Annotated in this window: 48 protein-coding genes and 1 other RNA gene (2 of these 49 cut by a window edge); 22 read left to right on the top strand and 27 right to left on the bottom strand. The window is 63.2% G+C overall.

Going from position 1 to position 56,636, the window contains the following annotated elements:
• The 10 genes from CSQ92_RS15645 to CSQ92_RS15600 form a co-directional block, all read right to left on the bottom strand.
• Window positions 1–21, bottom strand: the 5' end (the start) of a protein-coding gene (locus tag CSQ92_RS15645) for a FecR domain-containing protein (RefSeq protein ID WP_099394519.1). Its footprint begins 933 nt before the window's first position; the window shows 21 of its 954 coding nt (coding positions 1–21); the start codon lies at window positions 19–21; its stop codon lies off the left edge, out of view.
• A complete protein-coding gene (locus CSQ92_RS15640) occupies window positions 18–560 on the bottom strand; it encodes a sigma-70 family RNA polymerase sigma factor (protein ID WP_099394518.1) in 543 nt (180 codons plus the stop codon). The genes CSQ92_RS15645 and CSQ92_RS15640 overlap by 4 nt, the downstream gene beginning before the upstream one ends.
• A 123-nt stretch (window positions 561–683) precedes the next feature.
• Entirely contained in the window at window positions 684–1,037 is a 354-nt protein-coding gene (locus tag CSQ92_RS15635; RefSeq protein WP_099394517.1) for a DUF3325 domain-containing protein, read from the bottom strand.
• Window positions 1,037–2,659, bottom strand: coding sequence for a PepSY-associated TM helix domain-containing protein (locus tag CSQ92_RS15630; protein WP_099394516.1), 1,623 nt, complete (start codon window positions 2,657–2,659; stop codon window positions 1,037–1,039). The genes CSQ92_RS15635 and CSQ92_RS15630 overlap by 1 nt, the downstream gene beginning before the upstream one ends.
• The gene (locus CSQ92_RS15625) at window positions 2,656–2,991 is read right to left on the bottom strand and encodes a DUF3649 domain-containing protein (RefSeq protein ID WP_099394515.1); all 336 of its coding nucleotides are present in this window, start codon (window positions 2,989–2,991) and stop codon (window positions 2,656–2,658) included. Before CSQ92_RS15625 ends, CSQ92_RS15630 begins: the two co-directional genes overlap by 4 nt.
• A 2-nt stretch (window positions 2,992–2,993) precedes the next feature.
• A complete protein-coding gene (locus CSQ92_RS15620; RefSeq protein ID WP_099394514.1) occupies window positions 2,994–3,740 on the bottom strand; it encodes a DUF4198 domain-containing protein in 747 nt (248 codons plus the stop codon).
• A gap of 72 nt (window positions 3,741–3,812) precedes the next feature.
• Window positions 3,813–6,074 (bottom strand): TonB-dependent siderophore receptor, encoded by a 2,262-nt coding sequence (locus tag CSQ92_RS15615; RefSeq protein WP_099394513.1) that lies wholly within the window; start codon window positions 6,072–6,074, stop codon window positions 3,813–3,815.
• Window positions 6,075–6,368: 294 nt separating this feature from the next.
• On the bottom strand, window positions 6,369–8,765 hold the full coding sequence (locus CSQ92_RS15610; protein WP_099394512.1) for a TonB-dependent siderophore receptor: 2,397 nt from the start codon (window positions 8,763–8,765) through the stop codon (window positions 6,369–6,371).
• A gap of 91 nt (window positions 8,766–8,856) precedes the next feature.
• Window positions 8,857–9,954, bottom strand: coding sequence for a FecR family protein (locus tag CSQ92_RS15605; RefSeq protein ID WP_257219224.1), 1,098 nt, complete (start codon window positions 9,952–9,954; stop codon window positions 8,857–8,859).
• Entirely contained in the window at window positions 9,954–10,439 is a 486-nt protein-coding gene (locus CSQ92_RS15600) for a sigma-70 family RNA polymerase sigma factor (RefSeq protein ID WP_170846370.1), read from the bottom strand. Before CSQ92_RS15600 ends, CSQ92_RS15605 begins: the two co-directional genes overlap by 1 nt.
• A gap of 168 nt (window positions 10,440–10,607) precedes the next feature.
• Here CSQ92_RS15600 and CSQ92_RS15595 point away from each other — a divergent pair, with 168 nt between their 5' ends.
• On the top strand, window positions 10,608–12,251 hold the full coding sequence (locus CSQ92_RS15595) for an alpha-D-glucose phosphate-specific phosphoglucomutase (protein ID WP_099394511.1): 1,644 nt from the start codon (window positions 10,608–10,610) through the stop codon (window positions 12,249–12,251).
• 51 nt (window positions 12,252–12,302) lie between these two features.
• Here the strand turns inward: CSQ92_RS15595 and CSQ92_RS15590 are convergent, their stop codons facing one another.
• The 5 genes from CSQ92_RS15590 to groES form a co-directional block, all read right to left on the bottom strand.
• On the bottom strand, window positions 12,303–13,877 hold the full coding sequence (locus tag CSQ92_RS15590; RefSeq protein ID WP_034786545.1) for a POT-type proton-dependent oligopeptide transporter: 1,575 nt from the start codon (window positions 13,875–13,877) through the stop codon (window positions 12,303–12,305).
• Between the two features lie 81 nt (window positions 13,878–13,958).
• Entirely contained in the window at window positions 13,959–14,516 is a 558-nt protein-coding gene (locus CSQ92_RS15585) for a GNAT family N-acetyltransferase (protein ID WP_180277015.1), read from the bottom strand.
• A gap of 85 nt (window positions 14,517–14,601) precedes the next feature.
• Complete coding sequence (locus tag CSQ92_RS15580; protein WP_257219223.1) at window positions 14,602–15,078, bottom strand: hypothetical protein; 477 nt, start codon at window positions 15,076–15,078, stop codon at window positions 14,602–14,604.
• A gap of 233 nt (window positions 15,079–15,311) precedes the next feature.
• Window positions 15,312–16,961, bottom strand: a complete 1,650-nt coding sequence (gene groL / locus CSQ92_RS15575) for a chaperonin GroEL (protein WP_034786546.1) — start codon at window positions 16,959–16,961, stop codon at window positions 15,312–15,314.
• 50 nt (window positions 16,962–17,011) lie between these two features.
• On the bottom strand, window positions 17,012–17,302 hold the full coding sequence (groES, locus tag CSQ92_RS15570) for a co-chaperone GroES (RefSeq protein WP_010400979.1): 291 nt from the start codon (window positions 17,300–17,302) through the stop codon (window positions 17,012–17,014).
• A gap of 512 nt (window positions 17,303–17,814) precedes the next feature.
• Between groES and CSQ92_RS15565 the strand changes: the two genes are divergently transcribed.
• From CSQ92_RS15565 to CSQ92_RS15545, 5 genes are all read left to right on the top strand, one after another.
• Entirely contained in the window at window positions 17,815–18,561 is a 747-nt protein-coding gene (locus tag CSQ92_RS15565) for a hypothetical protein (protein WP_139179246.1), read from the top strand.
• Between the two features lie 129 nt (window positions 18,562–18,690).
• Window positions 18,691–18,981: a DUF904 domain-containing protein gene (locus tag CSQ92_RS15560; RefSeq protein ID WP_306532427.1), complete on the top strand. Its 291-nt coding sequence runs from the start codon at window positions 18,691–18,693 to the stop codon at window positions 18,979–18,981.
• Window positions 18,981–19,292, top strand: coding sequence for a cell division protein ZapA (locus CSQ92_RS15555; protein WP_034747344.1), 312 nt, complete (start codon window positions 18,981–18,983; stop codon window positions 19,290–19,292). The genes CSQ92_RS15560 and CSQ92_RS15555 overlap by 1 nt, the downstream gene beginning before the upstream one ends.
• A gap of 189 nt (window positions 19,293–19,481) precedes the next feature.
• Window positions 19,482–19,659: non-coding RNA, 6S RNA (gene ssrS / locus CSQ92_RS15550), on the top strand.
• A 79-nt stretch (window positions 19,660–19,738) separates the two neighbouring features.
• Window positions 19,739–20,203 carry an EVE domain-containing protein gene (locus CSQ92_RS15545; RefSeq protein ID WP_034786549.1) on the top strand — a complete coding sequence of 155 codons (465 nt, stop codon included), beginning with the start codon at window positions 19,739–19,741 and terminating at the stop codon, window positions 20,201–20,203.
• On the opposite strand, the gene CSQ92_RS15540 is transcribed toward CSQ92_RS15545, so the two are convergent.
• From CSQ92_RS15540 to CSQ92_RS15530, 3 genes are all read right to left on the bottom strand, one after another.
• Window positions 20,200–21,717, bottom strand: coding sequence for a GGDEF domain-containing protein (locus CSQ92_RS15540; protein ID WP_099394508.1), 1,518 nt, complete (start codon window positions 21,715–21,717; stop codon window positions 20,200–20,202). The two genes, CSQ92_RS15545 and CSQ92_RS15540, sit on opposite strands and share 4 nt — an antisense overlap.
• 156 nt (window positions 21,718–21,873) lie before the next feature.
• Complete coding sequence (lgt, locus tag CSQ92_RS15535; protein ID WP_099394507.1) at window positions 21,874–22,704, bottom strand: prolipoprotein diacylglyceryl transferase; 831 nt, start codon at window positions 22,702–22,704, stop codon at window positions 21,874–21,876.
• Window positions 22,705–22,783: 79 nt separating this feature from the next.
• Window positions 22,784–23,695 carry a LysR family transcriptional regulator gene (locus CSQ92_RS15530; protein WP_099394506.1) on the bottom strand — a complete coding sequence of 304 codons (912 nt, stop codon included), beginning with the start codon at window positions 23,693–23,695 and terminating at the stop codon, window positions 22,784–22,786.
• A 174-nt stretch (window positions 23,696–23,869) separates the two neighbouring features.
• On the opposite strand from CSQ92_RS15530, the gene ilvD reads away from it, so the two are divergent.
• Together ilvD and CSQ92_RS15520 are read left to right on the top strand one after the other, a co-directional pair.
• On the top strand, window positions 23,870–25,735 hold the full coding sequence (ilvD, locus tag CSQ92_RS15525) for a dihydroxy-acid dehydratase (RefSeq protein ID WP_034786553.1): 1,866 nt from the start codon (window positions 23,870–23,872) through the stop codon (window positions 25,733–25,735).
• Window positions 25,736–26,080: 345 nt separating this feature from the next.
• Entirely contained in the window at window positions 26,081–26,392 is a 312-nt protein-coding gene (locus CSQ92_RS15520; RefSeq protein WP_034786554.1) for a c-type cytochrome, read from the top strand.
• A 21-nt stretch (window positions 26,393–26,413) separates the two neighbouring features.
• On the opposite strand, the gene CSQ92_RS15515 is transcribed toward CSQ92_RS15520, so the two are convergent.
• Entirely contained in the window at window positions 26,414–27,427 is a 1,014-nt protein-coding gene (locus CSQ92_RS15515) for an NAD-dependent epimerase/dehydratase family protein (protein ID WP_099394505.1), read from the bottom strand.
• 91 nt (window positions 27,428–27,518) lie between these two features.
• Between CSQ92_RS15515 and CSQ92_RS15510 the strand changes: the two genes are divergently transcribed.
• On the top strand, window positions 27,519–28,421 hold the full coding sequence (locus tag CSQ92_RS15510) for a LysR family transcriptional regulator (protein ID WP_099394504.1): 903 nt from the start codon (window positions 27,519–27,521) through the stop codon (window positions 28,419–28,421).
• Window positions 28,422–28,512: 91 nt separating this feature from the next.
• Here CSQ92_RS15510 and CSQ92_RS15505 read toward each other — a convergent pair whose 3' ends face one another.
• The 5 genes from CSQ92_RS15505 to folD all read right to left on the bottom strand — a co-directional run bounded on the left by CSQ92_RS15505 (window position 28,513) and on the right by folD (window position 33,724).
• On the bottom strand, window positions 28,513–29,655 hold the full coding sequence (locus CSQ92_RS15505; protein ID WP_070257968.1) for a branched-chain amino acid ABC transporter substrate-binding protein: 1,143 nt from the start codon (window positions 29,653–29,655) through the stop codon (window positions 28,513–28,515).
• Window positions 29,656–29,968: 313 nt separating this feature from the next.
• Window positions 29,969–30,334: a hypothetical protein gene (locus tag CSQ92_RS15500; protein ID WP_099394503.1), complete on the bottom strand. Its 366-nt coding sequence runs from the start codon at window positions 30,332–30,334 to the stop codon at window positions 29,969–29,971.
• The gene (locus CSQ92_RS15495) at window positions 30,331–30,756 is read right to left on the bottom strand and encodes a DNA polymerase III subunit chi (RefSeq protein WP_034786773.1); all 426 of its coding nucleotides are present in this window, start codon (window positions 30,754–30,756) and stop codon (window positions 30,331–30,333) included. The genes CSQ92_RS15500 and CSQ92_RS15495 overlap by 4 nt, the downstream gene beginning before the upstream one ends.
• Before the next feature lie 5 nt (window positions 30,757–30,761).
• Window positions 30,762–32,831: a M3 family metallopeptidase gene (locus CSQ92_RS15490; protein WP_099394502.1), complete on the bottom strand. Its 2,070-nt coding sequence runs from the start codon at window positions 32,829–32,831 to the stop codon at window positions 30,762–30,764.
• 47 nt (window positions 32,832–32,878) lie between these two features.
• On the bottom strand, window positions 32,879–33,724 hold the full coding sequence (gene folD, locus CSQ92_RS15485) for a bifunctional methylenetetrahydrofolate dehydrogenase/methenyltetrahydrofolate cyclohydrolase FolD (RefSeq protein ID WP_034786559.1): 846 nt from the start codon (window positions 33,722–33,724) through the stop codon (window positions 32,879–32,881).
• A 665-nt stretch (window positions 33,725–34,389) separates the two neighbouring features.
• On the opposite strand from folD, the gene aceE reads away from it, so the two are divergent.
• The 4 genes from aceE to CSQ92_RS15465 all read left to right on the top strand — a co-directional run bounded on the left by aceE (window position 34,390) and on the right by CSQ92_RS15465 (window position 42,068).
• Window positions 34,390–37,086 (top strand): pyruvate dehydrogenase (acetyl-transferring), homodimeric type, encoded by a 2,697-nt coding sequence (gene aceE / locus CSQ92_RS15480; protein WP_034786560.1) that lies wholly within the window; start codon window positions 34,390–34,392, stop codon window positions 37,084–37,086.
• A 94-nt stretch (window positions 37,087–37,180) separates the two neighbouring features.
• Window positions 37,181–38,848 carry a dihydrolipoyllysine-residue acetyltransferase gene (aceF, locus tag CSQ92_RS15475; RefSeq protein WP_099394501.1) on the top strand — a complete coding sequence of 556 codons (1,668 nt, stop codon included), beginning with the start codon at window positions 37,181–37,183 and terminating at the stop codon, window positions 38,846–38,848.
• Between the two features lie 10 nt (window positions 38,849–38,858).
• On the top strand, window positions 38,859–40,643 hold the full coding sequence (lpdA, locus tag CSQ92_RS15470; protein ID WP_070281363.1) for a dihydrolipoyl dehydrogenase: 1,785 nt from the start codon (window positions 38,859–38,861) through the stop codon (window positions 40,641–40,643).
• 255 nt (window positions 40,644–40,898) lie between these two features.
• The gene (locus tag CSQ92_RS15465) at window positions 40,899–42,068 is read left to right on the top strand and encodes a hypothetical protein (RefSeq protein WP_099394500.1); all 1,170 of its coding nucleotides are present in this window, start codon (window positions 40,899–40,901) and stop codon (window positions 42,066–42,068) included.
• Window positions 42,069–42,091: 23 nt separating this feature from the next.
• On the opposite strand, the gene CSQ92_RS15460 is transcribed toward CSQ92_RS15465, so the two are convergent.
• Entirely contained in the window at window positions 42,092–42,811 is a 720-nt protein-coding gene (locus CSQ92_RS15460; protein WP_099394499.1) for a TetR/AcrR family transcriptional regulator, read from the bottom strand.
• A gap of 144 nt (window positions 42,812–42,955) precedes the next feature.
• Here CSQ92_RS15460 and CSQ92_RS15455 point away from each other — a divergent pair, with 144 nt between their 5' ends.
• Genes CSQ92_RS15455 through CSQ92_RS15445 form a run of 3 tightly spaced genes read left to right on the top strand, consistent with a single transcriptional unit; the run spans window position 42,956 to window position 47,285 of the window.
• A complete protein-coding gene (locus CSQ92_RS15455) occupies window positions 42,956–44,161 on the top strand; it encodes an HlyD family secretion protein (RefSeq protein ID WP_099394498.1) in 1,206 nt (401 codons plus the stop codon).
• 6 nt (window positions 44,162–44,167) lie between these two features.
• Window positions 44,168–45,766, top strand: coding sequence for a DHA2 family efflux MFS transporter permease subunit (locus tag CSQ92_RS15450; protein ID WP_034786566.1), 1,599 nt, complete (start codon window positions 44,168–44,170; stop codon window positions 45,764–45,766).
• A gap of 52 nt (window positions 45,767–45,818) precedes the next feature.
• Entirely contained in the window at window positions 45,819–47,285 is a 1,467-nt protein-coding gene (locus tag CSQ92_RS15445; RefSeq protein WP_034786567.1) for an efflux transporter outer membrane subunit, read from the top strand.
• A gap of 9 nt (window positions 47,286–47,294) precedes the next feature.
• On the opposite strand, the gene CSQ92_RS15440 is transcribed toward CSQ92_RS15445, so the two are convergent.
• Complete coding sequence (locus tag CSQ92_RS15440) at window positions 47,295–48,212, bottom strand: LysR family transcriptional regulator (RefSeq protein ID WP_099394497.1); 918 nt, start codon at window positions 48,210–48,212, stop codon at window positions 47,295–47,297.
• A gap of 111 nt (window positions 48,213–48,323) precedes the next feature.
• On the opposite strand from CSQ92_RS15440, the gene CSQ92_RS15435 reads away from it, so the two are divergent.
• The 5 genes from CSQ92_RS15435 (at window position 48,324) to CSQ92_RS15415 (ending at window position 53,897) form a co-directional block, all read left to right on the top strand.
• Window positions 48,324–48,923 carry a short chain dehydrogenase gene (locus CSQ92_RS15435; protein ID WP_099394496.1) on the top strand — a complete coding sequence of 200 codons (600 nt, stop codon included), beginning with the start codon at window positions 48,324–48,326 and terminating at the stop codon, window positions 48,921–48,923.
• Between the two features lie 111 nt (window positions 48,924–49,034).
• Window positions 49,035–50,768 (top strand): dipeptidyl-peptidase 3 family protein, encoded by a 1,734-nt coding sequence (locus CSQ92_RS15430; protein ID WP_099394495.1) that lies wholly within the window; start codon window positions 49,035–49,037, stop codon window positions 50,766–50,768.
• 150 nt (window positions 50,769–50,918) lie between these two features.
• Window positions 50,919–51,611, top strand: a complete 693-nt coding sequence (locus CSQ92_RS15425) for a hypothetical protein (RefSeq protein ID WP_099394494.1) — start codon at window positions 50,919–50,921, stop codon at window positions 51,609–51,611.
• Between the two features lie 104 nt (window positions 51,612–51,715).
• Window positions 51,716–52,447: a BON domain-containing protein gene (locus CSQ92_RS15420; protein ID WP_099394493.1), complete on the top strand. Its 732-nt coding sequence runs from the start codon at window positions 51,716–51,718 to the stop codon at window positions 52,445–52,447.
• Between the two features lie 157 nt (window positions 52,448–52,604).
• Entirely contained in the window at window positions 52,605–53,897 is a 1,293-nt protein-coding gene (locus CSQ92_RS15415) for an MFS transporter (protein WP_034786573.1), read from the top strand.
• A 157-nt stretch (window positions 53,898–54,054) separates the two neighbouring features.
• On the opposite strand, the gene CSQ92_RS15410 is transcribed toward CSQ92_RS15415, so the two are convergent.
• Window positions 54,055–56,211, bottom strand: a complete 2,157-nt coding sequence (locus CSQ92_RS15410; RefSeq protein WP_099394492.1) for an alpha/beta hydrolase family protein — start codon at window positions 56,209–56,211, stop codon at window positions 54,055–54,057.
• Window positions 56,212–56,384: 173 nt separating this feature from the next.
• On the opposite strand from CSQ92_RS15410, the gene CSQ92_RS29215 reads away from it, so the two are divergent.
• Window positions 56,385–56,636 carry the 5' end (the start) of a lysozyme inhibitor LprI family protein gene (locus CSQ92_RS29215; protein ID WP_218964048.1) on the top strand. Its footprint extends 795 nt past the window's final position, so 252 of the gene's 1,047 nt are visible here — the first part of the coding sequence; the start codon lies at window positions 56,385–56,387; the stop codon falls past the right edge of the window.

Raw genomic sequence — 56,636 nt, 5'->3', positions numbered from 1 at the left:
TGGCGAAGCAGCGGCGCTCATGCCGGAAAATCCGGCGCCAGCAGCACGCATTCCGTCAGCGCCTCGGCCATGTAGCGTTTCACGGAGCGCTCGCCGATGCCCAGCAGCGCGGCGATATCCGCGTAGGCATGGCCTTCGATCTGCGCCATGATGAAGACGGCGCGCACCATCGGTTTCAGGCCGTCGAGCATGGCATCGACCGCTTGCAGCGCCTGCAGGATTTCCACGCGCTGCTCGGTCGATGGCATATGCTGTTCGGGCAGGGCGGCGAGCGCTGCCAGCCACGCCCGTTCCAGCGACTGGCGCCGCAAGTGATTGATCAGCAGATGTTTGGCGACGGTCGCCAGGTAAGCCTTGGGGGCGCGCAGGGCAGGCGTTTGCGGCTGCATTGGCGCGCCGGCCAGCAGGCGCGCGAAAGTATCCTGCATCAGGTCGGCGGCCTCGGCAGCGTTACCCAGGCGCCGCTGCAGCCAGTGCGCCAGCCAGCCGTGGTGTGCGCGGTAATGGCTTTCCAGCTGCGTGGCCAGCAGGGGGGAGGGCGCGAACGGACTGCCTGGCATGGTGGGGATGGCCTTAATGCAAATAAGAATTATTCTCATTTTAGCGCGGTGAGCGTGCCGATGCAATGCGCTGTTGCTGTCCCGCCACGCACTTGCCGTCACGTGGCGGGACAGCCAGGTCCTCTACAGCAAGGCCAGCGCGACGGCGGCCAGTACGGCCGCGCCGCCGATGATGCGCGCCAGGCGCATGGCCTGGTGCGGAGCGTAGGGCAGCAGCCAGATCAGCAGCAAGCCGCAGCCCGTCAGGCTGCCCACCCAGTAGACGAGGCCGTAGCCGCCGCCGGCGATGTGCATGGCCCAGGCGAGGCCGGCCGCCAGCGCCAGCCAGCCGCCCCATTGCAAGCGGCGGCGCAGTGGCGCGGGCGGTTCGGCGCCGCGTCCGTGCAGGTCGGCGTAATGGCGGTCCATCGCCAGGCACAGCGAAGACAGGCCCGCATAGCACAATGCGAAGACGAGGAAATTCGCTAACAGTTCCATCACGCGGCCTCCATCGTTTGCGCCGGTTTCACCGCTGCTGCCTTGGCCGCCTTCACGGGCAGCGGTTTCAATTTGAACGCCGCATACGCGAGGCCCAGGCCCAGCACCAGTACCACCAGGTCGAAGGCGGCGACCGCCACGGGGCCGCGGCCCAGGAACAGGGTCACGCCCAGGTGCGAACTGGTCGTGAAGACGTTCAGCACAGGCAGCGATGCCAGCAGGAAGGCGCCGGCGGCCAGCTGCATGCGCCACATGGCGCGCGACGGGCGCAGCTGGGCGATGATGGCGGCCAGGGCCCAGGCGCCGAAGAAGCAGGCGATTTCCTCTTTCGGCCGGTCTTCCATCGTCACGGACAGCAGGCGGTTGGCCCAGAAGTAGGCGCCAAAGGCGATCGGGATGCCGGCGATGGCGCCGATGTTGAGCGCTTCGACCAGGCGCAGGCCGAAGCTGGCGCGCTTGCCGGCGGCCAGCGCCTTGGCCTGCTTCTGGCGCGTCTTGACAGCCCACAGCAAAGCGCCCGTGGCGACCATGGCGCAGCCGGCCAGGCCGGACAGGAAGAACAGGGCGCGCAGCAGCGGCCCGCCGAAATGCGCGACGTGCAGTCCAACCATCACGCCTTGCGTGGCTGCAGCGCCGGGCTGCGCGTCTCCATCGCTTGACAACAGCTTGCCGGAAACGCCATCGAATTCCATCGACGGCTGCTTCGACGACATGTCGCGTCCACCGGCGCGCGTCAGCGAAATGGTGGCGTTGGCGTCGCCCGGGTGGTTGACGGAAATGCGCTCGACCTTGCCGCCGCCCCAATGCTGTTCCGCCTGGCGCACGAGGGGCGCCAACCGTGCCAACGGCGCGGCCACGCCGGCTGGCTTGCTGTCGCCCGAGCGGCCCGGGAAGGCTTCGGCGAAGAAGGCATCCTGGTCGCCCTTGTAGGCGGCCGTGACGCCGGAAGGCATGTACAGGAACATCAACGTGACCAGGCCCGTGTAGGTGATCATGATGTGGTAGGGCAGGGCCAGCACGGCCGTCACGTTATGCGCGTCCAGCCACGAGCGCTGGCCCTTTTTCGGCCGGAAGGTAAACAGGTCCTTGAAGATGCGCTTGTGCGTGACGATGCCGCTGATGATGGAGACGAACATGAACATGGCGCAGAAACCCACGATCCAGCGGGCCCAGATGGCCGGCATGTAATGCAGGTCGAAATGCAGGCGGTAGAGGAATTCGCCGCCCCGCGTCTCGCGCGGCTTGGACAGCACTTCGCCCGTGGCCGGGTCGGCTTTTTCGCTATGAAAATTGCCGCGCCGTCCGCGTTTCTTTTCGCCGGGCTTCGAAGGCTTGCTCCAGCCCAGTTGCGTGGCCGGGCTGCGATCGCCGGGCAGGCTGATGAACCAGCGCGTGGCGCCTTCTGCCCGCTCTTCCATCGCCTTCTGCGCCACGCTGGCTGTTTCCTCGGTGCTGACCTGGCTGGCGGCGGCGCCGTGCAATTCGGGCTGCATCCACAGGGTGATTTCATTGCGGTAGTAGCTGGCCGTGCCGGCGCAAAACACCAGCAGCAAAATCCAGCAGACGAGCAGGCCGGACCAGGTGTGCAGCCATGCCATCGACTGGCGGAAACCTTCTTTCATGCGAAACTCCAGGATAGTGCGTCCATCCACTGCAGGATGGCGGCGATGACGGCGGCGGGGATCGCGAGGCCCAGCCAGGCGCGCAGGGCGCTGCGCGTGGCGAAGACCCACATCACGGCGCAGGTGTAGATGGCAAACGACAGCAGGGTGGCTGTCATGACGGCTTCGGAACGGGCCATGGGCAGGCTTACCGACAGCAGCATGGTGACCAGCGCGGCCAGCACGTAGCCGCCAACGATGGCCGCCACGCTGCGCGAAGCCACGCCGAGGCGGTACACCGCGTCGGCGGAGAGCCGCAGGCGCGGCATTTTAATGATGGCTGGCGCTTGCATGGTCAGTCGTGATCCTTGCTCGGCGGCAGGGCCGGACCGGCCGGCAGCGGCGTCACGCCTTGCGGCTGCACCAGGCTCAGGGTCGTCACGAACATGGCCTTGTCATAGGCTTGCGTGCCGCGCTGGCCGGCCGTCTTGTCCGTGTGCTGCACTTCCAGCACATAGGTGCCCTTCCATGGCAGCGGGAAGCTGACCAGGCCTTGTGCATCGCTCCACGCTTCCTTGCCCCAGCCCGATTGCACCACGGCGTTGACCTTGGCTTGCGCCAGCGGCTTGCCCTGGTAGCTGACCTGGAACTGGCCTGCTTTGCCGGTCGGCACCAGGTCGAGGGTCAGCGCGGGCGCTTGCGCCTTGCCGTCGGCGATCAGGCGCGCGGCCGGAACCCACACGGTGCGCGTGCTCTTGCCATCCTTTTTCTCTTCCCAGGACGGGTAGTTGTCTTCCTCGACGATGATGCTTTCGCCGGCACCCACCCTGCCATTCAGGATGAACGCGCCGGCCGTCTTGCTCGCCTGCAGCGGCTGCGCGCCCTTGGCCGACACCCATGTCACGTTCTTGATGCTGAACTTGTCCAGCAGGCCGGGCGACGCCTCGCGCAGGTTGTCGCCGAACTCGCCGAAGTACACGCTGGCCGCCTTGCCGTCCTGCTGCAGCCAGATCTGGTGCGCGCTGGCCGTGCCGGAAACGAGGGCCGCGCCCAGCAGGGCGGCAGCGAGGGCGCCGAGGCGCGCGATGGAAGTGATGTGCATGGTGTATCCCTTATCTTCTTATGTGAAATGGACAAAGCGGCCGCGCTCCGGGGAACAACGGCCTGCGATGCATCAGTACTGGTAGCGCAGGTTCAGCGCCACGTTGCGCGGTTCGCCGTAATAGCCGCCGTTATAGAAACCCACGCGGCGGAAATACGTCTTGTCGAACAGGTTGTTGACATTCAGGCTGGCCGACAGTTTCGGGCTGATCTGATAGCGCGCCATCAGGTTGGCCAGCACGTAGCTGCCCTGGCTGACCCGGATCTTGCTTTTGTTCGGCAGGGTGGCCGTCGTCCAGATCTCGTTCTGCCAGTTCAAGCCGCCGCCGATGGTGAGATTTTGCAGCTCGCCCGGCAGGCGGTAGGTGGTCGAGACGCGCAGCATGTTGGTCGGCTGGATGGTGTTGGTCACCACGCCCTTGCCCGTCTTCGATTTGCTGTGCGTATAGCCGGCGAACAGCTGCCAGCCGTTCAAGGGGCTGCCCGACACTTCCGCCTCGTAACCCTTGCTTTTCGTGCCCTTGCCCGTCGAGATATAGGGACGGCTGCCGTCCGGCAGCACGAAGGTCAGCGGCACCGATTTGTCTTCCTCGCCCAGGTTGTCCTGTTTGGCTTCATACACGGCAAACGAGGCATTCACGGCGCCGTCGAAGAATTCGCTCTTCACGCCCGCTTCCACATTGCTGCCCGTGATCGGGTCGAGGAAGGCGTTGTTCTTGTCCTTCAGGTTTTGCGGCTTGAACAGGTCCGTGTAGCTGGCGTACAGCGAGGTACTCTTGCTGACGTCGAGCACCACGCCCGCGTACGGCGTGACGACATCGTCCGTCTTGTAGGCGGAACTGCGTTTCACAAAACGGCCCTGAGTATCGTAGCGGTCGTTATATGTTTCCCACCTGGAGACGCGCGCGCCGGCCAGTACCTTGAAACTGTCCGTGACATTGATGCGCGTGGCGATGAAGGCGCCGGACTGCTTGGTGGTGGCGACGTCGCGCGCGCCCGTGCGCGTGAGCGCCGGCTCGGGCACGTCGCCGGTCCAGTTGCGGAAGTCGGGGATGGTGGTGGCGAATGGCAGCGGATCGGGCAGCAAGGTTTCATTCGTCGTGCCGCTGCGCTTCCAGCCGTTCACGCCCAGCACCAGGTCGTGCTGGCGGCCGAACAGGGGGAAGGTGCCGTTGGCCGACAGGTCGAAGTTGTCCTGCTTTTCATCGTAGGGGAAGGCGCCGCTCCAGACTTCCAGGCCGCTGCCGTCGCGTTTCGGATAGCCGCTGCCGCCGTAGAACAGCTTGCCGTTCGAAGAGCTGTCCAGGCGTCCGTAGGCGGCCTTGATTTTCCAGTCGTTGGCAAAGCGGTGTTCGAGGTAGACGTATTTGTTTTCGAATGCGCGCTCCCAGCTGCTCCACTTGGCCGCCATGTTGAACGAGCGCGGCATGTTGGCCGGCGTGCCGTCCGAGAAGAACAGGGGCGTGGTGCCCCAGCTCGTGCCTTTCGGCGTGTTCTTTTGATAGTCGATGCCGGCCGTCAGCAACGTTGCAGGCGTCAGATCCGCCTCGACGATGACGGCGCCCACCAGCTTGCGTTCCTTGTACAAGTCCATGTAGGAATGGCGGTTCTGGCCTGCCACCACGACGCGCCCGCGGATGCTGCCGTCCGCATTCAGCGGTGCCCTGATGTCGCCTTCGAGCCGGACCTTGCTCCAGGAACCCACGGTCAGGCCGGCCGAGGCGGCAAACTCCTTGCCGGGACGCTTGTGCATCATGTTGATGGTGGCCGACGGGTCGCCATTGCCGCTGACCAGGCCCGTGGCGCCGCGCACGATCTCGATGCGGTCATAGATGGCCGTGTCGAACAGCGCATTGCTGCCTGAATTGACGGCCACGCCATCGATCTGGTAATTGCCGATGGAAAAGCCGCGCGCCGAAAAGCTCGTGCGTTCGCTGTCGTTTTCCTGCACCGTCACGCCCGTCGACTGCACCAGTACCTCGGCCAGGCTGTTCAAGCCCATGTCGTCCATGCGCTGGCGCGTCACCACGGAAATCGATTGCGGCGTTTCGCGGATCGACAAGCCCAGGCGCGTGGCCGTGGCCATCTGTTTGGTGGTGTAGGAACCCGTGTGCTCGGTCGCTGCCTTGTCTTGCTGGCCCACTACCTTGATCTCGCTCAGAGTGGCTTCATCGGGCTTGGCGGGTGCCTCCGCAGCCAGGGCCGCGCCGGCGCCCAGCGCTGCCGTCAGCAATGCGGAATGCACGGCGATGGCCAGCGGACGCATGGCGACATTGGAAACTGGTGGGGAAAACGGGCCGGCAACCATGCCGGCCAGCGAACGTGCTCGCGCCATGAAACATCCTTCTTCTCGTGTGCCCGCCGTCGAGCGGCTGGCGTTTTTGGTATGGGAGGCTTGCTTGGCGGTGGTGCCTGGCTGGCGCAGCGTGTCATCCAGCCGCGCATCAGTCAGGCGACTGTGCGCAAACTCGGGTGGGAGTCTAAATGTGAATGAGAACTATTCTTATTATAGTGCGGGGTTGCGAGACATGCAAGAGAGCGATGTGGTAATGAAGCCGCAGCGATGCCGTCAACGCGCACGGCCGCCCCATTGCTGGCGGCGGCCGTGCATGCGCAGGAGCGCGGGCGTTTACAGCTGGCCGCGCAGGGTCAGCATGGCGTTGCGCGGTTCGCCATAGAAGTTGGAGCCATAGGCGGCCCACACGCGCGTGTAGTATTTTTTGTCGAACAGGTTGTTCACCGTCAGCGACAGCTCCAGTGTGGGACTGAGGCGGTAGCCAGCCTGCAAGCCCACCGTGGTGACGGGGCCCTGCTCGAATTTCACGGGCCCGTTCAGGCGGTACATGCTGCTGACGCTGCGCAAGCCGCCGCCCACGCTGACTTTATCGAGCGCGCCGGCGAGCCGGTAATTGGTCCACAGATTGACATTGTGGCGCGGCGCGATGAAGGAATATAGCTGCGCCTTCTGGTCGTCGCTGCCTTCGAGGGTGCGCGTGCTGGTGTAGGAATAGCCGCCCGTGATGTTCAAGCCGGGCAGGGGACTGCCGCTCAGCTCGGCTTCCATGCCCTGGCTGCGCATCTTGCCGGCGCCAATCGAAAACAGCGGGTTGGCCGGGTCGGGCATGACGCGGTTCTCGTCTTCCATGCGGAACAGGGCCGCATGCGCGTTGACGTTCTTGTCGAACAGCTCCGCCTTCAGTCCCAGCTCGAACTGCTGGCCCGTGCGCGGTTTCAGCGTCTGGCCGGCAGCGTCCGTAGTGGACTGGGGCGAGAAGATGCGCGTGTAGCTGCCGTAGGCCGACACCTGCTTGTCGAGCTCGTAGACCAGGCCCGCATACGGCGTGAACTTGGCCTTGATGGTGTTGCTGACATCGGTGAACTGGTTGAAATACGCGTTGCGGTTGACGGTATGGTTGTCCCAGTGCGTCAGGCGCCCGCCCAGGTTGACGGCCAGGCGCTCGGTCGCTTGCAGGCGGGTGCGCGCGTACAGGCCGAACTGTTTGGTGCGGTTGTCATTGCCGTTGGAAAAGGTATAGCTGGGCCGCGCGATATTGTTATCGGGATGGAAGATGTTGATCGGCGCATTGTCTCCGCCGCCATACTGGAAATTCTTGTGCACCTGGCGGTAGTCGGCGCCCACGATCAGGTCGTGGCTGCGGCCAAATGCCTGGAACGGCGTGGCCAGGTAGGCGTCCAGGCCCTGCGTCTTCCAGTGGCTGCGGTAGTTCCAGCTGACCAGGCAGCTGTCGCCCGTGACGGGATCGGCGGAACAGTCGGACCAGCCGAAATTGCGCGACGGTTCATCCTGCTCGCGGTACAGGGCGGTGACCTTGAACTGGCCGCCGTTCGCCAGTTTATGATCGAGTTCGGCAAAGTATTCGGTGACCTTTTCCGTGATGTGGTTCCAGGCCGGATCGAGATAGGTGGAGCGGGGCACGTCGAGCAGGCGCCCGTCTTCATACGCGGGCAGGCCGAAGGCGGGACGGCCCTTGTATTGCTGGTGGGTGACGCCGCCCGTCAGTACGGTGCCCGGTGCCACGTCGATGGCAACGGTACCGTACAGCAGCGGTTTTTCCGCATACACATGGTCGACGAAGGAGCGCCGGTGTTCATACGCGGCCACCAGGCGGCCGCGCACCTTGCCATCCGCGCTCAGGGGACCCGTGACGTCCGCTTCCGCGTAGTAGCGGTCCCAGGAACCGGCGCTGAGCACGCCGCTGGCGGCGAAGGTGTCGCGCGCGCGCTTGCGCACCAGGTTGATGGTGCCGCCCGGGTCGCCCGCGCCCTGGAACAGGCCGGCGGGGCCGCGCAGCACTTCCACGCGGTCATAGATGGCCAGGCCGAAGCCGGCCGACAGGTCGTTGCCCGTGCTGGCCGGCGTCATCACGCCATCGACCTGCACCGAATCAAGCGCATAGCCGCGCGAATAAAAGTTGCCGTGGTTGCCACCCGTGCTGCTGGCCTCGACGGTGATGCCCGTCACGCCGCGCATGGCGTCATCCAGGCTCAGCAAATTCTGGTCATTCAACTGCTGGCGCGTCAGCACGGAGACGGATTGGGGAATTTCGCGCAGGCTTTGCTGGCCCTTGCCGATGCTCACCGCTTGCGCCGCGTATGACTTGGTCAGCTCGCTGTCGATCATTGCCTCCTGGCGGGCGCTGACGGTAATTTCCGCCAGGGTCGCCACCTTGCCCGTGGCGGCGGGCGCGGAGCGGATGATGACGCTGCTGCCGTCGATGGCAGCCGTCAGGCCGCTGCCGGCCAGCAGACGCTCCAGGCTGTCGGCAACGCTGAGGGTGCCGCTGACGGCGGGCGCCGTCTTGCCGGCCACGAGTTCGGGCGCGAACAGCAGTTGCAGATTGGCTTGCCGCGCCAGCTCATTCAGCGCCTGGCCCAGCGGCTGGGCGGCGATGGCCAGTGTGACGGCGGGCGCCGTTTGCGCCTGTGCCAGGGAAATGGTGCCCAGGGCCAGCATGGCGGCCAAGGCGAGGGGGGCGGGTGTCAGATTGAGGCGGGGGGACCACATGTTGCATTTCTCCAGGTTAATTTATTGTCGATTAACTTGGTAGACGCGGCAGCGGGCAGAACCCTCACCTGCGAATGCGACTTATTTGCATTTATTTTTCAGGCAGCCGCATCGCAGGGGCTTGCGCCGGCATTTTTGCTGCCATGCGGATTTCGCTGGCGCCGCCGCTGCGCACGATCTGCACGGACAACAGCTGCGGCAGGGCGGCGGCGAAGCGGTCGAGCTGGGTCAGGCTGAAGCTGCCGCCGATGCGCAGCTGCGCCACGGCGGGATCGCGCACGACGAAGCCCGTGTCGCCATAGCGTTCGAATTCGGCCAGTGCCGCGCCCAGCGGCACATTGTCGAAGGTGACCCTGCCGTTGCGCCATGGCGCCACGCTGCCTGGGGCCAGGCTGGCAATGGCGGACAGGCGGCCACCGGCGTCGGCGCTGACGCCCTGGCCGGCCCGCAGGTCGGCCAGGTCTGGTCCTGCGCCCGCCACGCGCACGTAACCCTGCTGTACGGCCACGCGCAGCTGGCCGTCGTGTTCGAGCGTATTGCGCACGGAAAACTGCGTGCCCACCACCGTCACTTTCAAGGGGCCGCTCAGCACGTCGAAGGGCTGGCCCTGTCTGCTTTGCACCTGGAACAGCGCTTCGCCGTGCGCCAGGCGCACTTCGCGGCGCTGGCGGTACAGGGTGACGTGCAGCTGCGTGGCCGTATCGAGTTCTACCTTGCTGCCGTCGGGCAGGGCGATGGCCAGGCGCTGGCCGCGCATGGTGGCATACGACTGGCTGAACACGGCTTGCTGTTGCCACCACTGGTAGCCGCCCGCGCCCACGCTGAGCAGCAACATGGCGGCGGCCGCATACGGCAGCGCGCGCAGCCAGTGGCGGCGGGGGCGGGAGGATGGCGCGGCCTGAGGTACTGCCCAGCGCGCGGCGACCTGCGCGGGAATCTTGCGCGCCACGCGGTGCGTGTCCCGCAGCTGCGCGTACGCTTGCGCGTGCAGCGCGTCGGCCGCCAGCCAGGCGGAAAATTCGGCCTGTTGCTGTGCATCGAGGTTGCCGCGCCGGCCGAACCAGCTTGCCGCGGCCAGCGCCACGCCGTCCTGCGTGGCGGTAAAGTCGGCGTATTCGCGCAAGTCCGCCTCGTCCTGCGCGGACGGGCCGAAATCGTAGCGGGGCGGGTGGGCGGTCATGGGCGCCATTATGTGGCTTCCCGCAAAGAATGCAACTGCGCCTGGCAACTGAGCATGCCCCGCGCGATATGTTTTTCCACCATGCTCACGGAAATGCCCATGCGCGCGGCGATCTGCGCGTGCGGCAATTCCTCGAAGACGTGCAGCACGAAGGCGTCGCGGCAGCGGGGCGGCAAGGCGTCGATGGCGGCCACGCAGGCTTGCCAGTCCTGGCTGCTTTCGAGCGCCTGCTCCGGCTGCAAGTGGCGCGGCGCGGCCGGATGCGCGGCCTCGGGCAGGGCGTCGAGCTCCTCATGCTGGCGCAGGGCGGCGCGGCGGTGATTGTCGATCAGCAGATTGCGCGCCGTGCGGTACAGCAGCGCGCGCGGTTCGCGCACGGCCGCTTCGCCCAGCACGCGTGCATAGCTTTCCTGCACCAGGTCGGCAGCAGCTTCGCGGTTGCGCAAGCTGCGCCAGCAAAAGTTCAACAGTTCTTGGTAATAGCGTGCAACCACGGCGTCCGATGTATGAGTCCGCAGCCAGGAGTGCCGCATATGAGAATGATTCTCATTATATGGCATGCTGGAGTGTAGCGCTAAGCGGCTTGGCGCACCGTGGCAGACGTACAACGCTTTGCCGCTTGCCTGGCATGCGTTACCATCGGAAGTTAATATGGAGGCAAGATGGCTATTCAAATCATCAACACGGCGCCGGTAGCCGGCCAGCGGCCCGGCACCTCGGGCCTGCGCAAGAAGGTGGCTGTGTTCAGCCAGCCGCAGTATCTGGAAAACTTCGTGCAGAGCGTTTTTGACACGCTGGGCGACTGCCGCGGCCAGACCCTGGTGCTGGGCGGCGACGGGCGCTTTTACAACCGTGCGGCCATCCAGACGGTGCTGCGTATGGCAGCCGCGCACGGCTACGCGCGCGTGCTGCTGGGGCAGGGCGGCATCCTGTCGACGCCGGCCGTCAGCTGCGTCATCCGCAAGCATGGCGCCAGCGGCGGCATCATCCTGTCGGCCAGCCATAATCCGGGCGGCCCCGATGGCGATTTCGGCATCAAGTACAACATCGCCAATGGCGGCCCGGCGCCCGAAAAGGTCACCGAGGCCATCTACGCCTGCACGCAAGGCATCGCCGAATACCGCATCAGCGACGCTGCCGACATCGACCTCGACAAACCGGGTTCGGTGCGCATCGAGCAGATGACGGTCGAAGTGATCGATCCGGTTCAAGATTACGCGGAACTGATGCAGCAGCTGTTCGACTTCGACGCCATCCGTGCCCTGTTCGCGGGCGGCTTGCGCATCTGCTTTGACGGCATGCACGCCGTCTCCGGCCCGTATGCGACAGCCATCCTGGAAGGCATGCTGGGCGCGCCGAAGGGCAGCGTTATCAACGGCGTGCCCCTGGAAGACTTTGGCGGCGGCCATCCGGACCCGAATCCCGTCAACGCGCAGGAATTGATTGCCATCATGGCGGCCGGAGATGGTGACAATGAGGCCCCCGACTTCGGCGCCGCCTCGGATGGCGACGGCGACCGCAACATGATCGTTGGCCGGCGCTTCGACGTGACGCCGTCGGACAGCCTGGCGATTTTGGCCGCGAATGCCACCGTGGCCCCCGGCTACCGCGCGGGCTTGAAGGGCATCGCCCGCTCCATGCCGACGTCGGGCGCGGCCGACCGGGTCGCTAGCGCGCTGGGCATCCCGTGCTACGAGACGCCGACAGGCTGGAAGTTCTTCGGCACCCTGCTCGACGCGGGCCTGGCCACCCTGTGCGGCGAGGAAAGCTACGGCACGGGCTCGAACCACGTGCGCGAAAAGGATGGCGTATGGGCCGTGCTGTTCTGGCTCAACCTGCTGGCAGAGAAAAAACAGTCGGTGGAAGAGATCGTGCGCGCGCACTGGGCCACGTATGGCCGCAATTACTATTCGCGCCACGATTACGAAGACATCGACAGCGCCGGCGCGCTGCAGTTGATGCAGGCCGTGCGCGGCCAGCTGGCCGCCTTGCCGGGCCAGGTAGTCAATGGCTACACGGTGGCGCTGGCCGACGATTTCAGCTACACGGACCCCGTCGACGGCTCCGTGGCGGCGCAGCAGGGCATCCGCATCGTCATGACGGACGGCGCGCGCATCGTGCTGCGCCTGTCCGGCACGGGCACCGAAGGCGCTACCCTGCGCCTGTACCTGGAGCGCTATGAAGCCGATGTCGCGCAGCACGGCATCCCGACCCAGGAAGCGCTGGCGGGACTGATCGCCGTGGCCGAGCAACTGGCGCAGATCCGCGCGCGCACGGGACGCGACGGGCCGACCGTGACGACGTAAAAAAAGGGCGCCCGAGGGCGCCCTTCTTCATTGCGGCAGGTCAAATCGGCATCATGCTTTTGCCGGGATGGCCGCCTGGCGGTAGTTGTCGACCATCTTGTAGCGCTTCGCGTACAGGCCGAAGGCCAGCATGGCGACGGCGGCAAAGGCGGCGAAGAAGAACATCTGGAAGGCCGTCACGCTGATGCCGCTTTCGGCGATCTTGCCAATCACGCCTTCGTTCATGACGCTGCGGTTGACGATCAGCACCCACAGATTGCCCACCGTGGTCGACAGATTCCAGAAGCTCATGATGGCGCCCTTCATCGAGACGGGCGCCTGGCTGTAGGCAAACTCCAGTCCTGTCGCCGAGACCAGCACTTCGCCGAACGTCAGCAGGGCGTACGGCAGGATCTGCCACATGATGGAGACGGCATTGCCGCTGTCGAGGGCCAGCTGCAGCAAGCCGATGACGATCCACGCCAGCGAGGAAAAACCGATACCGGCCGTCATGCGGCGCAGGGCCGTCGCTTCCAGGCCGAAGCGGTTCAGCATCGGGTACAGCACCAGGTTGTTGAACGGGATCAGCAGCATCACCAGCATCGGGTTCAGCGCCTGCATCTGCGCCGGCAGGAACCAGCTTGGTTTTTCCATGGTGTTCGCCTGCACGATCCACGTCGAGGCCTTCTGGTCGAACAGCGAGAAGAAGGGCGTGACGAGGGCGAAGATGACGAGGATGCGCAGCACGGCGCGCACGCCTTCGACGGCTTCGTCGGGGTGGATGCCGCGCGCGCGTTCCAGCTGCATGGCCGTGCCGATGCTGCCGAAGGCCAGCAGCAATACCAGCGCCGTACACGCGGAAATCACGAAGCCCCATTCGGGAATGCTGTAGAACGCATACAGGGCGCCGATCACGCCGACGTAGGCCACGTACAGGCCGGGACGCGAACCGCCGTCGACACGCGCCAGCAGGGCCGTGCGGGCCACGCGGGTGAACGAATCGGGGTTCGGCGGTGCCGGCGGCACGTGCACGTATTTCTTGGCGCCCATCCAGAAGACGATGGTGGCGGCCAGCATCATCAGGCCGGGGATGCCGAAGGCGATCGATGGACCGTAGTCGCGCAGGAACATCGGCATCAGCAGCGAAGCGAAGAAGGAGCCGAAGTTGATGATCCAGTAGAACAGGTCGAACACCAGCTTGGCCTTGTGCTTGTTGGTCTGGTCGAACTGGTCGCCGACAAACGAGGCCACGAGCGGCTTGATGCCGCCGGAACCGAAGGCGATCAGGAACAGGCCGAAATAGAAGCCGTTGACGCTGTTTTCAAACAGGGCCAGGCAGGCATGGCCGGCGCAATACACGAGGCTGAGCCAGAAGATGGTGTTGTATTTGCCGAAGAAGCGGTCGGCCAGCCAGCCGCCCAGCAGCGGGAAGAAGTACACGCCGATGACGAAGGTGTGGAACACGTGCTTGGCTTCGCCCGTGCGCTGGTCGATCGGGATCATCAGCAGCAGGGTGCTGATGAGGAATGGCGTCAGGATGTTGCGCATGCCATAAAAGCTGAAGCGTTCGCAGCCTTCGTTGGCGATGATGTACGGTATTTGCCGGGGCATCTTGCCCGTGGCGGTTTGTGTCTCGGCCGATGACATTGGCTCTCCCCAAGTTTTTTTTGTAAGCCGCGATGCTAAGGCCTGCCGCGTTTGCTTGCAACAGAAAAAACGGCCTGTCCGCTATTTCGCAGGGATTTGTAAGGTATTGATTTTCATAAAGACATTACTTTCGGCACTTGCACGCGCAGGGCGGGGCAGCCACAGCTGCATTTGCAGCATGCCATCCGATGCGGGACAGTCCTCCAGGGTAAAACCGCAAGCCAGGTACAGGGTCAATGCCGCGTGGTTGTCCTGTGCCACGGCCAGGCGCACGCGGCCCAGCTCGGGAATGGCGCAGGCATGGGCGATGGCGGCCTGCACCAGTTGCCGTCCCGCGCCGCGCCCGCGCGCCTGCGGCGCCACGTACACGCCCCACAGGCTGGCCTTGTCATGCACGACGGCGATCGGTTCGCGGCGCAGGCCGGCCATGGCGATCAATTGTTCCTTGTTGAAAGCGCCAAATATTATTTGGTGGGAGGTGGCGTGCAAGCGCTCGGCTATCTGTGCCAGCGGCAAGCCGCTTTCCGCCGCATGCGTGGTGCAGAAGGCGGCGGGCAGTTCGGCGATGCCGGCCAGGCGCAGCGCGCGGTAGGCGCTGGCGTCGTCTGGCGTGAGGGGGCGGACAGTGATGGCGGGCATGTGGGCGAGTATCGGGCTTCGATGCCAGAAAGTAAAGCTTGCGCTGCAACGCCAGTGTCCCTGGCCATCGCGTCGGCTTGGGGTGTTACTGCGTGGCGATGCGCTGCATGGGCGCATTGTCCTTGCGCCATTGTTCCAGGCTGATCAGGTCGCCGCTGACGATGTCGTCGACGAGGATGCGCTTGCCGTCGGGCGTGACGACGAAACTCTCCCACCGGTGCGCCGCATCGGGCGTGCTTTCGAAAAAGCTCAGCTGGTAGCAAGCGACGCCATCGATGAGGCGCGTCTCGGGCGACGTTTCCATCACGGCGCCGTGCGCGCGGCCGCCGGACGCCTTTTCGATATGCGCCGACCATGCCTTGATTTCCGGCAAAGCCATCAGCGCATCGACGGCGCGCGCGTTCTGCTCCGGCACCGCCGTCTGGCTGCTCGCGGTCGGGGCATTGTCTGCCTGCGGCGCGGACTGCTGATGCAGGTAGAAAGCACCGAGCCCGGCGGCCAGCAAGCCGGCCAGGATGCCGGCGATGATGGTGGTTTTGGAAGAAGAGGCGCGTGGCGACATGATGGTGAGCGTGAGAAAGAGGGACGATGGCGGCCATGCTAAAGCAAAATGCACAGGCCGGCAATCGCCGGGCTTGCCAACGGGCTTGCAAAATCAACAGGCGAAAAAAAGCCACCTTCCGTAGAAGGTGGCTTTCGGGGCCGCCGGGAGGCGCTGGCAGCTTTTGGTCTGCCAGCCCTGTCCCTGCGTGTGCGGCTGAGCGCGCCGTCGCCTGCGCGTTCAGCCGCCGGACATTACATCATGCCGTCCATGCCGCCCATGCCGCCCATACCACCCATGCCGCCGCCCATGCCGCCGCCTGCCTTGTCGTCAGCGATTTCGCAGACCATGCAGTCGGTCGTCAGCATCAGCGAAGCGATCGAAGCGGCGTTTTGCAGCGCCGAACGGGTCACTTTGGCTGGGTCCAGGACGCCCATTTCCACCATGTCGCCATACGTGCCGTTGGCAGCGTTGTAGCCGTAGTTGCCCGAGCCAGCCAGTACGGCTGCCACGACGACCGAAGCTTCTTCGCCAGCGTTTTGCACGATCATGCGCAGTGGCTCTTCCATTGCGCGCAGGACGATCTTGATACCAGCATCTTGATCAGGATTGTCGCCCTTGACCGTGATGTTGGCGCGTGCGCGCAGCAGGGCTACGCCGCCGCCTGGCACGATGCCTTCTTCCACGGCAGCGCGGGTCGCGTGCAGTGCATCTTCAACGCGGGCTTTTTTCTCTTTCATTTCGACTTCGGTGGCTGCGCCAACCTTGATCACGGCAACGCCGCCAGCCAGTTTGGCGACGCGCTCTTGCAGTTTTTCACGGTCGTAGTCCGAGGTCGCTTCTTCGATCTGTACACGCACTTGTTTCACGCGTGCTTCGATCGAAGCTGCTTCGCCGGCGCCATCGATAACGATGGTGTTTTCCTTGCCCACTTCGATGCGTTTCGCTTGGCCCAGTTCGGCCAGGGTCACTTTTTCCAGGGTCAGGCCGACTTCTTCAGCGATCACTTGGCCGCCGGTCAGGACAGCGATGTCTTCCAGCATGGCTTTGCGGCGGTCGCCGAAGCCAGGTGCTTTCACTGCGCAAGTTTTCAGGATGCCGCGGATGTTGTTCACAACCAGGGTAGCCAGCGCTTCGCCTTCGATGTCTTCTGCGATGATCAGCAGTGGACGGCCAGCTTTTGCGACTTGTTCCAGTACCGGCAGCAGGTCGCGGATGTTCGAGATTTTCTTGTCGCACAGCAGGACGAATGGGCTGTCCAGTACGGCAACTTGTTTCTCCGGGTTGTTGATGAAGTATGGCGACAGGTAGCCGCGGTCGAACTGCATGCCTTCAACGATGTCCAGCTCGTCGTTCAGCGACTTGCCGTCTTCAACGGTGATGACGCCTTCCTTGCCGACTTTTTCCATCGCTTCAGCGATACGCTCGCCGATCGAGTAGTCCGAGTTTGCCGAGATCGCGCCAACCTGGGCGATTTCCTTGGTCGTGGTGCAAGGACGGGCGATTTTCGCCAGTTCTTCGACGGTGGCAGCAACTGCCTTGTCGATACCGCGCTTCAGGTCCATCGGGTTCATGCCGGCGGCAACGAACTTCATGCCTTCGCGCACGATGGCTTGTGCCAGCACGGTTGCGGTGGTGGTGCCGTCGCCGGCGTTGTCGCTGGTGCGGGAAGCAACTTCCTTGACCATTTGCGCGCCCATGTTCATGAGCTTGTCTTTGAGTTCAACTTCTTTCGCTACCGAGACACCATCCTTGGTGACGGTAGGGGCGCCGAACGAGCGCTCCAGGACCACGTTGCGGCCTTTCGGGCCCAGCGTTACTTTGACTGCGTTGGCGAGGATGTTGACGCCTTCGACCATCTTGGCGCGCGCTGCGTCGCCGAATACTACTTCTTTAGCTGCCATGTTCAATTCTCCTGAGTTTCGGGATGTATCTGTCTACAACGTGGAAACAATTACTTGACGACGATCGCCATGATGTCTTCTTCGCGCATGACCAGCAGCTCATCGCCGTCAACTTTGACGGTTTGGCCGGCGTACTTGCCGAACAGGACGCGGTCGCCCACTTTGACATCCAGAGGACGCACTTTGCCGTCGTCGAGAATCTTGCCATTGCCTACGGCAAGGACTTCGCCTTGATCCGGTTTTTCAGCAGCTGCATCAGGAATGATGAGGCCGGACGCAGTCTTGGTTTCCTGGTCGAGGCGTTTGACGATGACGCGATCGTTCAATGGGCGCAGATTCATACAAAACTCCTTAAAGTTCAATGGATAGGTGTTGCTAAATGAATACATGCCTGGCACAGCGCCAGACGTGCTTTCAGTGACCGCCGTTGAAAGCAGCCCGCAACGGTCAAGCAAACCCCATGTCATCCTGTCCTTGCCTGTATCCGGCAGTGGTGCATCGCGGCGTCGCCCGCCGCGTAGCGTTCCCTGCAGTGGCCTGGCAAGCACCATCAGTCCTGAGGATTGCTACGAAAGAGTTTGTTAGCACTCTCTACTAACGAGTGCTAATTATAGGGACGGTAGGGGGCTTATTCAAGGGGAACATATAGATAGATGCTGAGCAGAGCCTGCATCTACACAGGGTTTGCGCCAGCACAAGCCTCGTTCCCGGGCGTCAGCAACAGGCGCGACTCTAGCATGCCGTTCGGAGAGGGGGCGTTCCTGTACGCATAGGAAACAGAGTTTGACTATGAAATTTGATAAGATGATTGCAATTGCATATCAATATCACCACTCGCACCAGAAAGCACGCCATGCCATTCCCGATTTCCCATCCCGCCCTGCGCCTGTTGGGCGCTACTCTCGTCGGTCTCGCCTGCCTGGGCAATGCCGCGGCGCAAACGCCCACCATCGTCGACGAGATCACCGTGGCGGCCCTGACGCCGCTGGAAAAGGAAATGTTGCTCAATGACTTGTTCAACGATTTGAACAAGGACGACGACGACCAGGAAGCCCATGTGTGGGACAACGGCGCCGACAATGGCGTGCTGGTGAAAGTTACATATAACTTCAGCAACTCCGGCATGACGGAACACAGCTTGAAGGCGCACGTGTGCCGCGACCTGAAATTCGTCGTCACCGCGGGCGACAAGTCGCAGGACCTGAGCCGCCGCACCTGTTCGCAGAACAGCGGACGCTGGGATGTGCAGGGCAAGGACCCGGCGCCCGTCGTGTATCCGCCATTTCTGTCCGACGTCACCATCGCCAAGCTCAATGCCAGGGAACAGAAAGCGCTGCTGACGGCCGCCGTGCGCACCTTGAAAGATGAAGAGGATGGCAAGACGCGCCAGTGGAGCAACAAGGGCCTGGGCAATGCGGTGCCGCTGGCAGTGCGCCTGACGCCCTCGGGGACGGACGCCAAGCCTGGCAGTTATCGCAGTACTTGCCGCGACTTGACGATGGTTCTTGACGGCAAGGGCGGACAACAGACGCTGACGCGCCGCTCTTGCGAAAACCGCTATGGCGGACTCGATATCGAACCCGATTACGTCGACGAGTAAAACGCTGCCATCGCGGCGTCGGCAGATGCGCGCACTTGGCGAAAAGCGCCGGAAAAAGCGTGTATTGTCCGCCAACTGCCCTGCATTGATGTAAATATGTGTGACAGCGGCGTGATTCGATTGACGCCCATGGAGCGTCCGCCCTATAGTGGCGGGATGATTTCCGAATTCAACGAATTATCCGACAAAATAGGCCTGCTGGCCGAAATGACCCATGCGCTGCGCCGTGAAAACGCGCAACTGCGCAAGGACAATGCCGCGCTGGCCGCCGAGAACGCCCTGTATGTGCAGCGCATGCGCGAGGCGCAGGAGCGGGTGGAAGCTTTGCTGGAAAAAATTCCCGAACTGGTGCAAGCCGGCCTGGAGCAAGCCGCTTCGGAAGCGGGCGCCTATAGTGCCGAGAACGAGAAGGAAGCGTAATGCCGCGTGTCGATGTCAATATCATGGGCCAGTCCTACAGCATGGTGTGCCGCGACGGCGAAGAGCGCGCGCTGCGCGAAGCGGCGATCTATCTCGATAGCAAAATGAAAGCCATCCGCGACGCGGGCAAGGTCAAGGGCAACGACCGCATCGCCGTGCTGGCCGCCCTGGGCGTGGCCGCGGAATTCCTCTCCGTGAAGTCGCCGCAAGGTCCGCTGTCGGAATTGACGATACTGGAAGTGAAGCAGAAAATCTCGGCCATGCACACAGTCCTGGATAGTGCCCTGACGCCCCAGGAAAACCTTTTTTAAACATCGAATCAAACCTGCTGCGCGTCGCGCATTGCGGCCTGCGATGCTCGCTGTGCTCTAGCACAGCTGCGCTTCTTAGCCACAATTCATCGCCGCTCGCTACGGTTTTATTCGGTGTTATTAATTGGTTTTTAAGTGGATACGGTACGATTTGTCTTTGCGATGCGCGATCAAAGGAGTAAACTTGGGTCTACCCTGCGGTGTTCGCGATTGCCATATATTCCTTGAACCATTTATGCGCATCGGTTGCGAATTTTGTTTGATGGGAGTGAGCGTCGCTCGTTCGACGAACCCGAAATTGAACTAACGTGACCACCTTGAACCGTTTGGTTCGGGATGCCGGCATAGCGGCACAGGCGGGGCCCAATTCGCAGTACCAAGAAAACGGTTGCAGCATCGATGCGCAACCGTTTTTTTACGCCTGTTGCTTTTGATAGGGAGTGAATATGAAACAATATTGGCTGATGAAATCCGAACCCGATGAAGTGAGCATCGACGACCTGATGGCGGCGCCCAAACACACCATGCCGTGGTTCGGCGTGCGCAACTACCAGGCGCGCAACTTCATGCGCGATGGCATGCAACCGGGCGATGGCGTGCTGTTCTATCACTCGAGCTGCCCGCAGCCGGGCGTGGCGGGCGTGGCCGAAGTGGCCAGCGGCGCGTATCCCGATCACAGCCAGTTTGAAGAGGGCGGCAAATATTTCGATGCCAAGGCCACGCAAGAGCAGCCGCGCTGGATCAGCGTCGACGTGCGCGGCGTCAAGAAGACGGCGCTGCTGCCCCTGTCCGAGATGCGCCAGATGCCGGAACTGGAAGACATGCTGCTGCTCAAGAAAGGCAGCCGTCTGTCGATCACGCCCGTGACGCCGGCGCAATGGAAAGTCATTACCGGCAAGCTGACAGGCTAGCCTTCGACCCGGTTGCGGCCATTCTGCTTGGCCCGGTACAGGGCCTGGTCGGCGGCGGCGAGCAATTGTTCCGGCGTCTGTCCTGCGTCATTCAGCGCGAGGCCGATGCTGGCCGTCACCAGGCCGCCGCGCGACGGTGCGTGGACGATGGCGGCCGCGGCGATCGCTTCCTGCATCTTGTGCGCCACGGCCAGTGCACCCGCGCCATCGGTGGCGGGCAGGATGGCGGCAAACTCCTCTCCGCCGAAGCGGGCCGCCAGGTCGCTGGCGCGCGGCAGCGCGGAATGCAGGGCGGCCGCGATCTGCTGCAGGCAGGCGTCGCCATACGGGTGGCCGAAGGTATCGTTGAGGCTTTTGAAGAAGTCGATATCGATGATCAGCAGCGCCAGCGGTTGATTGTTGCGCGCGGCGCGCTGCCACTCCAGCTGCAGGGTCTGGTCGAAGCAGCGCCGGTTGGCGATGCCCGTCAAGCCATCCGTCAGCGACAGCTTTTCCAGTTTGTCGTGGGCTTCGCGCAAAGCCCGTTCGCTTTGCATGTAGCGGCTTTGCAGGCTGGCCGAGCGCAGCGCGTGGACCGTCAGCGCGACAAACAGCGCGCTGGCCGCCAGGTAGAAATGCTCGCGCAGCACGACGAATCCCAGTCCCAGCAGGGCTGCCGTGAAGAAGATGGGGCTGAAGTTGTCAATCAGCAAGGTCAACGGCCGCGGCGGCCGTGCTTCTTCCTCGCCCGGCTGCACGCGCATGGCCAGCACCGCCAGCAGCAGGAAAGGCAGGCTGGGCAGTACCTCGCTGGGACCGGCTTCGGCCAGCGCATGCAGGGTCAGGTAATTATAGGCGCCCGCGCAGGCGGCGTAGCACCACAGGAACACGCTGAGTAGCAGGTAGAAACGCCCTTGTGCGCCATCGCGGCGGTGCGCCAGCAGGCGCAGCGAGGCGCAACAGGCCAGGACGAGGTTTTCCACGTTGTACGTCGTCACCAGCAGGCTGGCGGGTATCGGCGCGATCGAGCGCTGGTCGAAGGGCGAGACGGAAAAGATGGCCGTATAGGTCAGGTAAGCTGCCAGCAGCACTTGCACGGCGTCCAGCCATTGCAGGGTGCGCGAAGGGTGGCGGTCGCTGACCGAGGAAATGGCCAGCAGCAAGGGCGCGCCATACATGAAATAGGCAAAATCGGAGAAATACGTCGTGTCGGACGCCACATGGCCGCTCAGGTCTTGCCAGGCGGACAACGCCATGCCCACGCTCCAGAACAGCATGGCGGCCGCAAACAGGCCCCAGCCCGTGCGCACGACGCCGGGCGCGCTCAGGCTGGCGTTGCGGCAGCAGGCGGCCAGCGCCAGCAGTGGCGCCATCACGCCGAACAGGTAGCTTACGGCGGGACCGCGCGTCCCGGCCCAAGCCGTCAAGGCCAGTTGCGCCAGCACGTAGCCGCCCGCCAGCGCCAGCCAGAATGTCGTGGTCTTCCTCGCATACTGCATGGATGGGACTCCCCGCTCGAATTGCCAACACAGCATGATTGCATGCCCTGCTCTTGCTGCAGGGTAAAGCGATCATTGCGCTATCGCAAGCGAAGATTCATTCCGCAAGGAAATTATGCTGCTTTGAGGGAAAGGTTGCCGGAGGAGGGGGATGGCGCGCCTGCCTGGCGCGCCATCGGGAGAACAGCGGTGTTACGTGTTGGCCGGGCGGGCCTTGGTGGGCGGCGTGCCCATTACCTGGCTTTTATACGCCCACACCAGCAGCGCGATGGCGCCGACGATCATCGGCAGGGACAGCATCTGGCCCGACGTGATCGGCACGCCCAGCCACACGACTTCCCAGTCCGGCGTGCGGAAGTATTCCGTGAAGAAGCGCGCGCAGCCGTACAGCAGGGTGAACATGGCGCCGACGGCCATGCGCGGACGCTGCTTGCGCGCATACAGCCACAGGATGATAAACACCAGGATGCCGTCGACCAGCATCTGGTAGAGCGGCGACGGGTGCACTGGATACGGAATGCCTGGCCATTGCATGGCCCACGGCAGGGTGTCCGGCGCGATGCGGCCCGGCAGTTCTGCATTGATGAAGTTGCCCAGACGGCCGGCCGCGTAGCCGAGCGGCACCAGCGGCGCGATGAAGTCGAGCACGTCGAACAGGTTGCGGCCCGCCTTGCGGCTCCACAGGTACATGGCCAGGATGACGCCGAGGAAGCCGCCATGGAAGGACATGCCGCCATGCCAGACCATGAAGATCTCGAGCGGATTGTGCATGAAGTATTCGGGGCGGTAGAACAGCACTTCGCCCAGGCGCCCGCCGATCACCACGCCCAGCATGCCGTAGAACAGCATGTCATCGAGGTCTTCCTTCTTCCAGCCCAGCACGGCGATATGCGGCTGCTTGATGCGCACGCGGCCCAGGATAATAAACAGGGCAAAGGCCAGCACATACATCAGGCCGTACCAGTGCACGGCGAGCGGGCCGATCTGGATGGCTATCGGGTCGGGCATCGGGTGTATCAGCATGGAGTTTCTTTCTTTGTTTAAAGCCAAGGTTGCGTAGTATGGGGGCGCTTGCGGTTCTTTGCCTTAGCGGCCACTTAATTTATCGTGCCGGGTGGCCTATCTGCTTGCGCAACAGCGCCAGAAAGCCTTGCAGCACGGCGGACGGATTGTCGCGGCGCCAGGCCAGGCCCGTTTCCACCAGCGGCGTGGCGTCCTGCAGCGGCCTGTATTCTACGCCCGGGCGCATCAGATTCGATACCGATTGTGGCACAAGCGCGATGCCCATGCCAGCCGAGACGAGGCTGACGATGGTTTGCATCTGGATCGCTTCCTGGCCGATCTGCGGCGTGATGCCGGCCGCGCGGAACACGCCGAGGATGGCGTCGTGCAGGGCGGGCGAGATCGCGCGCGGGAAAATGATCAAGGGCAGGGACGGCACGTCGCGCAGGCGCACGGCGCCCGGCGTATTTAAAATGTCGAGGCCGGACGGCGCGGCCAGCACCAGCGGCTCGGCCAGCACGGGCAGGTAATCGAGTTCCCCTTTGGCCTTTTCGGGCAGGGGCGGGATCAACAGGCCCGCATCCGTGCGCCCGGCCAGCAATTCGTCCAGCTGCAGGTCGGAAGTGGCCTCCTGCAACTGGATCTGTACTTGCGGATAAGCCGTCTGATACGCGCGCAGCAGCGGCGGCAGCACGCTGTAGTCGGCCGAGGAAACAAACGCCAGGCTCAATCGCCCCGCCTCGCCCTGCGCGGCCCGTTGCACCAGCGCGGGCAAATCGAACGCCTGCGCCAGCAGCCGGCGCGCCTCGGGCAGCAGGGCCGTGCCGGCCGGCGTCAGCTGCACTTCGCGGCGCGTGCGCACGAACAGGGGCGCGCCCAGCAATTCTTCCAGGGCCATGATGGTTTGCGACAGGGGCGGTTGCGTCATGTGCAGGCGCGCGGCGGCGCGGCCGAAGTGCAATTCCTCGGCGACGGTGACGAAATAGCGCAGCTGGCGCAGTTCAAGGTTCATATGCGTTTCCATGTGGAATAAGTTCTGTGATATATAAAACGACTCACAGACACGTGCATCATATATTTGACAGTGGGGCGCGCGCAAGGCAATCTGACGTACCCCCACTGCATGCAGGGTTTTGCTGAAAATCCGCGCAGTCAGGCATTATTCATTTCTCGGAAGGTCCCCATCATGCCGCAATACCGCTCCCGCACCACCACCCACGGCCGCAACATGGCTGGCGCCCGCGCCCTGTGGCGCGCCACCGGCATGAAGGACGGCGACTTCGACAAGCCGATCATCGCCGTGGTCAACTCGTTTACCCAGTTCGTGCCCGGCCACGTGCACCTGAAAGACCTGGGCCAGATGGTGGCGCGCGAAATCGAGGCGGCTGGCGGCGTAGCCAAGGAATTCAACACCATCGCCGTCGATGACGGCATCGCCATGGGCCACGGCGGCATGCTGTATTCGTTGCCTTCGCGCGACCTGATCGCCGATTCCGTCGAATACATGGTCAACGCCCACTGCGCCGACGCCATGGTCTGCATCTCGAACTGCGACAAGATCACGCCGGGCATGCTGATGGCCGCCATGCGCATCAATATCCCCGTCGTCTTCATCTCGGGCGGGCCGATGGAAGCGGGCAAGGTTGTCAAGGTGGTCAACGGCACGCAGAAGATCATCAAGCTGGACCTGGTCGACGCCATGATCAAGGCGGGTGACAGCACGGTGTCCGACGCCGACGTGGCGGAGATCGAACGTTCGGCCTGTCCTACCTGCGGTTCCTGCTCCGGCATGTTTACGGCCAACTCGATGAACTGCCTGACCGAGGCGCTGGGCCTGGCCCTGCCCGGCAACGGCACCATCCTGGCCACGCACTCGGACCGCCAGCAGCTGTTCCTGCGCGCGGGCCGCCTGATCGTCGAGCTGGCCAAGCGCCATTACGAGCAGGACGATTACTCGGTGCTGCCACGTTCCATCGCCACCAAGTCCGCATTTGAAAACGCCATGGCGCTCGACGTTTCCATGGGCGGTTCGACGAATACCGTGCTGCACTTGCTGGCCGCCGCGCACGAAGCGGAAGTGGAATTCACGATGGCCGACATCGACCGCATCTCGCGCAAGGTACCGTGCCTGTGCAAGGTCGCGCCGATGACGGACAAATACCATATCGAAGACGTGCACCGCGCGGGCGGCATCGTGGGCATCCTGGGCGAACTGGCGCGCGCCGGCTTGCTGAACACGACCCTGCCGACCATCCACGCGCCGACCCTGGCCGACGCCATCGCGCAAAACGACATCATGTGCACGGACAATCCGGCCGTGCATGAATTGTTCCGCGCCGCCCCGGGCGGCGTACCGACGCAGACGGCGTTCTCGCAATCGGAGCGTTTTGCGGCAGTCGACACGGACCGCAGCACGGGCTGCATCCGCGACAAGGCGCACGCCTACTCGCAGGATGGCGGCCTGGCCGTCTTGTACGGCAACCTGGCGGAAAAAGGCTGCATCGTCAAGACGGCAGGCGTCGATGAAAGCATCCTGAAATTCTCGGGCAAGGCGCGCGTGTTCGAAAGCCAGGATGCCGCTGTTGAAGCGATTTTGGCCGATACCGTGCATGAAGGCGACGTTGTCATCATCCGCTACGAAGGCCCGAAAGGCGGCCCCGGCATGCAGGAAATGCTGTACCCGACTTCGTACATCAAATCCAAAGGTCTGGGCAAGGCGTGCGCGCTGTTCACGGACGGGCGCTTCTCGGGCGGTTCCTCGGGCCTGGTGATCGGCCACGCCTCGCCGGAAGCGGCCGAAGGCGGCGCCATCGGCCTGGTGGAAGAGGGCGACTTCATCGACATCGACATCCCCGAGCGCACCATTAATTTGCGTGTGACGGACGTTGAACTGGCCGCGCGCCGCGCCGCCATGGAAGCGAAGGGCGACGCGGCCTGGCTGCCCGTCAACCGCGAGCGCTATGTGTCGCAGGCGCTGCAGGCGTATGCGGCGCTGACGACGTCGGCTGACCGGGGCGCCGTGCGCGATCTCTCCCAACTGAAGAAGCGCTGACCACACCAGGCAAAACCTACTGCGCGTCGCGATTTGCGGCCTGCGATGCTCACTGTGCATCCGCACAGCTGCGCTTCTCAGCCACAACTCGCTGCCGCTCGCTACGGTTTTGCCAGGTGTTGGATACTGTTGCGCAGGTAAGACAGCCGGCCCCGATCTGCTGCGCGGGGCCGGCTGTCGTTACATCGCCTTACAAACAACATGGTCATGGACGCGCAGATGGGGCAGAATATGCATGCCTCCTGACTACATTGCGTTACTACATTGAAACGCTTGATCTGGGCTCGTGGTGCATCTGCGGAAACACAGTAAAATGCCGCAGGAAGTAACTTTGGAGAAAAGACAATGAAACGTTTTATGTTGGTGAGTGTATTGGCCGTATCGGCTCTGGCATCGCAAGCAGCGTTGGCCAATCCGGACCTGGCGAAAGCAAAAAACTGCATGGCTTGCCACGCGGTGAGCACGAAACTGGTGGGCCCTGCGTTCAAGGACGTGGCTGCCAAGTATGCCGGTCAGAAAGACGCGGAAGCCAAGCTCGTGGCGAAAGTCATGAAGGGCGGTTCCGGCACCTGGGGCGCGATCCCGATGCCAGCGAACCCGCAAGTGAGCGATGCGGAAGCCCACACCCTGGTCAAATGGGTACTCGCACAGAAATAATCTGTGCCGCAGTAACTGCAATCAGCGCGCCGGCAATCCCGGCGCGTTTTTTTTGCCCGCTGCCTTCTGCAGATTACCCATGCCTTCCAATGTCGCCCGCACCGCCTCGTCGAGCGGCGTATGCGGCTCCTGGCCCAGCACGGCCAGCAGCCGCGCATTGTCCATGGCCAAGGGCGTGTGCCACAGATAGCGCATCTCGCGCATTTCGCGCAGGGTCGCCACGAACGGCGACGCCAGCGCCACCAGCCACCACGGAAAACGCCGGATGGCGGGCGCAGTTCCTGTCGCCTGTTCCACCACGCGGGCAATCGCGCCCGTCATTTGCCGGCCGTCGTGGTCCCAGTGGCCGGCCATGTGAAAGCGGGAGAAGGCCGGCAAGGTGGCGCGCATGGCCAGCAATTGCAGCATTGTGCGTGCCACGTCGGGCAGGTAGGACCACTGGTGGCCGACGCCGTGCGTACCGGGATACAGCACGCTGCGCACGGGCTGGCCCGGTTTCACCAGCCCCTGCGAAAACCAGTTGTTGCCGGCGCGGGGGCCGAAGAAGTCGCCCGCGCGCACGATGATGACCCTGGCGCCCTGCGTGCTGGCCCATTCCAGCCGCGCTTCCAGTGCCACGCGGATGGCGCCCTTGCGCGTGAGCGGGCGTTGCGGCGCATCTTCCGCAAGTAAGTCTCCCGATGCGGGAAAGGCGTCGGGACCGAAGTTGTACACGGTGCCCGGCAGCACGATGGTGGCGCCCTCGGCAATCGCCGCTGAAATCGTGTTGTCGAGCATGGGCAGCACCAGCCGGCCCCAGTGGCGGTAGCCGGGCGGGTTGACGGCGTGCACGATGACAGCGCAGCTTTTCGCGGCCGCCAGCACGTCCGCGCGCGACAGCGCATCGCCGCGCAGCCACTCGATGTTATCGCCGCGTGGCGATGGCGTTTCTCCCCGCGTCAGGGCGCGCACCTGCCAGCCTGCCGCCTGCAGTTGGCGGACCATCTCGCCGCCGATGCCGCCCGTCGCGCCCAGTACCAATACCGTTTTGTCCATATTGTCCTCCGTGTGGTTGATGGAGCCAGTATCTGCCGCGCAAGGCTAATTGGGAATTGACGAGCATCGACCATGGGCTATACATTTATGTATGACCACCTCGATCGCCTGGGAATACTACCGTTCGCTGCTGGCCGTGCTGAAGCACGGTTCCCTGTCCGGCGCGGCACGCGCGCTGGGCATCACGCAGCCCACCGTCGGCCGGCATATCGCTGCCCTGGAGCAGGCGCTGGGCGCGACCCTGTTCACGCGCTCCCAGCTGGGCTTGCTGCCCACGGAAGTGGCCCTCGCGCTGCGGCCCCATGCGGAAACCATGGAACATACTGCCGCCCTGATGCAGCGCGCCGCCAGCAGCCAGGGGCAGGGCGTGGCCGGCGTCGTGCGCATCGCAGCCAGCGAAGTGGTGGGCGTGGAAGTGCTGCCGCCCATCCTGGCCCGCCTGCGCGCGCGCCATCCGGGCTTGACCATTGAATTGGTATTGAGTAACAAGGTGCAGGATCTGCTGCGACGGGAAGCGGACATCGCCGTGCGCATGCTGCGGCCGCGCCAGGAACAGCTGGTGGCGCGCAAGGTGGGCGATATCGAACTGGGCCTGCATGCCCACGTGGATTACCTGGCGCGGCATGGCATGCCGCTGGTACTGGCCGATCTGGCGCAGCATGCCGTCATCGGCTACGACGAGGCGAGCCCCTTCGTGCGCAACGCGGGCGCGGCTTTCAACGGATTTGCGCGGGAAAATTTTGCCTGGCGCAGCGACAGCGACCTGGCGCAACTGGCCCTGATACGCGCGGGCGCCGGCATCGGCGTGTGCCAGGCGCGTCTGGCGGCGCGCGATCCAGCCCTGCGGCGCGTGTTGCCGCAAGCGTTTGCGCTACCGATGGAAACCTGGATCACCATGCATGAAGACTTGCGCGGCAGCCTGCGCTGCCGCGCCGCCTTCGACGCGCTGGCCGAAGGCTTACTGGCTTATGTAGCCGGGCAGCAAGAACCGTAGCGAGCGGATGTGAGTTGTGGCTGAGAAGCGGAGCTGTGCGAATGCACAGTGAGCATCGCAGGCCGCAAATCGCGCCGCGCAGTAGGTTCTATTATTTGACTACTTCCATCTTGGTCTTCTTGCCATCGCGATAGGTGAACAAGGTCAGCGCGCCATCCTTGATGTCGCCGTTGGCGTCGAACGAGATCGGGCCCGTCACGCCCTGGTAGTGCACCTTGGCCAGGAAAGGCAGGTAGACGGATGGTTTCGACGATTTCGCGTCGGCCATGGCGGTGGCCATGGTCATCACGGCATCGTAGACGTATGGCGCGTACAGCTGCACTTCCATATTGTATTTCTGCTTGTAGCGGGCGCGGAAGTCGTCCATGCCTTTTTGCTGCGCGCCCGTCACGCCGCCCGCTTCCGCGCAGGTGACCATGTCTTCGCCCACAGCGTCGCCTGCCAGCTTGCCCAGCGGCTCCGTGCACAAGCCATCGCCGCCCATGAATTTGGCCTTGATGCCCAGCGCCTTCATCTGGCGCAGCATGGGGCCGCCCACGGAGTCCATGCCGCCAAAGAAGATCAGGTCGGGATTTTTCGACTTGATGCTGGTCAGGATGGCATTGAAGTCCGTCGCGTTGGCATTGGTAAATTCCTTGCCGACGATTTGCACGCCTGGGGCCGCCTTCTTGGCGCCCTTGACGAATTGTTCCGCCACGCCCTGGCCGTATGCCGTGCGGTCATCGATGACGGCGATTTTCTTCGCCTGCAGCTTGCCCACGGCATACGCGCCCAACGTTCCGCCCAGCTTGTTGTCATTGGCGACGACGCGGAAGGCCGTGTTGAATTTCTGCTGGGTATATGTCGGGTTGGTGGCGGCCGGTGAAATCTGTGGAATGCCGGCATTGAAGTAAATGCGCGAGGCGGGAATCGTCGTGCCCGAGTTCAGGTGGCCGACCACGCCGTTGACCTTGGCGTCGACGAGCTTTTGCGCCACGGCCGTGCCCTGCTTGGGATCGGCTGCGTCATCTTCGGGGACCAGCACGAATTTCACGGCTTTGCCGTCGATCTTGAACCCTTTGGCGTTCAAATCCTCGATCGCCATCTTGGCCGCGTTCTCGTTATCCTTGCCCAGGTGGGAGCTGGCGCCAGAGACCGGGGCGACGTGGCCGATCTTGATGATTTCCTGTGCGCCCGCATGGCCGGCAAAGGCAAGGGCGACGGCGAGAGGAAGGACTTTGGTCTTGAGCAGCATAAACATTCTCCAATGGATAAAGATACGGCGGCGTCTCGTGAAAACCGCTTCGACAGGCGGTACGTGTGAAGAAAGGTACAACAAAAAACAGGCGGCGCAAAGCCGCATTTCGGGCTTTTTACATTTTGTCGCAACAATCACCAAAGTGAGGCGCGATGCACCGATTTCGCAGGCGCGAGCGCACCAAAGAATGGCGTTGGGAGGGGGAAGGGTGTAAGAAAATCTGCGTTCTTCTACCCCAAAACAACATCCGGGGTCGGACCCTGAGGGTCTGACCCCAGCCTTTCGCCGTTGGGGGGGCAAAGTGGCGAGATTACTGCGCGGGCGGATGCAGGTGACCTAACTCATGGCTCACGGCATGCGCGACGATCTGCTCCAGCGACTGCTGCAGATCTTCGCGCAGGGCGCCGCGCATGCCGATCAGGGCGTTTTGCAGGGCCGTCTGCAGGACGTGGGCGATGCGCTCTTCCAGCAGATGGTCGATCTTGCCCTGCACCTGGTGCAGGATGCGTTGCGTCAGCCGCTGTTCGATGGCGTCCCAGTCTGGTTGCGCCACCGTTGGCGGCAACGCCGGCGCTGCCTCGACAGCAGGCGCGACTGGCATGGCGGGCGCCGTCTCCGGTCCCAGCAGCACCTCCGTCAGCAGGGGAATGCCCTGGTCGAATGGCGGTTGATTCATGTCTTCCCTGCCACGAAGTGGGTCGGCTGCACGTTTTGCTGGCGGTAATGCAGGAAGCGCTGGCGGCCCGCTTGCGCATCTTGCTCATCCATGGAGACGATCTCGAAGACGCGCTGGAACTGCGCGTAGTTGGCGGGCGGCAACTGCGACAGGTTGACGAGGATGTCGTGGTGCGGCAACTCGGCCGCTTCGTCATCGGTGAGGATGATGGGTGTCTGCGCCGCCAGCGGATCGCCGGCCAGCACGTGGGGCAGGAAATCCGTGGCGGAAATGGTCCACATGGCGCTGTTCAAGGCGTCGAGCTGGGCGCTGTCGGCCGCCAGCACGACGACCTTGTTGCCGGCCATGTAGGCCTTGCGGGCCAGGCGGCAGGCGTAGGCCAGCTTGTCCGGCACATTGCTGTGAAAATCGACGCGGCTCATGGCGATCAAGCGGCCATGCCGCTGTGGCGCAGCAGGGCGTCGATGGACGGTTCGCGGCCACGGAAGGCCGTGAACGATTCCAGCGCGGGGCGCGAGCCGCCGACGGACAGGATTTCCTGCAGGTAGCGCTTGCCTGCCGCCGTGGTGGCGGCCGGTCCCAGCGCCCTGGCTTCTTCAAACGCCGCATAGGCGTCGGCGGACAGCACCTCGGCCCATTTGTAGCTGTAGTAGCCAGCCGCGTAGCCGCCGGAGAAAATGTGCCCGAAGGCATTCTGGAAGCGGTTGAACGGGGGCGGGATGAGCAGCGCGAACTTGGCGCGCACGCCGTCGATCAGTTGCTGCACGCTCTGGCCCGTGCTGGCGTCGTAGTCATAGTGCAGATGCATGTCGAGCAAGGAAAACTCCACCTGGCGCAGGGTTTGCAAGCCAGACTGGAAATTCTTGGCGGCCAGCATCTTGTCGTACAGCGCGCGCGGCAGCGGCGCGCCCGTGACGGCATGCGCCGTCATGTGTTCGAGCACGTCCCATTCCCAGCAGAAATTTTCCATGAATTGCGATGGCAGTTCCACGGCATCCCATTCGACGCCGGAAATGCCCGACACGCCCAGCTCGTCGACCACCGTCAGCATATGGTGCAGGCCGTGGCCGAATTCGTGGAACAGGGTGATCACTTCATCGTGCGTGAACAGGGCTGGCTGTACCTTGCCGTCGACCACGGCCGGTTCCGTGAAGTTGCAGGTGAGATAAGCGATCGGCGTTTGCACGTGTTGCGCGTCGGCGCGTCGGCCGCGCGCGTCGTCCATCCAGGCGCCGCCGCTTTTCCCCGCGCGCGCATACAGGTCCAGGTAGAACTGGCCGACCAGTGTGCCGTCGCGCTCGATGCGGTAGAAACGCACGTCCGGGTGCCAGACGGGTGCCGTATCAGGCTTGATCTCGACGGCGAACAGGTTCTGGATCTGGCGGAACAGGCCGTCGATCACCTTGTGTTCAGGGAAATACTGTTTGACTTCCTGGGCCGAGAATGCGTAGCGGCGTTCCTGCAGTTTTTCGGAAGCGTAAGGCACGTCCCACGCTTGCAGTTCCGCAATGCCCAGCTCTTCCTTCGCGAATTGTTTCAGTTCTGCCAAGTCCTTCTCGGCGAACGGGCGCGCGCGTTTCGCCAGGTCTTCCAGGAAGGCGATCACTTGCGCAGGCGAGGTGGCCATCTTGGAGACCAGCGACACTTCGGCGAAATTGGCGTAGCCGAGCAGTTTTGCCTCTTCGTCGCGCAATTGCAAAAGAGTGACGATGTTGTGCGTATTGTCCCACTCCTCTTTCCTGCTGAAGACGTCGCCCTGGTCCGAGGCCTTGGTGGCATTGGCACGGTAGATGGTTTCGCGCAGCGCGCGGTTGTCGGCAAATTGCAGGATCGGGTAGTAGGAAGGGAAGTGCAGCGAGAATTCATAGCCCGCTTTGCCAGCCTTTTCGGCGGCGGCGCGCGCGGCCGCTTTCACGTCGTCGGGCAAGCCGGCCAGTTCAGCTTCGCTCTCGACCAGCAGCTTGTAGTCATTGGTGGCGTCGAGCACGTTTTCGGAAAAGCGCGTCGAGACGGCCGCATGTTCTTCCTGGATGGCGCCAAAGCGCTCTTTCTTGTCCTCGGGCAACTCGGCGCCGCCCAAGCGGAAATCGCGCACGGCATTGTCGACGATGCGGCGGCGCGCTGGCGACAGGCTGGCGAAATCGGCGCGGGCCTGCAATTGCTTGTATTTGCCGAAGAGGATTTCGTTCTGGCCCAGTTCGGTCAAGAATTCCGTCACCTTGGGCTGGTTCGCATTGTAGGCGGCGCGCAGTTCCGGCGTATCGATCACGCTGTTGAGGTGGTTGACGATGCTCCAGGCGCGGCCCAGGGTTTCGGCGATCTGGTCCTGGGGGGCGACGAAGTTCTCCCAGCTCACTTCTTCCATAGGCGCTTCCAGCTGCGCCACCGTGGCGCGCGCCTGGGCCAGCAAGGTGTCGATGGCAGGCGTGACATGCTCGTGCGTAATCGCGTCGAAGCGTGGCAGGCCGGAAAAATCAAGCAGGGGATTGGTAGTCATCGTCGGTTCCATATATTAAAAGGGACGGTCAGGCCGCCCCGGTGTTTTTACACGCGCTCTGCCGCCTCGACGGTATTCATGAGTAGCATGGTGATCGTCATCGGCCCCACGCCACCCGGCACGGGCGTGATGTGCGACGCGACGTCTTTCACTCCGGCAAAATCCACGTCGCCGCACAGCTTGCCGTCATCGTCGCGGTTCATGCCCACGTCGATGACGATGGCGCCCGGCTTGACCATGTCGGCCGTCAGGGTGTTGCGGCGGCCGACGGCGGCCACGACCACGTCCGCCTGGCGCGTGTACAGGCCCAGGTCCGGGGTCGCACTATGGCAGATGGTGACGGTAGCGTTCGCTTGCAAGAGCAGCAGGGCCATCGGCTTGCCGACGGTGTTGCTGCGGCCGATGACGACGGCGTGCTTGCCGCGCAAGTCCACGCCCGTGCTTTCGATCAGTTTCATGCAGCCGTACGGCGTGCACGGGCGGAAGCCGGGCAAGCCCGTCATCAGTTCGCCGGCGCTCAGGACGGAATAGCCATCCACGTCTTTCGTCGTGGCGATCGCTTCGATGACCTTGTGCGGGTTGATGTGCTTGGGCAAGGGCATCTGCACGAGGATGCCGTGGATGGCCGGGTCCGCATTCAGGCTGGCAATACGTGCCAGCAAGTCCGCTTCGGACAGGTCCGCTTCATATTTTTCCAGCACCGAGTGAAAACCCACGTCGCCGCACGCCTTGACCTTGTTGCGGACATACACCTGGCTGGCCGGGTCTTCGCCGACGAGTATCACGGCCAGGCCGGGCTGGGTGCCCTTGGCCGTGAGGGCGGCGGCGCGCGTGGCGATCTCGCTGCGCAGTTTTTGGGAGAGGGCGATTCCGTCGATCAGTTGTGCTGGCATGGTAGGGAGGCTGAGAGCTGGTAGGAGGGAAAAGTCAGATTATAAAGCCGGGCGGCGCAAAGGGGCGGTTTTGGCTATGCAAAGGCGTAACAACAGCGGGCCGGAGACGCGGGCCCGAGAAAATGCCGATGGCGGCGTTGCAGCTCCTTGCCGTACTGGCGTACTGTCTACGTCGCTGCGCCTTGCCCTCGACATTTTTCAGGCCCGCCTGGCCCGGCATAAAAGCGGGCCACAGACGCGAGCCTGAGAAAATGCCGATGGCGGCGTTGCGGCTCCTTGCCGTACTGGCGTACTGTCTGCGTCGCCGCGCCTTGCCCTCGACATTTTTCAGGCCCGCTTGGCCCGGTATGCCTGTGCGGACGACTGGGGCGTTAATGCGTTTTGCTGGTGTGCTGGTGGCCTAGGGAGCGCAAGGGCCTGCGGTTCTTTTGGCGCCGTTTTTGGCACTTTGATCACCCTAATTTCCGGGCAGAATTTGCGGCAGTGCAGCATAAATTTCATAGGATGATTTCATGATGTGAAATGCTATATCGTAATTTGAAAAATAGTAAATACGCTGTTAGAATCCCCACACTAAACCGACTTAATAGTAAATAATCAGCGAAATACCGTCCGACAGCGATCCGGAAAATCGGGGTGGGGCGTTCACAAAGGAGACTCAACAGATGTCAGCTCAACTGAACCAGGTAACGACACAGATCGGCACCGACCCGGATATGCAGGAAACCAAGGAGTGGCTGGACGCGCTCGAAGCCGTTCTGGAAAATGAAGGTCCGGAGCGCGCGCATTACCTGATGGAGCGCATGGTTGACCTGGCTCGCCGCCGCGGCGCCCAGATCCCGTTCTCCAGCACCACCGCCTACGTCAATACCATCCCCACCAAGCAAGAAGCACACTGTCCCGGCAACCTCGAATACGAAGAACGCCTGCGCTCGTGGATGCGCTGGAACGCCATGGCCATGGTCGTCAAGGCCAACCGTGCCGACGGCGACCTGGGCGGCCACTTGTCCTCGTTCGCTTCGCTGGCGAACATGCTGGGCATCGGTTTCAACCATTTCTGGCACGCGCCAACGGCCGACCACGGCGGCGACCTGCTGTACATCCAGGGCCACTCCTCGCCCGGCGTCTACGCGCGCGCCTTCCTCGAAGGACGTTTGACGGAAGAGCAAATGCTGAACTTCCGCAAGGAAGTCGACGGCAAGGGCCTGTCTTCGTACCCGCATCCGAAGCTGATGCCTGACTTCTGGCAGTTCCCGACCGTGTCGATGGGCCTGGGCCCGCACATGGCGATCTACCAGGCGCGCTTCCTGAAATACCTGCACGCACGCGGCATCGCCAAGACCGACAACCGCAAGGTCTGGGCCTTCTGCGGCGACGGCGAGATGGACGAGCCGGAATCGCTGGGCGCGATCGGCCTGGCTGCACGCGACATGCTCGACAACCTGGTCATCGTGGTCAACTGCAACCTGCAGCGCCTGGACGGCCCTGTGCGCGGCAATACCAAGATCATCCAGGAGCTGGAAGGCGAATTCCGCGGCGCCGGCTGGAACGTCGTCAAGGTCATCTGGGGCCCGGGCTGGGACGCCCTGCTGGCACAGGACAAGGAAGGCATCCTGCAGCGCGTGATGATGGAAACCGTCGACGGCGAATACCAGAACTACAAGGCGAAAGATGGCGCCTACGTTCGCAAGCACTTCTTCGGCAAGCATCCGAAGCTGCTGGAAATGGTTGCCAACATGACGGACGACGACATCTGGCGCCTGACCCGTGGCGGTCACGATCCGCACAAGATCTACGCGGCATTCAAGATCGCCCAGGAACACAAGGGCCAGCCAACCGTCCTGCTGGTGAAAACCATCAAGGGCTACGGCATGGGCAAGTCCGGCGAAGCGCGCAACACGGCGCACCAGACGAAAAAACTGGACGACGAAGCCATCCGCGAAATGCGCGACCGCTTCTCGCTGCCTATCCCTGACGACAAGCTGGCCGACATCCCGTTCTTCAAGCCGGCCGACGACGCGCCGGAAATGGTCTACCTGCACGAGCGCCGCAAGGCCCTCGGTGGCTACCTGCCGCAGCGCCGCCAGAAGTCGGAAGAAACCCTGCCCGTGCCTGGTCTGGACGCCTTCAAGAACGTGCTGGAAGCGACGCCGGAAGGCCGTGAAATCTCGACCACGCAAGCGTTCGTGCGCGTCATTTCGACCCTGCTGAAAGACCCGAACCTGGGTCAGCGCGTGGTGCCTATCCTGGTCGATGAATCGCGTACCTTCGGCATGGAAGGCCTGTTCCGCCAGATCGGCATCTACAACCCGAAAGGCCAGTTGTACGAGCCAGTCGACAAAGACCAGGTCATGTACTACCGCGAAGACAAGGCTGGCCAGATCCTGCAAGAGGGCATCAACGAAGCGGGCGGCATGAGCTCGTGGATTGCCGCGGCGACGTCGTATTCGACCAACGACCGCATCATGATCCCGTTCTACACCTTCTACTCGATGTTCGGCTTCCAGCGCATCGGCGACCAGGTGTGGGCTTCGGCCGATATGCGCGCCCGTGGCTTCCTGATGGGCGGTACGGCTGGCCGTACGACCCTGAACGGCGAAGGCTTGCAGCACGAAGATGGCCACAGCCATATCTTCGCCGCGACCATCCCGACCTGCATGCCGTACGATCCGACCTTCAGCCATGAAGTCGCCGTCATCATCCAGGACGGCCTGCGCCGCATGATCGCCAACCAGGAAGATGTGTTCTACTACATCACGATCATGAACGAAAACTACGCCCAGCCAGGCATCAAGCCAGGCCAGGAAGAAGGCATCCTGAAAGGCATGTACAAGCTGCAGGAAGGCCAGGCTGACGCCAAGCTGCGCGTACAGCTGATCGGTTGCGGCACCATCCTGCGCGAATCGATCTTCGCCGCCGAATTGCTGCAAAACGACTGGGGCGTGGCTGCGGACGTGTGGTCGGCGCCGTCGCTGACCCTGGTGGCCCGCGATGGCCAGGATGCGGAACGCTGGAACATGGTCAACCCGTCGAAAGAGCAGCGCGTGCCGTACGTGACGTCGCTGATGCAGGACACGGACGGCCCGATCGTCGCCACGACCGACTACATGCGCGCGTTTGCAGAACAGATCCGCGCCTTCATGCCGAAGGGCCGCACTTATAAAGTGCTGGGCACCGATGGCTTTGGCCGCTCGGACAGCCGCGCCAAGCTGCGCGAGTTCTTCGAAGTGAACCGTTATTATGTCACCGTAGCCGCGCTCAAATCGCTGGCTGACGAAGGCAAGATCGACGTGTCGGTGGTGGAGCAGGCGATCGCCAAGTACGGCATCGACGCGAACAAACCGAATCCGGTGACCCAGTAATCGTTGTGCGGACCCGATGATGCCAGGGCGGTGCGAAAGTGCCGCCCTGGCGTGTGTGCGGGTCCATCTGACAAATAAAATAACGGAGCAAGCTATGAGCATTGTGGAAGTCAAAGTCCCGGATATCGGCGATTTCAAGGAAGTCGAGATCATTGAACTGATGGTCAAGCCAGGCGATACGGTCAAGGTTGACCAGTCCCTGATCACGGTCGAATCGGACAAGGCCAGCATGGAAATTCCATCGAGCCACGCCGGTGTCGTCAAGGAATTGAAAGTCAACGTGGGCGACAAGATCGCCGAAGGTTCGCTGGTCCTGCTGCTGGAAGTGGCGGACGATGCGTCCGCTACGGCCGCGCCTGCCGCTGCACCGGCACCCGCCGCTGCAGCACCTGCCGCTGAAGCCGCCCCCGCCGCCGCTGCACCTGCCGCCCCTGCCGGCGCGCCTGCGCTGGTGGAAGTGACCGTGCCCGATATCGGCGACTTCAAGGAAGTCGAAGTCATCGAACTGATGGTCAAGGTGGGCGATGCGATCAAGGTCGACCAGTCGCTGCTGACGGTCGAATCGGACAAGGCCAGCATGGAAATTCCATCGAGCCATGCCGGTGTCGTCAAGGAATTGAAAGTCAAGGTTGGCGACAAGGTTGCCAAGGGTTCGCTGGTACTGGTCGTGGAAACGACGGGCGGCGCTGCTCCTGCCGCTGCTGCACCTGCACCTGCCGCGCAAGCTGCCGCCGCACCAGCGGCCGCCGTCGCTTCGGCGCCGGCGCCTGCCGCAGCACCTGCTGCCGCACCAGCTCCCGCCGCCGCGCCTGCCGCAAATGGCAAGCTGGCGCACGCCTCGCCATCGATCCGCAAGTTCGCGCGCGAACTGGGCGTGGACCTGGCCCGCGTGGGCGGTTCCGGTCCGAAAGGCCGCATCACCCAGGAAGACGTGCAGAACTTCGTCAAGGGCGTGATGTCGGGCGCCGTCGCCGCACCAAATGCGCCGGCCGCTGCCAAAGGCGGTTCGGGCGTGGGTCTGGACCTGCTGCCATGGCCGTCGCTGGACTTCAGCAAGTTCGGCACGACCGAATTGCTGCCGCTGTCGCGCATCAAGAAAATCTCGGGTCCGAACCTGCACCGCAACTGGGTCATGATCCCGCACGTCACGCAGTTCGACGAAGCGGACGTGACGGACCTGGAAGCGTTCCGCGTCGACACCAACGCGGCCAATGCGAAGAACAAGGATGCGGCCAAGCTGACCATGCTGGCCTTCGTCATCAAGGCGTCCGTCGCCGCGCTGAAGAAATTCCCCGCGTTTAACGCTTCGCTCGACGCCAAGGGCGAAAACCTGATCCTCAAGCAGTACTACAACATCGGCTTCGCGGCCGACACGCCGAATGGCCTGGTGGTACCGGTGATCAAGGGCGCGGACCAGAAGTCGGTTTCGCAGATCGCCCGCGAAATGACGGAATTGTCGCTGCAGGCGCGCGAAGGCAAGCTGAAACCGGCCGACATGCAGGGCGCCAGCTTCACGATTTCGTCCCTGGGCGGCATCGGCGGCACGCACTTCACGCCTATCGTCAATGCGCCGGAAGTGGCGATCCTGGGCCTGTCGAAAGCCTCGATCAAGCCGGTATGGGATGGCAAGGCCTTCCAGCCACGCTTGATGATGGGCACCTCGCTGTCCTACGACCACCGCGTGGTCGATGGCGCGATGGGCGCGCGATTCTCCGTGTACCTCGGCGAAGTCCTGGCCGACATGCGCAAAATTCTGCTGTAAGGAGCGATTGATGAGCACAGTAGAGGTAAAAGTACCGAATATCGGCGACTTCAAGGAAGTCGAAGTCATCGAACTGATGGTCAAGGTCGGCGACACCATCAAGGTGGACCAGTCCCTGATCACGGTCGAATCGGACAAGGCCAGCATGGAGATTCCATCGACCCACGCGGGCGTCGTCAAGGAAGTCAAGGTCAAGGTCGGCGACAAGATCGCCGAAGGCAGCGCGCTGCTGGTGGTGGAAGCAGCTGAAGGTGCGGCTGCTGCCGCTCCTGCGGCGGCTCCTGCACCTGCGGCAGCCGCTCCGGCGGCTGCCCCGGCGGCAGCACCGGCAGCCGTTGCCGCCATCCCGGCCGGCAATTACAGCGGCCAGGTCGACATCGATGTCGACATGATGGTATTGGGCGGCGGTCCCGGCGGCTACTCGGCGGCGTTCCGCGCGGCCGACCTGGGCATGAGCACCGTCATCGTCGAGCGCTACGCCACCCTGGGCGGCGTGTGCCTGAACGTGGGCTGCATCCCGTCGAAGGCGCTGCTGCACGTCGCTTCCGTCATCGATGAAACGGCGCACATGTCCAACACGGGCGTGACGTTTGCCAAGCCGACCATCGACATCGACCAGGTCCGCGCTTACAAGGAAGGCGTGATCAAGAACATGACGGGCGGCCTGGCCGGCATGGCCAAGGCGCGCAAGACGCAAGTCGTCACGGGCGTGGGCCAGTTCCTCTCCGCGAACCATATCGAAGTGACGGCAGGCGACGGTTCGAAAAAAGTCGTGCAGTTCAAGCAAGCCATCATCGCGGCCGGTTCGTCCGTGGTGAAACTGCCATTCGTGCCGGAAGACCCGCGCATCGTCGATTCGACGGGCGCGCTGGAATTGCGCCAGATCCCGAAACGCATGCTGGTCATCGGCGGCGGCATCATCGGCCTGGAAATGGCGACCGTGTATTCCACCTTCGGCGCGCGCATCGACGTGGTTGAAATGATGGATGGCCTGATGCAGGGCGCGGACCGCGACGCCGTCAAGGTGTGGCAGAAGTTCAATGAGAAGCGCTTCGACAACATCATGACCAAGACCAAGACGGTGGCCGTCGAGGCGCTGCCGGAAGGCATCAAGGTCACGTTCGAAGCGGCCGAAGCGGGTGCCACGGCACCGGCGCCGCAAGTCTACGACCTGGTGCTCGTCGCCGTGGGTCGCAGCCCGAACGGCAAGAAGATTGCCGCCGACAAGGCCGGCGTGCAGGTGACGGACCGCGGTTTCATCAACGTCGACAGCCAGATGCGCACCAACGTGCCGAACATCTTCGCCATCGGCGACCTGGTGGGCCAGCCGATGCTGGCGCACAAGGCCGTGCATGAAGGCCACGTGGCAGCGGAAGCTGCTGCCGGCCAGAAGTCGCACTTCGACGTCAAGGTGATCCCGTCGGTCGCCTACACGGATCCGGAAGTGGCATGGGCCGGCATCACGGAAGACGAAGCGAAAGCCAAGGGCATCAAGGTCGAGAAGGGCCACTTCCCTTGGGCCGCTTCCGGCCGCGCCGTGGCCAATGGCCGTGCCGAAGGCTTCACCAAGCTGCTGTTCGACGCGGAAACGCACCGCATCATCGGCGGCACCATCGTCGGCACGCATGCGGGCGACATGATCGGTGAAATCGCGCTGGCCATCGAAATGGGTTGCGACGGCACCGACATCGGCAAGACCATCCACCCGCATCCAACCCTGGGCGAGTCGATCGGGATGGCTGCGGAAGTGTACGAAGGCGTGTGCACGGACTTGCCGCCGCCGCGCAAGCGCTGATAAAAAGTTAACTTTCAGTATAAAAAACCGGGACATGTTCCCGGTTTTTTTATTTCCCTTGACCTGCAGCATAGTAAAACGTGGCGCAGCGGTGTCTTGTGAAAATTGGTGAGTATTGCCGTGTGGAAAAAGTGGCAGAATGGAGGTCTGTAACCATGTTTTGCTTTTGCTTCAACGGAAGCGTGTGATTTTTCCAGGAATGTTGCCAGCGTGGGATACGGTCAAATTCCGCTGTACTGAGAGAGTTTTGCAACGATGAAAAAATTTACCGCCCTTCATATTGCCGATGTCCGTTTGCGCCGGGCCGATGAGCAAGAGCAAGCCGTGATGCTGCATGCCTTGTACCAGGATGTGGCTGCTATCCTGGCGGCAGGCAAGAAGATCGATGCGATTTTCTTCACGGGCCAGCTGGTGGCGCTGGACGCCTGTGCCGATACGACGCCCGTGTATGTCTACGAATACTTCCTGCGCCCCTTGCTGCAGGCGGCCAGCTTGCCCGGCGCGCGTTTCTACCTGGTGCCGGGCAGCCGCGTGCAGGGTGTCGCGGCTGCGGCGCTGGGCAATGCCGGCTTCAGCTTTTTCTCCGCCGACGAGCACGCCAGCGCCGAGCAGCGCGCGTACTACAAGAATATCCACGCCGTGTTCCATGGTCACCAGCATACGGGCGATGCCAGTTCGTTGATGAAGTCGCTGGGCATCCTGTTCAAGAGCAATCCCGGCAGCCTGTACAGTGTGCAGGGTCAGATGGCGGCGTTTGCCGTGCTCGAGTTTGGCACGGGCGCGGCCGATGGCGGCGCGGCTGGCACGCAGTGGACGGTGTCCCTGCGCGAGTTCGATGACGTGAGCAAGAACTTCGCCCTGTCGGTGCTGTACACGCCGAATGGCCAGGAAACGGGGCAGATGGATGCCGAGTATGTGTTTGCCACCTTGCTGCCGCAACTGGCAGGCGAGCGCACTTATCTCGATGGCTTGCTGGGCAAGGCAGGCGTGCAGCAGCGCGTGGACGCCGGCGTGGCTGCCGATGCGCGCGAATTCCTGATCGAACTGGCGTTCGTGATGTTCGAAGCCAAGACCGTCTTCCTCAGCGAGGCGGAGCTGGAGCGTTTTGCCAGCGACTATTGTGGCGTGAAGGGCTGGAGCATGGCGGCCGGGGATTGGCTGGCGCCGCTGTATGCGCATGGCTTGCTGTTGCGGGCCGATGGCCAGGTGGCGTTTTCCTTCGATTACTTCCGCACGTATTTCCTGGCGCAGCGCTTTGAAACCTCGTTCGACCTGATGCGCTATGGCCCGGATCGCTACGATGGAAGTGAGTCTTCACTCAGTCTTGATGGCGCGTCGGCGGCCCAGCCTTTCCTGCGGGCGCTGGGCTTGAGCGATGCACTCGCTGAAGCGGCGCTGCCGGAAGATTGCAGCCGCCCTGGCTGAATTCCCCGGCCAGCCATCCCGCATCAGTCCGCCAGCGGCTGGCGCAGGGTGCCACGCAGGAACAGGTCGAGACTGACCGCCACCTTGGCGCGCAATTGCGCCACATCCGGTTGTGCCTGTGGTGGAAACAGCAGGTGCGACATCTGATCGCCCAGCAGGCAATTGAGCAGGTGCAGCGACAGCATGGAGGGCGTCAACTCCGCGCGAAACAGCGGTGCGATGTCGGGGCGGCTGAAAAACTTGGTCAGCATCTCGCGCGTCTGCCCCGGCCCCACCTTGTAAAACGTTTCCGCCAGTTCCGGGTGCGTGGCCGCTTCGGCCACCACCATGCGATTCAGGCGGATCGCCGCCGGCATGGTGACGAGCTGCACGAACAGCAGGCCGAACTCGCCCAGGATGGTGGCCAGGGGCCGCATATCCGTTTCCAGCGCCGGCATGGTCGAGAAATAGGCGGCGCGGCGCAATTCCACCACGGCATTGAACAAGCCCGACTTGCCGCCAAACTTCACATAGATCGTGCGCACGGCCACGTGGGCTTCGCGGGCGATCATTTCCAGGCTCACCTTTCCATACCCTTTTTCCAGAAACAGGCAGCCGGCCGTGTGCAGCAGGTTGTCCATGCGCGCTTCCATGTCGGCCGCGCGCGGACGGCCGGCTGGCTTGCCGCAGCAGGAAAGCTCCTGGGCGGCATCGTCGGATTCTGTATCGGTAGGCAAGGTATCGCTGAGGCCGGGATCGGACATGGTCTGGGTCTCTTTATAAGTGGAAAAGTAAGTGATGGCTCACACTGTAGTGCAAATTAAAATGAAATGCAATCGTTTCATTTCTTGACTTTGGCTTTTCTTTGCCCAATAATGAACCTATATCATTTCATTTTCGGAGCGAGTATGTCCAACCAGCCAGGCCAGGCAGAGCACAAGGTGCTGACCGCCGTCCCCCCCGCGGCCCCTGCCGCACCTTCCACGCCCGCCGCTTCCGCCAGCTCCGCACCACCGAACAACCGCGTGAAAATCATCGCCGGCCTGATCGTCCTCGTCGCGCTGGGCGCCGGTGCGCGCATGTGGTACCGCAGCCACTATTTCGTGGAAACGGAAAACGCCTATGTGGCCGGCCACGTGCATCCCGTCTCGGCGCGCATTTCCGGCGTCGTCACCAAGGTCTTCATCGACGACAATCAGATCGTGAAAGAGGGCGACGTGATCGCCGAACTCGATCCGTTCGACCAGCGCGTGAAGACCGAGCAGATCGCCGCGCAGATCGCCAGCGCCGAGCAGCAAGTGCTGCAGGCCGATGCGCAGATCGCGCAAGTGCAGGCGCAAGCCAGCGGCGCCCAGGCGCAAGTGGCGCAAGCGGATGCACAATTGCTGCGCGCAAAACAGGATGCGGACCGTTATGGCCAGCTGTACACGAGCCAGATGAAAGCCGTATCGAAAGCGGAACTCGACGCGGCCAACGCGGCCCGCTCGAGCGCCGTGGCTGACCTGGCCGCCCGCCGCGACAGCGCTTCGGCCGCCAAGGCGCAGATTGGCGCGGCGCAAGCTGCGCGCGACGTGGCCAAGGCACAAGTGGCCGTGCTGCGCGTGCAATTGAAGGACGCGGAACAACAGCTGCAATACAACCGCATCCTGGCCCCCGTCGCCGGCCGCATCGGCAAGCGCAACGTGGAAACGGGCATGCGCGTGCAGCCGGGCCAGCAACTGACGGCCATCGTGCAGGACAACGTCTGGGTCACCGCCAACTTCAAGGAAACGCAGCTGGCCGACCTGCACCGAGGCCAGAGCGTGCACGTGACCATCGACGCCATGCCGGGCAAGAAACTGGTGGGTACCGTGGACAGCTTCGCGCCTGCCTCGGGCGCGCAATTCGCCCTGCTGCCGGCCGATAACGCCACCGGCAACTTCACCAAGATCGTCCAGCGCGTGCCCGTGAAAATCGTCTTCCAGCCGGAAGACATCAAGGCCATGAATGGCCGCCTGGTGCCGGGCATGTCGGTGATCGCCGAAGTGGAAGTGAATCAGCCTGAAACGCAGCCGGCTGCGCGCCACGCCGCTGTTTCCGCTCCCGTTTCAGCCGCACAGTCCACCACCCGCTAAGCTTCCATGAGCAGCCCCTCCACCACGCTGGCGAAGCCGCCAGCGTTTCCCGTGATCGACGAAAAAGTCTCCGGGCGCACCTGGCTGGCGGTCGCCGCCGGCATGCTGGGCGCCTTCATGGCGGTGCTCGACATCCAGATCACCAACTCCTCGCTCAAGGATATCCTTGGCTCGCTGTCGGCCACCCAGGAAGAGGGCTCGTGGATTTCCACGGCCTACCTGGTGGCGGAAATCATCGTCATTCCCCTCACCGCGCTGCTGGCGCGCGTGTTCGGACTGCGTACCTACATGATCGGCACCACCGCTTTCTTCCTGCTGTTCTCCACCCTGTGCGGGGCGGCCTGGAACCTGGAAAGCATGATCGTCTTCCGCATGCTGCAGGGGTTCACCGGCGGCGCCCTGATTCCGATGGCGTTCACCCTGGTGATGCTCAAGCTGCCGCCATCGAAGCGCGCCGTCGGCATGGCCATCTTTGGCTTGACGGCGACCCTGGCGCCGGCCATGGGACCGACCCTGGGCGGATACCTCTCCGAGCTGTATGGCTGGCCATCGATCTTCTACATCAACTGGGTGCCCGGCGTGCTGCTGATCGTCGGCATGATCTATGGCCTGGACAAGGAGCCGCTGCAACTGAAGCTGTTCTGGAAGGCCGACTGGCTGGGCATCTTCTTCATGGCCCTGGGCCTCGGTTGCCTGACCATCTTCCTGGAAGAGGGCAATTCGAAGGACTGGTTCGACTCGGGTTTCATCATCGCCTTTGCCGCGCTGGCCCTGACGGGCATCCTGGGCTGGGTCGTCACCAGCGCCACGCGCGCCGAACCGTTCGTCAACCTGGCCCTGTACGGCCAGCGCAATTTCCTGGTCGCCACCGTGCTGTCGGCCGTGACGGGCATGGGCCTGTATGGCTCGGCCTTTTTGCTGCCGCTGTTCCTGGGCCAGATCGCCGGCTACTCGCCGATGCAGATCGGTGAAGTCATCATGTGGGTGGGCTTGCCGCAGCTGTTCATCATGCCCTTCGTCGCCAAGCTGTCCTCGACGGTGGATAACCGCATCCTGTGTTCGATCGGCCTGCTGCTGTTTGGCGGCTCGTGCATGATGAATGCCTACATGGACGCTTCCACCGGCTACGACCAGCTGCTGTGGTCGCAGGTGGTGCGTGCGCTGGGCCAGCCCTTCGTGATGCTGACCCTGTCGAACTTCGCCATGAAGGGCATCGCGCCGAAGGACATGGCATCCGCTTCGAGCCTGTTCAACATGACGCGCAACCTCGGCGGCTCGATCGGCATCGCCCTGCTGGCCACGGCCCTGAGCACCCGCGAGCACTTCCATTCGCAGCGCCTGGGTGAAGCGATCAATGCCTATTCCAGCGCCACGCAGCTGCGCATCGACCAGCTGACGTCCTCGTTCATGGCCAAGGGGTATGACGCCGTCACGGCCGGCAACCAGGCCTTGCAGGCGATCGATGGCATCGTGCGCCGCGAAGCGTATGTGATGGCCTATAACGACGGCTTCTTCCTGATCGGCGCCATCCTGCTGGCCTGCATCGTGCCCCTGTGGCTGGCCGACAAACTCAAAGCCCCCGGTGGCGGTGGCGGCGGTCATTGACCGCGTACGCAAACACCTCAAGAACAAGAAGGTACACATCATGAACATAGTTATGACCAAAATCGCCGCAGCCGCCTCGCTGGCCGTCCTGCTTGCCGCCTGCGGCACCGTGGGCCAGGATTTCAAGGCGCCCGCCAATCTGGCCGGCATCGACACGGCCACGTTCCGCCATGGCGCGGGTAGCGCGGACGCCGCGCAATTGCCGGCCGAATGGTGGAACGTGTTCGGCGACGACACCCTGAACCGGCTGGAACAAGCCGCGCTGCGCGACAACCCGAGCGTGAAAGCGGCTGGCGAGCGATTGCTGCAGGCGCTGGCGCAAAGCGGCACGGCGCGTGCGAACCAGGGGCCTAGCGTGAACGTCAGCACGGGCATCTCGAATTCGCGCACCTCGGCCAACACCTCGCAGGGCCTGGCCCTGGGCAACCGCTCCATCAGCGGCAACAATTTTTCCGTGGGTGGCACGCTGTCGTACGAAGTGGACTTGCTGGGGCGTGTCAAGCGCATGGTCGAAGCGGCCGATTCGCAGGCGCTGGCGGCGCAGGCGGACCGCGACGGCGTGCTGTTGATGCTGTCGGCGCAAGTGGCCAGCAACTACTGGCAGCTGCGCGGCCTCGATGCGGAAATGGCGATCCTGAATGGCGCGCTCGATACGCGCCGCGAATCGGCGCAGCTGGTCGAGGCGCGCTTCAACGCGGGCCTGACGAATGAGCTGGACCTGGCGCGCGCGAAAGTCGAACTGTCGAACGCGCAGGCCGACCTGCATGAAGTCAAGCGCCAGCGCAACCAGCTGGAAAACAGCCTGGCCACCCTGACGGGCAAGCCGCCGTCGGCGCTGCAATTGCCGGTCGCCGCCGATCCATCCATCTTGCCGCTGCCGCCAGGTATCCCTGTCGGCCTGCCTGCCAGCCTGCTGGCGCACCGTCCTGACCTTGTTTCCAGCGTGGCTGGCCTGCGCGCGGCGAACGCGCAGGTGGGCGTGGCCGAAGGCGCGTTTTATCCGACGCTGCAATTGACGGGCAATTTCGGCTACGCCTCCGAAAAGCTGCGCGACCTGGCGCAGGGCGGTTCGCGCCAGTTCAGCTTTGGTCCGCTGGCCCTGTCCCTGCCGATCTTCGACGGTGGCCGCAACCAGGCCAACCTGGAGTTGAGCAAGGCGCGCTATGCGGAAGCCGTGGCGAACCATGAAACCAAGCTGCTGACGGCCTTGCGCGAAGTGGAAGATGCGCTGTCCGACGTGGAGCAGCGCCAGTTGCAGGGCGACGCCCAGGCCCTGTCGCAGGCAGCGGCGGCGCGCGCCTACCTGGTGGCGCGCACGCGCTACGAGCGCGGCATCTCGACCTACCTGGACGTGACGGACGCGCAGCGCAGTTCGCTGGCCGCGGACCGCGCCGCCGCGCAGATCAAGACCCAGCGCCTGCTGGCGACCGTCGCCGTGGCGAGGTCTTTAGGTGCCGGCTGGCAGCCGGACGGCGAACTGGCCAAGCTGGCGTCGGCGCCCGCCGCAAAGGTGAACTAAGCTTCCCGGTTACGTGAGCGTGGCCGGCGGCGGTGTCGCCGCCGGCCCGTAGCGTTCCAGCAGAAAATCGATGAAGGTCGTCAGTTTCGGCGTGGGCTGGCGGTCGCGCGCATACACGAGGTGCATGGGGCGCGGCGCCGGCACGTAGTCGGCCAGCAGCGGCACCAGCCTGCCGGCGGCGATATCGCCGGCCATCAGGATTTCCGCCTGCATGACGATGCCGAAGCCGTGCAGGGCCGCTACGCGCAGCGCCTGCCCATTGTTCGAACGGAAGCGGCTCTCGCGCACAGGGCTGCCATCGTCGTCGCCGCTCCTGGCCAGGCGCCAGCGCACATGGCGCGTCCATTGCATGAAGTCCAGGCATTCGTGGCGCGCCAGGTCGGCCGGCGTGCGCGGCGTGCCGTGTCTGGCCAGGTAGGCGGGCGCGGCGCAGATCACCATGGCATACGGCCGCAGCGCGCGCGCCACCATGGCGGAATCTTCCAGCTTGCCGATGCGGATGGCCGCATCGAATCCTTCCTCCACCAGATCCACCGTCCTGTCGTTCAGGTTCAATTCCAGGCTCACTTCCGGATAGGCATCGAGGTAGTCGGCCAGCAGCGGCGCGATGCACTCGCTGCCGAAGGACACGGGCGCCGTGATCTTCAGCTTGCCGCGCGGCGCCGTGCGCATGGCTTCCGCGCCCCGTTCGGCCGCATGGATGCTGCCCAAAATCTGGCGGCACTGCTCCACATACTGCTGGCCGATTTCCGTCAGGCTTTGCCGCCGCGTGGTGCGCGCCAGCAGCCGCGCGCCCAGCCGCTCTTCCAGGTATTTGATGTGCTTGCCCACCATCACGGGCGAGATCCGGAACGCATCGGCGGCAGCCGTGAAACTGCCCGCATCGACGACGGCGACAAAAATTTCCATGCTGCGCAATTTATCCATGGCGCCTTGATTGCAAACTGTAGATTAGTAATCTTGTAAATTCTAGCGTATTTATTCCTTTTTGTAAGCGGCGCATACTGGCTCCATCGTTCAACCAGACTAGGAAGCATCATGAAAATCGTTATCATCGGCGCCAGCGGCACCATCGGCACGGCCGTCGCCGCCCAACTGGCGCAACGCCATGAAATCATCGAAGTGGGCAGCCGCAGCGGCACGCACCAGGCCGACATGGGCGACATCGTGCAAGTGCGCGCCCTGTTCAAGCGCATCGGCAAGGTCGATGCCGTCGTCGTCACGGCCGGCAAGCTGCATTTCGGCCCCCTGGCCGAATTTACGCCCGAGCAGTTCCAGCTGGGCCTGGACAGCAAGCTGATGGGCCAGGTCAACGTGGCGCTGGTGGCGCAGGAATACCTGAACGATGGCGGCTCGATCACGCTCACGAGCGGTATCGTGGCCGACCAGCCGATCCGTTTCGGCACGGCCGCCACCATGACCAACGCGGCCGTGGAAGGTTTCGTACGGGGCGCCGCCATCGAGTTGCAGCGCGGCGTGCGCATCAATGTCGTCAGCCCCACGGTGCTGGAAGAGTCGCTGGAGTCGTATGGCCCCTTCTTCTACGGCTTCGAACCGGTCGCCGCCAGCCGCGTGGCGCTCGCTTACAGCCGCAGCGTGGAAGGGGCGCAGACGGGGCAGGTGTACAAGGTCTGGTAAGCCGCTTGCCATGCCATGGGGCAGGTGGGACAATCGCAGGCTGAACAAGGAAGCGGCCGCGCCGTGATGGTGCGGGGCGCTTGCTTGCTGTGAACCACACACCGAGGCCCCATGAAAAAGATCCTGATTCCCCTGCTGATGGCCGCCGCCGTCGGCAGCGCCTGCGCCGCAACGCAAGCGGCCGCATCCGCAACCCCGGCCACCGCCGCGCAACTGACGGCCATGAGCGCGCGTTATGCGCCCGTCGCGCTGACTGCCGATGTCACGCACCTGTCCGCAGGCGACCGCGAGGCCATCGCCAAGCTGGTCGAAGCGGCCAAGCTGGTCGACGTGCTGCAGCTGCGCCAGCGCTGGTCCGGCAATGAAGCGCTGTGGGCGGCCTTGAAGAAGGACAAGTCGGCTCTGGGCCAGGCCCGTTTGAACTATTTCTGGATCAACAAGGGGCCATGGTCGGTGCTCGACGCCCATGCCTCGTTCATGCCCGCCAGCTATGCCGGTATCGCGATTCCCGCGCACAAGCCGGAAGCGGGCAACTTCTATCCGCAGGGCGCCACCAAGGCCAGCCTGGAAACGTGGATGAACGGCTTGACGGCGGACGACAAGCAGCAGGCGCAATGGTTCTTCACGACGATTCGCGCGGGCAAGGATGGCACCTATAAGACCGTCAAGTATTCGGATGAATACAAGGTGGAACTGAAGCAACTGGCCAAGCTGCTCGACGAAGCGGCCGCCGCCACGGACAACGCATCGCTGAAGAAATTCCTGACCCTGCGCGCCAAGGCTTTCCTCGACAACGACTATCTGCCGTCCGACTTCGCCTGGATGGACCTCGATTCGCCCGTCGACATCACCATCGGCCCCTACGAGACGTACAACGACGAGCTGTTCGGCTACAAGGCCGCCTTCGAAGCCTACGTGAACATCCGCGACCAGGCGGAAACGCAGAAGCTGAACTTCTTCGCCAAGCACATGCAGGAGCTGGAAGACAACCTGCCGCTCGACGCCCGGTACCGCAACCCGAAAGTGGGGGCGCTGGCGCCGATGGTGGTGGTCAACCAGGTGTACGGCGCCGGCGACGGCAACATGGCCGTGCAGACGGCCGCCTACAACCTGCCGAACGACGAGCGCATCATCAGCGCGCGCGGCTCCAAGCGCGTGATGTTGAAGAATGTGCAGGAAGCCAAGTTCAAGGCCACCTTGACGCCGATCTCGAAACTGGTGCTCACGCCCGAGGCGCAGCAGGATGTGGATTTCAATTCCTTCTTCACGCACATTCTCGCGCATGAAATCATGCACGGCCTGGGTCCGCATGCGACCGTGGTCGACGGCAAGCCATCGACACCGCGCCAGGACTTGAAGGAAGCCTATTCGACCATTGAGGAAGCCAAGGCCGACATCACGGGCCTGTTCGCGCTGCGCTACATGATGGACAAGGGGCAACTGAACGATACCCTGGGCCAGGGCGAGGCGGCCGAGCGCAAGCTGTACAACACTTTCCTTGCCTCCGGTTTCCGCACCCTGCATTTCGGCTTGACGGATTCGCATGCGCGCGGCATGGCCATCCAGATGAATTACATCCTCGACAAGGGCGGCTTTGTATCGCTGGGCGACGGCAAGTTCGGCGTCGATTTTGGCAAGATCAAACAGGCCGTGATCGACCTGGACCGTGAATTCTTGACCATCGAGGCGACGGGCGACTATGCGCGCGCGAAAGACCTGATGACCAAGTACGTGGTGATCCGCCCCGAAGTGCAGGTGGCGCTCGACAAGATGAAGGCCGTGCCCAACGATATCCGCCCGGAATTCGTCACGGCCCGCGCGCTGGACAAGGCGGCGAAGAAATAAGCTGACCTTGATTATTATCAGTGTGAAAAGCCGGTGCCTCTGCGCCGGTTTTTTTTTGTCTTTATTTATGAAAAGTTGCCAGTTTTTCCTTGTGGAAATATTTTCACCGCTTACTCTGCAGCGGTATATCCTCTTTTTCCCGCCGATCCCATGCCAAATCCGCTCTTGCTGATGAGCTTGCTCATCGTTTTTTCTCCTGTGTCCGCCGTGGCTGCCGCCAAGCTCACCGACCTGGAAACCCGCTGGCTGCAGGCGGGCCAAGCCGTCATCGCGTTTGCGCGTGCACAAGGCTTGCCCATCGATATCATCGTGCAGCCGCAGGATGCCCTCGGCGCCGTGCCGCTGGCGCTGGGCTACGCGGCAGGGCGCTGCAAGCTGGTGCTCTCCTTGCGCGGCAATGCGCAGGCGGCCAGTGTCCTGCAAGGCGTGCCGGCTGCGCGCCACGGCCTGATGATGGAAGCGATGACGGCGCATGAGATCGGCCACTGCCAGCGCTATGCGCAGGGCGACTGGCATGCCTTGCCACGCGGCTTTGTCGAGCCGCGCAGCATGCAGCGGAGCCAGCTGACACCGCTGGCGCAGGAGCTGCGCGAGACGCGCCGCGAAGAGGCCTATGCGGATCTGGTAGCACTGGCGTGGATGCATGGACGCCACCCCGGGCAATATCAGGATGTGCTGGCCTGGATGCGCGGCGTGCGCGCGGCTGGCGATGGCGCAGGCGGTTCGCACGCCACGCAAGCCTGGCTGGCGCTGGCCGCTGGCGCGGGTGCATTTGATGAGTCCGTTTCACCATTTGAACAGGCGCAAGTATTGTGGCGGAAGGGTTTGAGCGGCGACAAATAAGCGATGATTTTTATGCGAATGGACTGTCAGCGTGTGCTGTCGCACGGAGCTTTGCGCGCGGCAGGGGTCTAATCTGGGCATCAACTAACCAGAGAGGAACCATCATGAATAAAATGATCGCACTCATGCTGGCCGGCAGTGCCAGCGCCCTGCTTGCCGCCACGCCCGCGTATGCGCAGGATGCCTCGTACAAGAGTTTGACGGACAAGGCATCGGCCGACTACAAGCAGGCCAAGGCCGCCTGCGACAGCCAGAGCGGCAACGCGAAAAAAGTCTGCGTGGAGGAAGCCAAGGTGGCACGCGCCAAGGCCGATTCGGACGCCGTGGCGCAATACCGCAACACGCCGCGCGAACTGGGCAAGGCCCGCAAGGATGTCGCCAATGCCGAGTATGACTTGGCCAAGGCCAAGTGCGGCGACCGCACGGGGGCCGATAAAACCACGTGCATGACCGATGCCAAGGCGGCGAAAACGGCCGCGCTGGCCGATGCCAACACGGGCGCCAGGGCCGGCACCAACGTGGCGCAAAATCCGCCCGCCACGATGAAGGAAAACTGCGACGCCATGGATGCGGCGGCCAAGGCCGCCTGCGTGACGCGCAATGCGGCCGGCAGCACCAAGACGGCCGTGGCCGACTCTGTCATCACGACGAAAATCAAGGCTGACCTCGTCAAGGACAGCGACTTGAAAGCACTCGATGTACACGTGGAAACGGTCAACGGCGTCGTCATGCTCAGCGGCTTTGTGCCTTCGCAGGCGCAAGTGAAAAAAGCCGCCGACCTGGCCCGTGGCGTGGAAGGCGTGACGGATGTGAAGAATGGCTTGAAGGTGAAGTAAGCCGCATTCTGTCGATGCGTTAAAGCCGGGACTGGAGCCGCACGCAGCAGTGTGGCTCCAGTTTTTTTTGATTGTATAAATTACGATCATAATATAACATGGGAAAAATCCAGTCGGCTGATGCTGGCCGGCATTCACTTTTTCTCATGAGGACGGCATGCTTTCCCTATCTTTTTCGCAATGGCTGGAGCGGCGCGGCGTGCACTTTGCCTGGGTCATCGTCGCCATTACTTTCCTCACCGCCTTGACGTCGTCGGCCGCGCTGGGTTTGCCGGGCGCGCTGATGCAGCCCTTGAGCCGCGAGTTCGGCTGGGATGCCGAGCAGATTTCCTCGGCCCTGGCCGTGCGCTTCGTGCTGTTCGGCCTGATGGGGCCGTTTGCCGCCATCCTGATGGAGCGTTTCGGCTTGCGCAATGTCATCTGTGTGGCTCTGGGCCTGATCGCAGCGGGCATGCTGCTGGCCACGCGCATGACGCAGTTCTGGCACCTGGTCGCCCTGTGGGGCATCCTGCTGGGTCTGGGTTCGGGCATGACGGCGCTGGTCTTGAGCGCCGTGGTGGCGAACCGCTGGTTCGAGACGCACCGTGGCCTGGTGGTGGGCGTGCTGACGGCCAGTTCGGCCACGGGCCAGCTGCTGTTCCTGCCCGTGGGCGCCTGGCTGATAGAACACTACGGCTGGCGCACGGCCGTCATGCCCGTGTTCGCCGCCTGCGCCATCGTCGCCGTGCTGGCCTTCCTGTGCATGCGCAACCGCCCGCAAGACGTGGCCTTGCGTCCCTACGGCGCCGACCCGGCCACGCCCCTGGTGGCGGCGCCGGCGGCGACAATGACGTTTGCCACGCCGTTCATGATCCTGCGCAGCGTGGCGGCGAACCGCACTTTCTGGATATTGTTCGGCACGTTTTTCATCTGCGGCCTCAGCACGAATGGCTTGATCCAGACGCATTTCATTTCCCTGTGCGGCGACTCGGGCCTGTCAGCCGTGCCGGCCGCATCCGTGCTGGCCATGATGGGCGCGTTCGACCTGTTCGGCACCATCCTGTCCGGCTGGCTGTCGGACCGCTATGACAACCGCAAGCTGCTGTTCTGGTATTACGGCTTGCGTGGCTTGTCGCTGTTCTGGCTGCCGTATTCGGAATTCACCTTGTACGGCCTGTCCCTGTTCGCCATGTTCTACGGCCTGGACTGGATCGCCACCGTGCCGCCCACCGTGAAGCTGGTAGGGGCCACGTTTGGCCGGGAGCGGGCGGGCATGGTCTTCGGCTGGATATTCGCCGGCCACCAGCTGGGCGCCGCCGTGGCCGCCTACGGCGCGGGCCGCATCCGCACCCTGATGCTGACCTACAATCCTGCCCTGTTCGCGGCCGGCGCCGCCTGCCTCGTCGCCGCGCTGCTGGTGCTGGCGATCCAGCGGCAGAAGGCGGCCGTGGCCTCCGCCCAGCCCGCATGAAAAAAGCCAGGCCCGCGTGAGCGGAGCCTGGCTTTTTCATTTTTTCAAGTTTTCAAGAACGCCTCAGAACACGTTCAGGGCAAGGCGCATTGCCGAAGGCAGTACGAATAGTACGACTAGGCAATGCAACGCCGCCATGAACTGTTCTGTGGTGTTCTTATTTTAAGTATTTGGCCAGCCAGCCCTCGACTTCGCTGTAGAAGAAGCGGCTGTTCTCGCCCTTCAAGATCCAGTGGTTTTCGTCCGGGAAGACCAGCAATTTCGCCGGCACGTTCAGGCGCTGTTGCACGGCAAAGTTCATCAGCGCATTGTTGGCCGGCACGCGATAGTCGAGTTCACCCACGGTGATCAGGATCGGCGTGGTAAAGCCCGTGCCTTTTTCGTGGTTGCCCGCTTGCATGACGGGGCTTTGGTCGCGCCACACGGGCAGGTTGGACCAGACGGGGCCGCCCGCATTCGTTTCACGGCCGAAACCGCCGTCGCTGGTGCCCCACTGCATGATCAGGTCCATTTCGCCCGCGTGCGAGACGATGGCCTTGTAGCGCGTGGTGGTCGCTTGCAGCCAGTTGGCCAGGTGGCCGCCATAGCTGGCGCCGCCGGCGGCCAGTTTCGTGCCGTCGATAAATGGATATTTCTTGATGGCTTCATCGACACCCTGGTTGACTTCGTCGCCCGGGCCCTTCAAGGGGTCGAATTGAATCGAGCGCGAGAATTCCTCGCCATAGCCGGTGGAACCCTTGTAGTCCGTCAGCAGCACGACATAGCCGGGCTTGGCCAATAAATGATAGTTCCAGCGCAGCACGAACTGGTCGCGCCACATGCTGGCCGCGCCGCCGTGGATGACGGTAAACAGCGGATATTTCTTGTTCGGATCGAAATTGGCCGGCTTGACGAGCATATTGTGGATCTGGCGGCCGTCGGCCGTGGTGAACCAGAAGTGCTCGGGCGCCTGCCAGTCGATTTTACTTGCCTTGTCCGTGTTGAAGGTCGTCAGGCGCTTCGGCTGCTTGCCGTTGAAGGCGTAGATTTCCGGTGGATTGATGGCGGATTCCCACACGCCCACCAGGGCCTTGCCGCCGCTGCTCAGCGAGTTGATGGTACCCGTCGGCAAGGATGGTTCCTCGCGCACGTCGCCACCCCTGGCGTCGATCGAGTACAGCTTTTCCAGGCCAGCATGTTCATAGCTGAAGATGACGCGCTTGCCGCCTTCGGGCAGCACAAAGCGCGAAATCGAGCGGTCCAGCTTGGCCGTCAGGATGGTCGGCGCAGGGTTGCTCATTGGCCAGGCGAAGCTGGCCAGGCGTTTCACGTCATACACTTTGCCCGGCGTTTGCGCGTCGCTGAGCGCGAACAGCGTCTTGCCGTCGGCCGCGAATTTCAGGGAGCCGTAGCTGTGCTTGTCCTGCGTCAAACGTTGCGCTTCACCGCCCGCCACGGGCAGCAAGTAAAGCTGGGAGTAGACGGCCTCGCGCTGGGCCGCATCGCGGTTGGTGGCCGCGTTGAAGACGACGGCCTTGCCGTCCGGCGTCCAGACGGCATCCAGCGATTGTCCTTCGTCGCCCTGGCCGCCGCCAAAGCCTGGCAGGGTGACCAGTTGCGTGCCCGACAGGATGTCGCGCGGGGTTGCCGCGGCGTCGGCGTCGACGATGAACAGCCGCACCTGCTTGTCGGTCAGCCATTTGTCGAAATAGCGGGGCGCCGTCGTTTCATACGAACGGGCGCTGTATTTGCGCTCCTTGCGCTCTTTCGCGCTTTGCTTGACGTCGGCTTCCGTCTTGTTGCCTGGATAGATATCGCTGATGAACAGCAATTGCTTGCCGTCCGGGCTCCATTTCGGCATGCGCGCGCCCAGGGTGAGCGAGGTCAGGCGCTGCGCTTCGCCGCCAGCAGCCACGTCGAGGCGATAGATCTGTCCCGCTTCATCGCCATCGCGCTTGGCAACGAAGACCAGCTGGCGGCTGTCCGGCGACCAGGCCACGGCGCTTTCGCCGCCCTTGGACGAGGTCAGGCGGCGCGCGGGGCTGTCGTCAAGCAGCGACTTGATCCACAGGTCCGACGATTGGTCTTGGCTGGAGTAGGCGCTGTCGACCACGGAAAACACGGCCCACTTGCCGTCCGGGCTGGCGACAGGGGCGCCCACCCGTTTCATCAGCCACACGTCTTCATGCGTGATGGCGTGTCTGGCTTGCGTTTGCGTGGCGGCAACTGGGGTGGTGGCCTTGGTATCGGCGGCGTGGACGGTCGTTGCCAGCGAGGCGCAGGCCGCTGCGATCAGCAGGGAGCCGAGGGAACGGCGAAGACGGGGTGAGGTCATGGGCGTGGTCCGGTAGTGAAAAAAGTACAGCGGGCAACATTATTGCCCATCGTTTCCTGCACTGCCAAGGCTGTGTACCGTTACTTACCACGTGGGACGGCCGCGTATCGGGCGGGCGCGCCATGGCTGATCAGTTAAACTTGTTCTTTTACTGATGCTACCTGTGGCCGGCCATGAAAATTAGTCTACCCTTATTGAAAACGATATTGCTGGGCGCGAGCTGCCTGCTGGCTGCCCCGGTTTTTGCCGCGGCGCCCGCACCGTACCCGAATACCAGCGCCATGGGCGTGGGTCACGCGGAAAGCACAGCCTGGTATGCGGGTTGCCTGAAGGTCAAGGATGCGGCGCCGCCGTCTGCCGACCTGCCGGCGCCGTCCGCCGTGGCATCGCTGCAGCAGTGCCAGGCAACAGACCTGTATTACGAT

Origin of the sequence: Janthinobacterium sp. BJB446, assembly GCF_002735655.1 — a bacterium.
GTDB classification, from domain to species: Bacteria; Pseudomonadota; Gammaproteobacteria; order Burkholderiales; family Burkholderiaceae_D; genus Janthinobacterium; species Janthinobacterium lividum.
This window is presented reverse-complemented; position numbering and strand designations above follow the sequence as displayed.

What these genes read in the sequence shown, in the direction of transcription:
- CSQ92_RS15560 (WP_306532427.1), top strand. Translation starts at nt 18,691, where the DNA reads ATGGAGCGTCCGCCCTATAGTGGCGGGATGATTTCCGAATTCAACGAA.
- CSQ92_RS15490 (WP_099394502.1), bottom strand. Translation starts at nt 32,831, where the DNA reads ATGACTACCAATCCCCTGCTTGATTTTTCCGGCCTGCCACGCTTCGAC.
- CSQ92_RS15545 (WP_034786549.1), top strand. Translation starts at nt 19,739, where the DNA reads ATGAAACAATATTGGCTGATGAAATCCGAACCCGATGAAGTGAGCATC.
- CSQ92_RS15510 (WP_099394504.1), top strand. Translation starts at nt 27,519, where the DNA reads ATGACCACCTCGATCGCCTGGGAATACTACCGTTCGCTGCTGGCCGTG.
- groL (WP_034786546.1), bottom strand. Translation starts at nt 16,961, where the DNA reads ATGGCAGCTAAAGAAGTAGTATTCGGCGACGCAGCGCGCGCCAAGATG.
- CSQ92_RS15450 (WP_034786566.1), top strand. Translation starts at nt 44,168, where the DNA reads ATGAGCAGCCCCTCCACCACGCTGGCGAAGCCGCCAGCGTTTCCCGTG.
- folD (WP_034786559.1), bottom strand. Translation starts at nt 33,724, where the DNA reads ATGCCAGCACAACTGATCGACGGAATCGCCCTCTCCCAAAAACTGCGC.
- CSQ92_RS15515 (WP_099394505.1), bottom strand. Translation starts at nt 27,427, where the DNA reads ATGGACAAAACGGTATTGGTACTGGGCGCGACGGGCGGCATCGGCGGC.
- CSQ92_RS15555 (WP_034747344.1), top strand. Translation starts at nt 18,981, where the DNA reads ATGCCGCGTGTCGATGTCAATATCATGGGCCAGTCCTACAGCATGGTG.
- CSQ92_RS15630 (WP_099394516.1), bottom strand. Translation starts at nt 2,659, where the DNA reads ATGAAAGAAGGTTTCCGCCAGTCGATGGCATGGCTGCACACCTGGTCC.
- CSQ92_RS15465 (WP_099394500.1), top strand. Translation starts at nt 40,899, where the DNA reads ATGAAAAAATTTACCGCCCTTCATATTGCCGATGTCCGTTTGCGCCGG.
- CSQ92_RS15590 (WP_034786545.1), bottom strand. Translation starts at nt 13,877, where the DNA reads ATGTCATCGGCCGAGACACAAACCGCCACGGGCAAGATGCCCCGGCAA.
- CSQ92_RS15440 (WP_099394497.1), bottom strand. Translation starts at nt 48,212, where the DNA reads ATGGATAAATTGCGCAGCATGGAAATTTTTGTCGCCGTCGTCGATGCG.
- CSQ92_RS15430 (WP_099394495.1), top strand. Translation starts at nt 49,035, where the DNA reads ATGAAAAAGATCCTGATTCCCCTGCTGATGGCCGCCGCCGTCGGCAGC.
- CSQ92_RS15585 (WP_180277015.1), bottom strand. Translation starts at nt 14,516, where the DNA reads ATGCCCGCCATCACTGTCCGCCCCCTCACGCCAGACGACGCCAGCGCC.
- ilvD (WP_034786553.1), top strand. Translation starts at nt 23,870, where the DNA reads ATGCCGCAATACCGCTCCCGCACCACCACCCACGGCCGCAACATGGCT.
- CSQ92_RS15410 (WP_099394492.1), bottom strand. Translation starts at nt 56,211, where the DNA reads ATGACCTCACCCCGTCTTCGCCGTTCCCTCGGCTCCCTGCTGATCGCA.
- CSQ92_RS15615 (WP_099394513.1), bottom strand. Translation starts at nt 6,074, where the DNA reads ATGGCGCGAGCACGTTCGCTGGCCGGCATGGTTGCCGGCCCGTTTTCC.
- CSQ92_RS15500 (WP_099394503.1), bottom strand. Translation starts at nt 30,334, where the DNA reads ATGAATCAACCGCCATTCGACCAGGGCATTCCCCTGCTGACGGAGGTG.
- CSQ92_RS15445 (WP_034786567.1), top strand. Translation starts at nt 45,819, where the DNA reads ATGACCAAAATCGCCGCAGCCGCCTCGCTGGCCGTCCTGCTTGCCGCC.
- CSQ92_RS15425 (WP_099394494.1), top strand. Translation starts at nt 50,919, where the DNA reads ATGCCAAATCCGCTCTTGCTGATGAGCTTGCTCATCGTTTTTTCTCCT.
- CSQ92_RS15520 (WP_034786554.1), top strand. Translation starts at nt 26,081, where the DNA reads ATGAAACGTTTTATGTTGGTGAGTGTATTGGCCGTATCGGCTCTGGCA.
- lpdA (WP_070281363.1), top strand. Translation starts at nt 38,859, where the DNA reads ATGAGCACAGTAGAGGTAAAAGTACCGAATATCGGCGACTTCAAGGAA.
- CSQ92_RS15455 (WP_099394498.1), top strand. Translation starts at nt 42,956, where the DNA reads ATGTCCAACCAGCCAGGCCAGGCAGAGCACAAGGTGCTGACCGCCGTC.
- CSQ92_RS15635 (WP_099394517.1), bottom strand. Translation starts at nt 1,037, where the DNA reads ATGGAACTGTTAGCGAATTTCCTCGTCTTCGCATTGTGCTATGCGGGC.
- CSQ92_RS15420 (WP_099394493.1), top strand. Translation starts at nt 51,716, where the DNA reads ATGAATAAAATGATCGCACTCATGCTGGCCGGCAGTGCCAGCGCCCTG.
- aceE (WP_034786560.1), top strand. Translation starts at nt 34,390, where the DNA reads ATGTCAGCTCAACTGAACCAGGTAACGACACAGATCGGCACCGACCCG.
- CSQ92_RS15495 (WP_034786773.1), bottom strand. Translation starts at nt 30,756, where the DNA reads ATGAGCCGCGTCGATTTTCACAGCAATGTGCCGGACAAGCTGGCCTAC.
- CSQ92_RS15415 (WP_034786573.1), top strand. Translation starts at nt 52,605, where the DNA reads ATGCTTTCCCTATCTTTTTCGCAATGGCTGGAGCGGCGCGGCGTGCAC.
- CSQ92_RS15605 (WP_257219224.1), bottom strand. Translation starts at nt 9,954, where the DNA reads ATGGCGCCCATGACCGCCCACCCGCCCCGCTACGATTTCGGCCCGTCC.
- CSQ92_RS15610 (WP_099394512.1), bottom strand. Translation starts at nt 8,765, where the DNA reads ATGTGGTCCCCCCGCCTCAATCTGACACCCGCCCCCCTCGCCTTGGCC.
- CSQ92_RS15580 (WP_257219223.1), bottom strand. Translation starts at nt 15,078, where the DNA reads ATGTCGCCACGCGCCTCTTCTTCCAAAACCACCATCATCGCCGGCATC.
- CSQ92_RS15460 (WP_099394499.1), bottom strand. Translation starts at nt 42,811, where the DNA reads ATGTCCGATCCCGGCCTCAGCGATACCTTGCCTACCGATACAGAATCC.
- CSQ92_RS15540 (WP_099394508.1), bottom strand. Translation starts at nt 21,717, where the DNA reads ATGCTGTGTTGGCAATTCGAGCGGGGAGTCCCATCCATGCAGTATGCG.
- CSQ92_RS15530 (WP_099394506.1), bottom strand. Translation starts at nt 23,695, where the DNA reads ATGAACCTTGAACTGCGCCAGCTGCGCTATTTCGTCACCGTCGCCGAG.
- CSQ92_RS15640 (WP_099394518.1), bottom strand. Translation starts at nt 560, where the DNA reads ATGCCAGGCAGTCCGTTCGCGCCCTCCCCCCTGCTGGCCACGCAGCTG.
- CSQ92_RS15505 (WP_070257968.1), bottom strand. Translation starts at nt 29,655, where the DNA reads ATGCTGCTCAAGACCAAAGTCCTTCCTCTCGCCGTCGCCCTTGCCTTT.
- CSQ92_RS15435 (WP_099394496.1), top strand. Translation starts at nt 48,324, where the DNA reads ATGAAAATCGTTATCATCGGCGCCAGCGGCACCATCGGCACGGCCGTC.
- lgt (WP_099394507.1), bottom strand. Translation starts at nt 22,704, where the DNA reads ATGCTGATACACCCGATGCCCGACCCGATAGCCATCCAGATCGGCCCG.
- CSQ92_RS15625 (WP_099394515.1), bottom strand. Translation starts at nt 2,991, where the DNA reads ATGCAAGCGCCAGCCATCATTAAAATGCCGCGCCTGCGGCTCTCCGCC.
- aceF (WP_099394501.1), top strand. Translation starts at nt 37,181, where the DNA reads ATGAGCATTGTGGAAGTCAAAGTCCCGGATATCGGCGATTTCAAGGAA.
- CSQ92_RS15620 (WP_099394514.1), bottom strand. Translation starts at nt 3,740, where the DNA reads ATGCACATCACTTCCATCGCGCGCCTCGGCGCCCTCGCTGCCGCCCTG.
- groES (WP_010400979.1), bottom strand. Translation starts at nt 17,302, where the DNA reads ATGAATCTGCGCCCATTGAACGATCGCGTCATCGTCAAACGCCTCGAC.
- CSQ92_RS15595 (WP_099394511.1), top strand. Translation starts at nt 10,608, where the DNA reads ATGGCTATTCAAATCATCAACACGGCGCCGGTAGCCGGCCAGCGGCCC.
- CSQ92_RS15565 (WP_139179246.1), top strand. Translation starts at nt 17,815, where the DNA reads ATGCCATTCCCGATTTCCCATCCCGCCCTGCGCCTGTTGGGCGCTACT.